Source organism: Enterobacter sp. GD03975, from assembly GCF_029838645.1.
In the GTDB taxonomy this organism is placed as follows: domain Bacteria; phylum Pseudomonadota; class Gammaproteobacteria; order Enterobacterales; family Enterobacteriaceae; genus Enterobacter; species Enterobacter quasihormaechei.
Genome location: NZ_JAOBZC010000004.1, coordinates 173015 through 230685, shown reverse-complemented (window position 1 = coordinate 230685; position 57671 = coordinate 173015). Strand labels below are relative to the sequence as shown.

The 57671-nt window shown below is 57.9% G+C and carries 47 protein-coding genes (1 of these 47 cut by a window edge); 33 read left to right on the top strand and 14 right to left on the bottom strand.

The window, feature by feature from the left end; genetic code table 11:
• Positions 1-303 precede the first annotated feature (303 nt).
• The 13 genes from nuoA to nuoN all read left to right on the top strand — a co-directional run bounded on the left by nuoA (position 304) and on the right by nuoN (position 15245).
• Positions 304-744 carry an NADH-quinone oxidoreductase subunit NuoA gene (gene nuoA / locus N5C09_RS09725; RefSeq protein ID WP_003861475.1) on the top strand — a complete coding sequence of 147 codons (441 nt, stop codon included), beginning with the start codon at positions 304-306 and terminating at the stop codon, positions 742-744.
• 15 nt (positions 745-759) lie between these two features.
• A complete protein-coding gene (nuoB, locus tag N5C09_RS09720; RefSeq protein ID WP_003861482.1) occupies positions 760-1434 on the top strand; it encodes an NADH-quinone oxidoreductase subunit NuoB in 675 nt (224 codons plus the stop codon).
• Positions 1435-1523: 89 nt separating this feature from the next.
• Entirely contained in the window at positions 1524-3326 is a 1803-nt protein-coding gene (gene nuoC / locus N5C09_RS09715) for an NADH-quinone oxidoreductase subunit C/D (protein ID WP_003861484.1), read from the top strand.
• 2 nt (positions 3327-3328) lie between these two features.
• Complete coding sequence (gene nuoE / locus N5C09_RS09710) at positions 3329-3829, top strand: NADH-quinone oxidoreductase subunit NuoE (RefSeq protein ID WP_006176513.1); 501 nt, start codon at positions 3329-3331, stop codon at positions 3827-3829.
• Positions 3826-5163 carry an NADH-quinone oxidoreductase subunit NuoF gene (gene nuoF / locus N5C09_RS09705; protein WP_006811381.1) on the top strand — a complete coding sequence of 446 codons (1338 nt, stop codon included), beginning with the start codon at positions 3826-3828 and terminating at the stop codon, positions 5161-5163. The genes nuoE and nuoF overlap by 4 nt, the downstream gene beginning before the upstream one ends.
• Before the next feature lie 55 nt (positions 5164-5218).
• Positions 5219-7942 (top strand): NADH-quinone oxidoreductase subunit NuoG, encoded by a 2724-nt coding sequence (gene nuoG, locus N5C09_RS09700; protein WP_063450388.1) that lies wholly within the window; start codon positions 5219-5221, stop codon positions 7940-7942.
• Positions 7939-8916, top strand: a complete 978-nt coding sequence (gene nuoH / locus N5C09_RS09695; RefSeq protein WP_022648828.1) for an NADH-quinone oxidoreductase subunit NuoH — start codon at positions 7939-7941, stop codon at positions 8914-8916. The genes nuoG and nuoH overlap by 4 nt, the downstream gene beginning before the upstream one ends.
• Before the next feature lie 14 nt (positions 8917-8930).
• Complete coding sequence (gene nuoI / locus N5C09_RS09690; protein ID WP_002913152.1) at positions 8931-9473, top strand: NADH-quinone oxidoreductase subunit NuoI; 543 nt, start codon at positions 8931-8933, stop codon at positions 9471-9473.
• A gap of 10 nt (positions 9474-9483) precedes the next feature.
• Positions 9484-10038, top strand: coding sequence for an NADH-quinone oxidoreductase subunit J (gene nuoJ / locus N5C09_RS09685; protein ID WP_006811379.1), 555 nt, complete (start codon positions 9484-9486; stop codon positions 10036-10038).
• Positions 10035-10337, top strand: coding sequence for an NADH-quinone oxidoreductase subunit NuoK (nuoK, locus tag N5C09_RS09680; protein WP_003861496.1), 303 nt, complete (start codon positions 10035-10037; stop codon positions 10335-10337). The genes nuoJ and nuoK overlap by 4 nt, the downstream gene beginning before the upstream one ends.
• Positions 10334-12175, top strand: a complete 1842-nt coding sequence (gene nuoL, locus N5C09_RS09675) for an NADH-quinone oxidoreductase subunit L (protein ID WP_279748953.1) — start codon at positions 10334-10336, stop codon at positions 12173-12175. Before nuoK ends, nuoL begins: the two co-directional genes overlap by 4 nt.
• Before the next feature lie 76 nt (positions 12176-12251).
• Entirely contained in the window at positions 12252-13781 is a 1530-nt protein-coding gene (gene nuoM / locus N5C09_RS09670; protein ID WP_063450385.1) for an NADH-quinone oxidoreductase subunit M, read from the top strand.
• A gap of 6 nt (positions 13782-13787) precedes the next feature.
• Positions 13788-15245, top strand: coding sequence for an NADH-quinone oxidoreductase subunit NuoN (gene nuoN / locus N5C09_RS09665; RefSeq protein ID WP_063450384.1), 1458 nt, complete (start codon positions 13788-13790; stop codon positions 15243-15245).
• A gap of 99 nt (positions 15246-15344) precedes the next feature.
• Here nuoN and N5C09_RS09660 read toward each other — a convergent pair whose 3' ends face one another.
• Together N5C09_RS09660 and rbn are read right to left on the bottom strand one after the other, a co-directional pair.
• The gene (locus tag N5C09_RS09660; RefSeq protein WP_279748952.1) at positions 15345-16349 is read right to left on the bottom strand and encodes a chemotaxis protein; all 1005 of its coding nucleotides are present in this window, start codon (positions 16347-16349) and stop codon (positions 15345-15347) included.
• Between the two features lie 64 nt (positions 16350-16413).
• Positions 16414-17331, bottom strand: coding sequence for a ribonuclease BN (gene rbn, locus N5C09_RS09655; RefSeq protein ID WP_131636545.1), 918 nt, complete (start codon positions 17329-17331; stop codon positions 16414-16416).
• Between the two features lie 71 nt (positions 17332-17402).
• Here rbn and N5C09_RS09650 point away from each other — a divergent pair, with 71 nt between their 5' ends.
• The 8 genes from N5C09_RS09650 to menE all read left to right on the top strand — a co-directional run bounded on the left by N5C09_RS09650 (position 17403) and on the right by menE (position 25314).
• Positions 17403-17867, top strand: a complete 465-nt coding sequence (locus N5C09_RS09650; RefSeq protein ID WP_131636546.1) for a GNAT family N-acetyltransferase — start codon at positions 17403-17405, stop codon at positions 17865-17867.
• A gap of 50 nt (positions 17868-17917) precedes the next feature.
• Positions 17918-18223 (top strand): stress response protein ElaB, encoded by a 306-nt coding sequence (gene elaB, locus N5C09_RS09645; RefSeq protein ID WP_063450380.1) that lies wholly within the window; start codon positions 17918-17920, stop codon positions 18221-18223.
• 86 nt (positions 18224-18309) lie between these two features.
• Positions 18310-19605: an isochorismate synthase MenF gene (menF, locus tag N5C09_RS09640; protein WP_279748951.1), complete on the top strand. Its 1296-nt coding sequence runs from the start codon at positions 18310-18312 to the stop codon at positions 19603-19605.
• An 88-nt stretch (positions 19606-19693) separates the two neighbouring features.
• Entirely contained in the window at positions 19694-21364 is a 1671-nt protein-coding gene (gene menD / locus N5C09_RS09635) for a 2-succinyl-5-enolpyruvyl-6-hydroxy-3-cyclohexene-1-carboxylic-acid synthase (protein ID WP_063868211.1), read from the top strand.
• Positions 21361-22137 (top strand): 2-succinyl-6-hydroxy-2,4-cyclohexadiene-1-carboxylate synthase, encoded by a 777-nt coding sequence (menH, locus tag N5C09_RS09630; RefSeq protein ID WP_279748950.1) that lies wholly within the window; start codon positions 21361-21363, stop codon positions 22135-22137. The genes menD and menH overlap by 4 nt, the downstream gene beginning before the upstream one ends.
• Positions 22134-22991: a 1,4-dihydroxy-2-naphthoyl-CoA synthase gene (gene menB / locus N5C09_RS09625; RefSeq protein ID WP_013098093.1), complete on the top strand. Its 858-nt coding sequence runs from the start codon at positions 22134-22136 to the stop codon at positions 22989-22991. The genes menH and menB overlap by 4 nt, the downstream gene beginning before the upstream one ends.
• Complete coding sequence (gene menC / locus N5C09_RS09620; protein WP_279748949.1) at positions 22991-23956, top strand: o-succinylbenzoate synthase; 966 nt, start codon at positions 22991-22993, stop codon at positions 23954-23956. Before menB ends, menC begins: the two co-directional genes overlap by 1 nt.
• Complete coding sequence (gene menE, locus N5C09_RS09615) at positions 23953-25314, top strand: o-succinylbenzoate--CoA ligase (protein ID WP_279748948.1); 1362 nt, start codon at positions 23953-23955, stop codon at positions 25312-25314. The genes menC and menE overlap by 4 nt, the downstream gene beginning before the upstream one ends.
• Here menE and N5C09_RS09610 read toward each other — a convergent pair whose 3' ends face one another.
• Genes N5C09_RS09610 through N5C09_RS09600 form a run of 3 tightly spaced genes read right to left on the bottom strand, consistent with a single transcriptional unit; the run spans position 25315 to position 28264 of the window.
• Positions 25315-26829: a tripartite tricarboxylate transporter permease gene (locus N5C09_RS09610; protein ID WP_063868219.1), complete on the bottom strand. Its 1515-nt coding sequence runs from the start codon at positions 26827-26829 to the stop codon at positions 25315-25317.
• Positions 26830-26840: 11 nt separating this feature from the next.
• Entirely contained in the window at positions 26841-27272 is a 432-nt protein-coding gene (locus tag N5C09_RS09605; protein ID WP_063868221.1) for a tripartite tricarboxylate transporter TctB family protein, read from the bottom strand.
• 11 nt (positions 27273-27283) lie between these two features.
• Entirely contained in the window at positions 27284-28264 is a 981-nt protein-coding gene (locus N5C09_RS09600) for a tripartite tricarboxylate transporter substrate binding protein (RefSeq protein WP_279748947.1), read from the bottom strand.
• Between the two features lie 152 nt (positions 28265-28416).
• Here N5C09_RS09600 and tctD point away from each other — a divergent pair, with 152 nt between their 5' ends.
• The 4 genes from tctD (at position 28417) to N5C09_RS09580 (ending at position 32450) form a co-directional block, all read left to right on the top strand.
• Positions 28417-29091 carry a transcriptional regulator TctD gene (gene tctD, locus N5C09_RS09595; protein WP_017693014.1) on the top strand — a complete coding sequence of 225 codons (675 nt, stop codon included), beginning with the start codon at positions 28417-28419 and terminating at the stop codon, positions 29089-29091.
• Positions 29078-30487 (top strand): sensor histidine kinase, encoded by a 1410-nt coding sequence (locus N5C09_RS09590; protein WP_279748946.1) that lies wholly within the window; start codon positions 29078-29080, stop codon positions 30485-30487. The genes tctD and N5C09_RS09590 overlap by 14 nt, the downstream gene beginning before the upstream one ends.
• Positions 30488-30616: 129 nt before the next feature.
• Positions 30617-31156, top strand: coding sequence for a YfaZ family outer membrane protein (locus N5C09_RS09585; RefSeq protein WP_063450369.1), 540 nt, complete (start codon positions 30617-30619; stop codon positions 31154-31156).
• 94 nt (positions 31157-31250) lie between these two features.
• Positions 31251-32450, top strand: a complete 1200-nt coding sequence (locus N5C09_RS09580) for a nicotinamide mononucleotide deamidase-related protein YfaY (protein ID WP_279748945.1) — start codon at positions 31251-31253, stop codon at positions 32448-32450.
• Positions 32451-32481: 31 nt separating this feature from the next.
• On the opposite strand, the gene glpC is transcribed toward N5C09_RS09580, so the two are convergent.
• The 3 genes from glpC to glpA are packed head-to-tail and all read right to left on the bottom strand — an operon-like array spanning position 32482 to position 36504.
• On the bottom strand, positions 32482-33672 hold the full coding sequence (glpC, locus tag N5C09_RS09575) for an anaerobic glycerol-3-phosphate dehydrogenase subunit GlpC (RefSeq protein WP_279748944.1): 1191 nt from the start codon (positions 33670-33672) through the stop codon (positions 32482-32484).
• Positions 33669-34886, bottom strand: coding sequence for a glycerol-3-phosphate dehydrogenase subunit GlpB (glpB, locus tag N5C09_RS09570; RefSeq protein WP_279748943.1), 1218 nt, complete (start codon positions 34884-34886; stop codon positions 33669-33671). Before glpB ends, glpC begins: the two co-directional genes overlap by 4 nt.
• On the bottom strand, positions 34876-36504 hold the full coding sequence (glpA, locus tag N5C09_RS09565; protein WP_279748942.1) for an anaerobic glycerol-3-phosphate dehydrogenase subunit A: 1629 nt from the start codon (positions 36502-36504) through the stop codon (positions 34876-34878). The genes glpB and glpA overlap by 11 nt, the downstream gene beginning before the upstream one ends.
• Before the next feature lie 250 nt (positions 36505-36754).
• Here glpA and glpT point away from each other — a divergent pair, with 250 nt between their 5' ends.
• The gene (gene glpT, locus N5C09_RS09560) at positions 36755-38107 is read left to right on the top strand and encodes a glycerol-3-phosphate transporter (RefSeq protein WP_063868234.1); all 1353 of its coding nucleotides are present in this window, start codon (positions 36755-36757) and stop codon (positions 38105-38107) included.
• An 11-nt stretch (positions 38108-38118) separates the two neighbouring features.
• Positions 38119-39180 (top strand): glycerophosphodiester phosphodiesterase, encoded by a 1062-nt coding sequence (gene glpQ / locus N5C09_RS09555; protein WP_279748941.1) that lies wholly within the window; start codon positions 38119-38121, stop codon positions 39178-39180.
• 83 nt (positions 39181-39263) lie between these two features.
• Here the strand turns inward: glpQ and yfaE are convergent, their stop codons facing one another.
• The 4 genes from yfaE to ubiG form a co-directional block, all read right to left on the bottom strand.
• Complete coding sequence (yfaE, locus tag N5C09_RS09550) at positions 39264-39518, bottom strand: class I ribonucleotide reductase maintenance protein YfaE (RefSeq protein ID WP_063868240.1); 255 nt, start codon at positions 39516-39518, stop codon at positions 39264-39266.
• Positions 39518-40648, bottom strand: a complete 1131-nt coding sequence (gene nrdB / locus N5C09_RS09545) for a class Ia ribonucleoside-diphosphate reductase subunit beta (RefSeq protein WP_279748940.1) — start codon at positions 40646-40648, stop codon at positions 39518-39520. Before nrdB ends, yfaE begins: the two co-directional genes overlap by 1 nt.
• 81 nt (positions 40649-40729) lie before the next feature.
• The gene (gene nrdA / locus N5C09_RS09540) at positions 40730-43015 is read right to left on the bottom strand and encodes a class 1a ribonucleoside-diphosphate reductase subunit alpha (RefSeq protein WP_023300610.1); all 2286 of its coding nucleotides are present in this window, start codon (positions 43013-43015) and stop codon (positions 40730-40732) included.
• A gap of 348 nt (positions 43016-43363) precedes the next feature.
• Complete coding sequence (gene ubiG, locus N5C09_RS09535; protein WP_063868243.1) at positions 43364-44092, bottom strand: bifunctional 2-polyprenyl-6-hydroxyphenol methylase/3-demethylubiquinol 3-O-methyltransferase UbiG; 729 nt, start codon at positions 44090-44092, stop codon at positions 43364-43366.
• Positions 44093-44238: 146 nt separating this feature from the next.
• Here ubiG and gyrA point away from each other — a divergent pair, with 146 nt between their 5' ends.
• Together gyrA and rcsC are read left to right on the top strand one after the other, a co-directional pair.
• Complete coding sequence (gene gyrA, locus N5C09_RS09530) at positions 44239-46875, top strand: DNA topoisomerase (ATP-hydrolyzing) subunit A (RefSeq protein ID WP_112791567.1); 2637 nt, start codon at positions 44239-44241, stop codon at positions 46873-46875.
• A gap of 134 nt (positions 46876-47009) precedes the next feature.
• Positions 47010-49856 (top strand): two-component system sensor histidine kinase RcsC, encoded by a 2847-nt coding sequence (gene rcsC / locus N5C09_RS09525; protein WP_102750732.1) that lies wholly within the window; start codon positions 47010-47012, stop codon positions 49854-49856.
• An 84-nt stretch (positions 49857-49940) separates the two neighbouring features.
• Here the strand turns inward: rcsC and rcsB are convergent, their stop codons facing one another.
• Positions 49941-50591 carry a response regulator transcription factor RcsB gene (gene rcsB, locus N5C09_RS09520; protein WP_003859405.1) on the bottom strand — a complete coding sequence of 217 codons (651 nt, stop codon included), beginning with the start codon at positions 50589-50591 and terminating at the stop codon, positions 49941-49943.
• A gap of 16 nt (positions 50592-50607) precedes the next feature.
• Complete coding sequence (rcsD, locus tag N5C09_RS09515) at positions 50608-53280, bottom strand: phosphotransferase RcsD (protein ID WP_063450357.1); 2673 nt, start codon at positions 53278-53280, stop codon at positions 50608-50610.
• A 745-nt stretch (positions 53281-54025) separates the two neighbouring features.
• Between rcsD and N5C09_RS09510 the strand changes: the two genes are divergently transcribed.
• From N5C09_RS09510 to alkB, 4 genes are all read left to right on the top strand, one after another.
• Complete coding sequence (locus N5C09_RS09510) at positions 54026-55117, top strand: porin OmpC (protein WP_279748938.1); 1092 nt, start codon at positions 54026-54028, stop codon at positions 55115-55117.
• A 114-nt stretch (positions 55118-55231) separates the two neighbouring features.
• Positions 55232-56287: an FAD:protein FMN transferase ApbE gene (gene apbE / locus N5C09_RS09505; protein ID WP_112791564.1), complete on the top strand. Its 1056-nt coding sequence runs from the start codon at positions 55232-55234 to the stop codon at positions 56285-56287.
• 72 nt (positions 56288-56359) lie between these two features.
• Positions 56360-57418 (top strand): bifunctional DNA-binding transcriptional regulator/O6-methylguanine-DNA methyltransferase Ada, encoded by a 1059-nt coding sequence (gene ada, locus N5C09_RS09500; RefSeq protein WP_279749025.1) that lies wholly within the window; start codon positions 56360-56362, stop codon positions 57416-57418.
• Positions 57418-57671, top strand: partial view of a DNA oxidative demethylase AlkB gene (alkB, locus tag N5C09_RS09495; RefSeq protein WP_279748937.1) — the start only. The gene runs 397 nt beyond the window's last position; only the first 254 of its 651 coding nucleotides appear in the window; its start codon is at positions 57418-57420; its stop codon lies beyond the right edge, outside the window. Before ada ends, alkB begins: the two co-directional genes overlap by 1 nt.

Sequence of the window (57671 nt, the reverse complement as noted above, 5' to 3'; positions counted from 1 at the left end):
TATTTTTTTTACTTCCAAAACGGACACGATTCAACAAGATGCATTTGACGTAAAGTCACCTGGCCACCAGGGTTAAAGGGCACCAAATGTTAATGAGAATCGCTCGATGTAATTTAATGTGAAGAAACCTTTGTTAAAGTTGACAAAAGGTTATAGATAGGAGTAAAAAACCCCATCATTTTGCTGTCTATGTCTCATTTCTGACAGTTAGTGTAAGGTTATTTTGTTCCTCCCCATGAATCGATGTGATGCCCATCTGCCAGCAAGAGCAGTGTCGTCGGTATCACTTTTGATGAGTAAGCAATGAGTATGTCAACATCCACAGAAGTCATCGCTCATCACTGGGCATTCGCAATCTTTCTTATTGTAGCCATTGGCCTGTGCTGCCTGATGTTAGTCGGCGGCTGGTTCCTGGGCGGTCGCGCCCGCGCAAGGCACAAAAACACACCTTTCGAATCAGGTATTGATTCCGTAGGTACCGCTCGCTTACGCCTGTCTGCCAAGTTCTACCTGGTAGCCATGTTCTTCGTCATTTTTGACGTGGAAGCGCTTTACCTCTTCGCGTGGTCGACCTCCATTCGCGAAAGTGGTTGGGTGGGCTTTGTCGAGGCCGCAATTTTCATTTTAGTGTTACTGGCCGGTCTGGTTTATCTGGTGCGTATTGGCGCGCTGGACTGGACACCTGTGCGTTCACGCCGTGAACACATCAATCCGGAAAACAGTATCTCTAATCGTCAGCAGTAACAGCGAGGCAATAAGATGGATTATACGCTCACCCGCATAGATCCTAACGGTGAGAATGACCGTTACCCCCTGCAAAAACAGGAGATCGTAACTGACCCCCTGGAGCAAGAAGTCAACAAAAGCGTGTACATGGGCAAGCTCGAGCATGCCATGCACGATATGGTCAACTGGGGTCGTAAGAACTCCATCTGGCCCTACAACTTTGGCCTTTCTTGCTGCTACGTTGAAATGGTGACGTCATTCACTGCGGTGCATGACGTTGCGCGTTTTGGGGCAGAGGTACTGCGTGCTTCTCCACGTCAGGCTGACCTGATGGTGGTGGCCGGGACCTGCTTTACCAAAATGGCACCGGTTATTCAGCGTCTTTATGACCAGATGCTGGAGCCAAAATGGGTTATCTCCATGGGTGCATGTGCAAACTCCGGCGGTATGTACGACATTTATTCCGTTGTGCAGGGCGTTGATAAGTTCATTCCGGTGGACGTTTACATCCCAGGCTGCCCGCCGCGTCCAGAGGCCTACATGCAGGCGCTGATGCTGCTCCAGGAGTCAATCGGTAAAGAACGCCGCCCACTTTCATGGGTTGTTGGCGATCAGGGTGTCTATCGCGCGAACATGCAGTCCGAGCGCGAGCGTAAACGTGGTGAACGAATTGCCGTCACCAACCTGCGTACGCCTGACGAAATTTAATTTGCGCCTGTGGGCCTGGAGAACACCTTCGCATATCACTACTCAAATAGCGCGAAGCCAGGCTTAACAGTCACCACGGACCATTTGCAATGGTGAACAATATGACCGACTTAACCGCGCAAGAAGCTGCCTGGCAGACCCGGGATCATCTCGATGACCCCGTCATTGGCGAACTGCGCAACCGTTTTGGGCCGGATGCCTTTACTGTTCAGGCCACCCGCACCGGGGTACCCGTTGTTTGGGTGAAGCGTGAGCAATTACTGGAAGTTGTCGATTTCCTCAAGAAATTGCCAAAACCTTACGTCATGCTGTTTGACTTACACGGCATGGACGAACGTCTGAGAACGCACCGCCAGGGCCTCCCTGCTGCGGATTTTTCCGTTTTCTACCACCTGATATCAATAGACCGCAACACGGATATCATGCTCAAGGTGGCATTGTCTGAAAACGACATGCATCTGCCGACGATCACCAAACTTTTCCCTAACGCTAACTGGTACGAGCGTGAAACCTGGGAAATGTTCGGCATGACCTTCGACGGCCACCCGCACCTGACGCGCATCATGATGCCGCAGACCTGGACCGGCCACCCGCTGCGTAAAGACTACCCGGCACGTGCCACCGAATTCGACCCGTTTGAGCTGACCAAAGCCAAGCAGGATCTGGAGATGGAAGCGCTGACCTTCAAGCCGGAAGACTGGGGCATGAAGCGCGGTACCGAAAACGAGGACTTCATGTTCCTCAACCTCGGTCCGAACCACCCGTCTGCGCACGGTGCGTTCCGTATAATTCTTCAGCTTGACGGCGAAGAGATTGTCGACTGCGTCCCTGACATCGGCTACCACCACCGTGGTGCTGAGAAGATGGGCGAGCGTCAGTCCTGGCACAGCTACATTCCGTATACCGACCGTATCGAATACCTCGGCGGCTGCGTGAACGAAATGCCTTACGTGCTGGCCGTTGAGAAACTGGCAGGTATCACCGTCCCGGATCGCGTTAACGTGATTCGCGTGATGCTGTCTGAACTGTTCCGTATTAACAGCCACCTGCTGTACATCTCCACGTTCATTCAGGACGTTGGCGCGATGACCCCGGTCTTCTTCGCCTTTACCGATCGTCAGAAAATCTACGATCTGGTTGAAGCGATTACCGGCTTCCGTATGCACCCGGCCTGGTTCCGTATCGGCGGTGTGGCGCACGATCTGCCGCGCGGCTGGGACCGCCTGCTGCGTGAATTCCTCGACTGGATGCCGAAACGTCTGGCGTCTTACGAGAAAGCCGCGCTGCGTAACTCCATCCTGAAGGGCCGTTCCCAGGGCGTTGCGGCCTACGGCGCGAAAGAAGCGCTGGAGTGGGGGACCACAGGTGCAGGCCTGCGCGCGACCGGTATTGACTTCGACGTGCGTAAAGCCCGTCCTTACTCTGGCTACGAGAACTTCGACTTTGAAGTCCCGGTGGGCGGCGGCGTTTCCGACTGCTACACCCGCGTGATGCTGAAAGTGGAAGAGCTGCGCCAGAGCCTGCGCATTCTTGAGCAGTGCCTCAACAACATGCCGGAAGGCCCGTTCAAGGCGGATCACCCGCTGACGACGCCGCCACCGAAAGAGCGCACGCTGCAACATATCGAAACCCTGATCACCCACTTCCTGCAAGTTTCCTGGGGCCCGGTCATGCCGGCACAAGAATCCTTCCAGATGATTGAAGCGACCAAGGGTATCAACAGCTACTACCTCACCAGTGACGGCAGCACCATGAGCTACCGTACCCGCGTGCGTACGCCAAGCTTCGCGCACTTGCAGCAGATCCCGGCCGCCATTCGCGGCAGTCTGGTCTCCGACCTGATTGTGTATCTGGGTAGTATCGATTTTGTTATGTCAGATGTGGACCGCTAATTATGCACGAGAATCAACAACCACAAACCGAGGCTTTTGAGCTGAGTGAAGCAGAGCGTGCCGCCATTGAGCACGAGATGCACCACTACGAAGACCCGCGTGCGGCGTCCATTGAAGCGCTGAAAATCGTACAGAAACAGCGTGGTTGGGTGCCGGATGGGGCGATCTACGAGATCGCAAAAGTGCTGGGCATTCCGGCAAGTGACGTAGAGGGCGTAGCCACGTTCTACAGCCAGATCTTCCGTCAGCCGGTAGGCCGCCATGTGATCCGCTACTGTGACAGCGTCGTCTGCCACATTACCGGCTATCAGGGCATTCAGGCTGCGATTGAGAAAAAGCTCAATATCAAGCCGGGCCAGACCACGTTCGATGGACGCTTTACTCTGCTGCCAACCTGCTGCCTGGGTAACTGCGACAAGGGGCCGACCATGATGATTGATGAGGACACTCACAGCCATCTGACGCCGGAAGCGATTCCTGACCTGCTGGAGCAGTACAAATGAAAACTGTAATTCGTACTGCTGAGACGCATCCGCTGACCTGGCGTCTGCGTGATGACAAACAGCCGGTATGGCTCGACGAATACCAGAGCAAAAACGGCTATGCCGGTGCGCGTAAAGCCCTTGGCGGCATGGCGCCGGACGATATCGTTAATGCAGTTAAAGATTCCGGCCTGAAAGGCCGCGGCGGTGCGGGCTTCTCCACTGGTCTGAAGTGGAGCCTGATGCCAAAAGATGAATCCATGAACATCCGTTACCTGCTGTGTAACGCCGATGAAATGGAGCCGGGCACCTATAAAGACCGTCTGCTGATGGAGCAGCTGCCGCACCTGCTGGTGGAAGGCATGCTGATCTCCGCGTTTGCGCTGAAAGCGTACCGTGGCTACATCTTCCTGCGCGGTGAGTACATCGAAGCGGCTGAAAACCTGCGTCGCGCCATTGCCGAAGCCACCGAAGCCGGCCTTCTGGGTAAAAACATCCTGGGCACCGGGTTTGACTTCGAACTGTTCGTGCACACCGGTGCCGGGCGTTATATCTGCGGTGAAGAAACCGCGCTGATTAACTCCCTGGAAGGTCGCCGTGCGAACCCGCGTTCCAAGCCACCGTTCCCGGCAAGCTCCGGCGTATGGGGTAAACCGACCTGCGTCAACAACGTCGAAACCCTGTGTAACGTCCCGGCTATCCTCGCGAACGGCGTGGAGTGGTATCAGGGCATCTCCTCAAGCAAAGATGCGGGTACCAAGCTGATGGGCTTCTCCGGGCGCGTGAAGAATCCTGGCGTCTGGGAACTGCCGTTTGGCACCACCGCACGCGAAATTCTTGAAGACTACGCAGGCGGCATGCGCGATGGCCTGAAATTCAAAGCCTGGCAGCCGGGTGGGGCGGGGACGGACTTCCTGACCGAAGCCCACCTTGATCTGCCAATGGAGTTCGAAAGCATTGGTAAAGCAGGTAGCCGTCTGGGTACGGCGCTGGCGATGGCCGTCGACCACGAGATCGGCATGGTATCGCTGGTGCGTAACCTTGAAGAGTTCTTCGCCCGTGAGTCCTGCGGCTGGTGTACACCGTGCCGTGACGGTCTGCCGTGGAGCGTGAAGATCCTGCGTGCTATCGAGCGTGGCGAAGGTCAGCCGGGCGATATCGAGACACTTGAGCAACTGTGTCGATTCCTGGGGCCAGGTAAAACCTTCTGCGCCCACGCACCGGGTGCCGTCGAGCCACTGCAAAGCGCGATTAAATATTTCCGCGACGAATTCGAAGCAGGCATCAAGCAGCCGTTCAGCAATACCCATTCGATCAATGGTATTCAGCCGAACCTGCTGAAAGCGCGCTGGTAACGACAAGAATTTTGATTAACGCTCGGTTTCGACTGAGCCAACTGGAAGCATGCTAATGGCTACGATTCATGTAGACGGCAAAGAATACGAAGTCAACGGGGCGGACAACCTGCTGGAAGCTTGTCTGTCTCTTGGCCTCGATATTCCGTACTTTTGCTGGCATCCGGCGCTGGGCAGCGTCGGTGCTTGCCGCCAGTGTGCGGTGAAGCAATATCAAAACGCGGAAGACACGCGTGGTCGCCTGGTGATGTCCTGTATGACGCCAGCCGCCGAAGGCACCTTTATTTCGATTGATGACGAAGAAGCCAAACAGTTCCGTGAAAGCGTGGTGGAGTGGCTGATGACCAACCACCCGCACGACTGTCCGGTTTGTGAAGAGGGCGGTAACTGCCACCTTCAGGATATGACCGTCATGACCGGTCACAGCTTCCGTCGCTATCGCTTTACCAAGCGTACCCACCGTAACCAGGATCTGGGGCCGTTCATCTCGCACGAAATGAACCGCTGCATCGCCTGCTACCGCTGCGTGCGTTACTACAAAGACTACGCAGACGGTCAGGATCTGGGCGTGTATGGCGCGCACGACAACGTCTACTTCGGTCGTCCGGAAGACGGTACGCTCGAGAGCGAATTCTCCGGTAACCTGGTAGAAATCTGTCCGACCGGCGTATTCACGGATAAAACCCACTCCGAGCGCTACAACCGTAAATGGGACATGCAGTTTGCGCCAAGCATCTGCCAGCAGTGTTCCCTCGGCTGTAACACCAGCCCGGGTGAGCGTTACGGCGAACTGCGTCGTATCGAAAACCGTTACAACGGTACCGTTAACCACTACTTCCTCTGCGACCGCGGTCGTTTCGGCTATGGCTACGTGAACCTGAAAGACCGTCCGCGTCAGCCGGTTCAGCGCCGTGGCGACGACGTCATCACCCTCAACGCCGAGCAGGCGATGCAGGGCGCGGCAGATATTCTGCGCCAGTCGAAGAAAGTGATCGGCATCGGCTCCCCGCGCGCCAGCATCGAAAGCAACTTTGCGCTGCGCGAGCTGGTGGGTGCGGAAAACTTCTATACCGGTATCGCTCAGGGCGAGCAGGAACGTCTCCAGCTGGTGCTGAAGGTACTGCGTGAAGGCGGCGTTCATACGCCAGCGCTGCGCGAAATCGAATCCTATGATGCGGTTCTGGTGCTGGGTGAAGACCTGACGCAGACCGGCGCCCGCGCGGCTCTGGCGGTTCGTCAGGCGGTGAAGGGTAAAGCACGTGAAATGGCAGCAGCGCAGAAAGTGGCTGACTGGCAGATTGCGGCGATCCTCAACATCGGCCAGCGCGCGAAACATCCTCTGTTTGTGACTAACGTTGACAACACCCGTCTGGACGATATCGCCGCGTGGACCTACTGCGCGCCGGTTGAAGACCAGGCGCGCCTGGGCTTTGCCATTGCCCACGCGCTGGACAGCAACTCTCCGGCCGTTGAACTGGATCGCGACCTGCAAAACAAGGTCGACGTGATTGTTCAGGCCCTCGCAGGTGCGAAAAAACCGCTGATCATCTCCGGTACCAACGCCGGTAGCGCTGAAATCATTCAGGCCGCCGCGAACGTTGCCAAAGCCCTGAAAGGCCGCGGCGCTGACGTCGGTGTGACCATGATTGCCCGTGCGGTAAACAGCATCGGTCTGGGCATGATTGGCGGCGGCTCGCTGGAAGAAGCGTTAAGCGAACTGGAATCCGGTGCCGCTGACGCCGTTGTGGTGCTGGAAAATGACCTGCATCGCCACGCGTCTGCCGCACGCGTTGACGCAGCGCTCTCCAAAGCGCCGCTGGTCATGGTGATTGACCATCAGCGCACCGCGATCATGGACAAAGCGCACCTGGTACTCTCTGCGGCAAGTTTTGCAGAAAGTGACGGTACGGTTATCAATAACGAAGGCCGCGCACAGCGTTTCTTCCAGGTTTATGACCCGGCGTACTACGACAGCAACACTGTGATGCTGGAAAGCTGGCGCTGGCTGCACTCCCTGCACAGCACCGTGCAGAGCCGTGAAGTGGACTGGACGCAGCTCGACCACGTTATCGACGCGGTTGTTGAGAAACTGCCTCAGCTGGCGGGTATTAAAGACGCCGCGCCTGACGCAAGCTTCCGCATTCGCGGTCAGAAACTGGCGCGTGAACCGCACCGCTACAGCGGTCGTACCGCGATGCGCGCCAACATCAGCGTGCACGAACCGCGCCAGCCGCAGGATAAAGACACCATGTTTGCCTTCTCGATGGAAGGGAACAACCAGCCGTCTGCGCCGCGTTCGCAAATCCCGTTTGCATGGGCACCGGGCTGGAACTCCCCGCAGGCATGGAACAAGTTCCAGGCTGAAGTGGGCGGTCACCTGCGCCACGGCGATCCGGGCGTACGTCTGATTGAAGCCTCCGAAACCGGTCTGGACTTCTTCACTACCGTTCCGGCGAGCTTCCAGGCTCAGGAAGGTCAGTGGCGTATTGCGCCGTACTACCACCTGTTCGGTAGCGATGAAATGTCCCAGCGTTCTCCGGTATTCCAGCAGCGTATGCCGCAGCCGTACATCAAGCTCAACCCGGCGGATGCCGCGAAGCTTGGCGTGAACGCGGGTGCGAACATTGCCTTTAGCTACGACGGCCAGACCATCAGCCTGCCGCTGATTATTTCTGAACGTCTGTCAGCAGGGCAGGTGGGTCTGCCGATGGGGATGCCTGGCATCGCGCCGGTTCTGGCGGGTGCGCATCTTGATAACCTTCAGGAGGCAAAAGCATGAGTTGGTTAACACCGGATCTTATCGATATCCTGCTGAGCATTCTGAAAGCGGTTGTGATTCTGCTGGTGGTCGTCACCTGCGGCGCGTTCATGAGCTTTGGTGAACGTCGTCTTCTCGGTCTGTTCCAGAACCGTTACGGACCGAACCGCGTGGGCTGGGGTGGTTCACTCCAGCTGGTGGCGGACATGATCAAGATGTTCTTCAAAGAGGACTGGGTTCCGCGCTTCTCGGACCGCGTGATCTTTACGCTGGCACCGATGATCGCCTTCACCTCGCTGCTGCTGGCGTTTGCTATTGTTCCCGTCAGCCCGACCTGGGTTGTCGCTGACCTGAACATCGGCATTCTGTTCTTCCTGATGATGGCAGGCCTCGCGGTTTACGCGGTGCTGTTTGCAGGCTGGTCCAGTAACAACAAATACTCGCTGCTGGGCGCGATGCGTGCTTCCGCGCAGACGCTGAGCTACGAAGTGTTCCTGGGGCTCTCCCTGATGGGCGTTGTGGCGCAGGCCGGTTCATTCAACATGACCGACATCGTCAACAACCAGGCCGACATCTGGAACGTTATCCCGCAGTTCTTTGGTTTTGTGACCTTTGCTATCGCGGGCGTGGCGGTGTGTCACCGTCACCCGTTTGACCAGCCAGAAGCCGAACAGGAACTGGCCGACGGTTACCACATTGAATATTCCGGCATGAAGTTCGGTCTGTTCTTCGTGGGCGAGTACATCGGTATCGTCACCATTTCCGCGTTGATGGTAACGCTGTTCTTTGGTGGCTGGCATGGCCCGTTCTTACCGCCGTTCATCTGGTTCGCGCTGAAAACCGCGTTCTTCATGATGATGTTCATTTTGATTCGTGCGTCCTTACCGCGTCCGCGTTATGACCAGGTAATGTCCTTCGGCTGGAAAGTGTGCCTGCCGCTGACGCTCGTCAACTTGTTGGTAACGGCGGCTGTCATTCTCTGGCAGCAGCCATAAGGGGCTTTGAGATCATGACCTTAAAAGAATTATTGGTAGGTTTCGGCACCCAGGTACGCAGTATCTGGATGATCGGCCTGCACGCGTTTGCTAAACGCGAAACCCGGATGTACCCGGAAGAGCCGGTATATCTGCCGCCGCGCTACCGTGGCCGTATCGTGCTGACGCGCGACCCGGACGGTGCCGAGCGCTGCGTTGCCTGTAACCTGTGTGCGGTAGCGTGTCCGGTGGGCTGTATCTCTCTGCAAAAAGCGGAGACGGTAGATGGCCGCTGGTATCCGGAATTCTTCCGCATCAACTTCTCACGCTGCATTTTCTGCGGTCTGTGTGAAGAAGCGTGCCCAACCACGGCGATTCAGCTGACTCCGGACTTCGAGCTGGGTGAGTACAAGCGTCAGGATCTGGTGTACGAGAAAGAGGATCTGCTGATTTCCGGTCCGGGCAAATACCCGGAATATAACTTCTACCGGATGGCGGGTATGGCAATCGACGGCAAAGATAAAGGCGAAGCAGAGAACGAAGCTAAGCCTATCGACGTCAAGAGCCTGTTACCGTAAGGAGAGGGCAATGGAATTCGCTTTTTATATCTGTGGCCTTATCGCCATCCTGGCTACGCTGCGAGTGATCACGCACACCAATCCGGTGCATGCGCTGCTGTATTTGATCATTTCGCTGCTGGCTATTTCCGGGGTGTTCTTTGCGCTGGGCGCGCACTTCGCCGGTGCGCTGGAAATCATCGTCTACGCCGGGGCCATCATGGTGCTGTTCGTGTTCGTAGTGATGATGCTGAACCTGGGCGGCTCTGAAATTGAGCAGGAACGTCAGTGGTTGAAACCGCAGGTGTGGATCGGCCCGGCAATTTTGTCGGCCATTATGCTGGCGGTCATTGTTTACGCCATTCTGGGCGTCAACGACCAGGGTATCGACGGAACGCCAATCAGCGCGAAAGCCGTGGGTATCACCCTGTTTGGTCCGTACGTTCTGGCGGTTGAGCTGGCCTCAATGCTGCTGCTGGCGGGTCTGGTTGTGGCCTTCCACGTTGGCCGCGAAGAGCGTGCTGGCGAGGTGCTGAGCAACCGCACTGACGACCGCGCGAAAAGAAAAACGGAGGAACGCGCATGATCCCCTTAACACATGGACTGATCCTCGCTGCGATTTTATTCGTTCTGGGCTTAACCGGTCTGGTTATCCGCCGCAATCTGCTGTTTATGCTGATCGGTCTGGAAATCATGATTAACGCTTCCGCGCTGGCCTTCGTGGTCGCCGGCAGCTACTGGGGCCAGACCGATGGTCAGGTGATGTACATTCTCGCCATCAGCCTCGCGGCTGCTGAAGCGAGTATTGGCCTGGCGCTGTTGCTACAGCTCCATCGTCGCCGCCAGAACCTGAACATCGATTCAGTAAGTGAGTTGCGTGGATGAACATGCTTGCCTTAACCATTATTTTTCCGCTGATTGGCTTCGTGCTGCTGGCATTTTCTCGCGGCCGCTGGTCTGAGAATCTGTCCGCGACCGTGGGCATTGGCGCTATCGGCCTGTCGGCGCTGGTCACAGCGTATGCGGGTATCGACTTCTTTAACAACGGGCGTCAGGCCTACAGCGTACCGCTGTGGAACTGGATGTCGGTCGGTAACTTCAACATCGGTTTTAACCTGGTGCTGGATGGTCTGTCTCTGACCATGCTCTCCGTGGTCACCGGCGTGGGCTTCCTGATCCACATGTTCGCCTCCTGGTATATGCGCGGTGAAGAGGGATACTCCCGCTTCTTCGCCTACACCAACCTGTTTATCGCCAGCATGGTCGTTCTGGTGCTGGCCGATAACCTGCTGCTGATGTATCTGGGCTGGGAAGGCGTGGGCCTGTGCTCTTACCTGCTGATCGGTTTCTACTACACCGATCCGAAGAATGGCGCAGCGGCCATGAAAGCGTTCGTCGTGACCCGCGTGGGTGACGTGTTCCTCGCTTTCGCGCTGTTCATTCTCTACAACGAACTGGGCACGCTGAACTTCCGCGAAATGGTGGAACTGGCGCCGGCGCACTTCGAAGCAGGCAACAACATGCTGTGGTGGGCAACGCTGATGCTGCTGGGCGGCGCCGTGGGTAAATCCGCGCAGCTGCCGTTGCAGACATGGCTGGCCGACGCGATGGCGGGTCCAACCCCTGTCTCCGCGCTGATCCACGCCGCGACCATGGTTACCGCCGGTGTCTACCTGATTGCGCGTACCCATGGCCTGTTCCTGATGACCCCGGAAATTCTGCATCTGGTGGGTATCGTCGGTGCGGTTACGCTGGTGCTGGCAGGCTTTGCCGCGCTGGTGCAGACCGACATCAAGCGCGTTCTCGCGTACTCCACCATGAGCCAGATTGGTTACATGTTCCTGGCGCTGGGCGTTCAGGCGTGGGACGCAGCCATCTTCCACCTGATGACGCACGCGTTCTTCAAAGCGCTGCTGTTCCTCTCATCCGGTTCGGTGATCCTGGCCTGCCACCACGAGCAGAACATCTTCAAAATGGGCGGACTGCGTAAGTCCATCCCGCTGGTCTATGTCTGCTTCCTGGTGGGCGGCGCGGCGCTGGCGGCACTGCCGCTGATTACCGCGGGCTTCTTCAGTAAGGACGAAATCCTTGCGGGCGCCATGGCGAATGGTCATATCAATCTGATGGTTGCGGGTCTGGTCGGTGCGTTCATGACCTCCCTGTATACCTTCCGTATGATTTTCATCGTATTCCACGGTAAAGAACAAATTCACGCTCACGCAGGGAAGGGGATCACCCACCACCTGCCGCTGATTGTGCTGCTGGTCCTCTCCACCTTCGTTGGCGCGATGATTGTGCCACCGTTGCAGGGCGTACTGCCGGCGACAACCGAGCTTGAGCACGGTCGCGTTCTGACGCTTGAAATCACCTCTGGCGTGGTCGCAATTGCGGGCATCCTGATTGCCGCCTGGCTGTGGCTGGGCAAACGCACGCTGGTGACGGCCGTTGCCAACAGCGCGCCGGGCCGTCTGCTGAGCACCTGGTGGTACAACGCGTGGGGCTTCGACTGGCTGTACGACATGATCTTCGTGAAGCCGTTCCTGGGCATTGCGTGGCTGCTGAAGCGCGATCCCCTGAACAGCCTGATGAATATCCCGGCGATCCTCTCTCGCTTTGCAGGTAAAGGCCTGCTGTTCAGCGAGAACGGTTATCTGCGTTGGTATGTGGCGTCCATGAGCATCGGTGCGGTTGTTGTACTGGCGCTGCTGATGGTGTTGCGTTGATCGTTAAGTGAATTTTATTCGAATTCGTTGAAAATCAGGCCCCTGTTGGGGGCCTTAAAAAGGAATATAAATCGCCATGTTACTACCCTGGCTAATATTAATTCCCTTCATCGGCGGCTTCCTGTGCTGGCAGACTGAACGCTTTGGCGTGAAGATGCCGCGCTGGATCGCGCTGATCACCATGGGATTGACGCTCGCGCTTGGCCTGCAACTGTGGTTGCAGGGTGGCTACTCACTGACTCAGTCTGCGGGCCTTCCGCAGTGGCAGTCTGAGTTCATTCTGCCGTGGATCCCCCGTTTCGGTATCACGATCCACCTTGCGATTGACGGTTTGTCGCTGCTGATGGTGGTACTGACCGGTCTGCTCGGCGTTCTGGCGGTACTGTGTTCCTGGCGAGAAATCGAAAAATACCAGGGCTTCTTCCACCTGAACCTGATGTGGATCCTGGGCGGCGTAATCGGCGTGTTCCTGGCCATCGACATGTTCCTGTTCTTCTTCTTCTGGGAGATGATGCTGGTGCCGATGTACTTCCTGATCGCGCTGTGGGGCCACAAGGCCTCCGACGGTAAAACGCGTATCACGGCGGCCACCAAGTTCTTCATCTATACCCAGGCGAGCGGTCTGGTGATGCTGATTGCCATCCTGGCGCTGGTGTTTGTGCATTACAACGCCACCGGCGTCTGGACCTTCAACTATGAAGATCTGCTGAAGACCCCGATGTCCCACGGCGTGGAATACCTGCTGATGCTGGGCTTCTTCATCGCCTTCGCGGTGAAAATGCCGGTAGTACCGCTGCACGGCTGGCTGCCGGACGCGCACTCACAGGCGCCAACGGCGGGTTCCGTTGACCTGGCGGGTATCTTGCTGAAAACCGCGGCCTACGGTCTGCTGCGCTTCTCCCTGCCGCTGTTCCCGAACGCCTCCGCAGAGTTCGCGCCGATTGCCATGTGGCTGGGCGTTATCGGTATCTTCTACGGCGCGTGGATGGCCTTCACGCAGTACGACATCAAACGTCTGATTGCGTACACCTCCGTTTCCCACATGGGCTTCGTGCTGATTGCCATCTACACCGGCAGCCAGCTGGCGTACCAGGGTGCGGTGATCCAGATGATTGCGCACGGCCTGTCCGCAGCCGGTCTCTTCATCCTGTGCGGTCAGCTCTACGAGCGTCTGCACACCCGCGACATGCGCATGATGGGCGGCCTGTGGGGCAAAATGAAATGGCTGCCTGCGCTCTCCATGTTCTTCGCGGTGGCAACGCTGGGTATGCCGGGTACCGGTAACTTCGTCGGCGAGTTTATGATCCTGTTCGGCAGCTTCAAGGTGGTTCCGATGATTACCGTCATCTCTACCTTCGGTCTGGTGTTCGCGTCCGTGTACTCGCTGGCGATGCTGCACCGCGCATACTTCGGTAAAGCGAAGAGCGAAATTGCTGCACAAGAACTGCCGGGGATGTCGCTGCGCGAGCTGTTCATCATCCTGCTGCTGGTCGTACTGCTGGTGCTGCTGGGCTTCTATCCGCAGCCGATTCTGGATACCTCGCACAGCGCGATGGGTAACATCCAGCAGTGGTTTGTTAATTCTGCTTCTACTACAAGGCCGTAATTCGCCATGACAATAACTCCACAACAACTGATCGCGCTGCTACCGCTGCTGATCGTCGGATTGACGGTGGTGGTTGTGATGCTCTCCATTGCGTGGCGACGCAATCACTTCCTGAATGCGACCCTGTCCGTTCTGGGTCTGAACGCTGCGTTAGTCTCCCTCTGGTTTGTTGGCCAGGCGGGCGCGATGGACGTCACGCCGCTGATGCGCGTTGACGGCTACGCCATGCTCTACACCGGTCTGGTGCTGCTGGCGAGCCTGGCAACCTGTACCTTTGCCTACCCGTGGCTGGAAGGTTACAACGACAACAAAGAAGAGTTTTACCTGCTGGTACTGATTGCCGCGCTGGGCGGCATTCTGCTGGCGAACGCGAACCACATGGCCGCGCTGTTCCTCGGTATTGAGCTGATCTCACTGCCGCTGTTCGGCCTGATTGGTTACGCCTTCCGCCAGAAACGCTCGCTGGAAGCGGCAATCAAGTACACCATTCTGTCTGCTGCCGCGTCGTCGTTCCTGCTGTTCGGTATTGCGCTGCTGTACGCGCAGACGGGTAACCTCTCGTTCATGGCGCTCGGCAAGAGCCTGGGCGACGGCATGATGCACGAGCCGCTTCTGCTGGCGGGTCTGGGCATGATGATTGTTGGCCTTGGCTTCAAGCTTTCTCTGGTGCCGTTCCACCTGTGGACGCCAGACGTATACCAGGGTGCGCCTGCACCGGTCTCTACCTTCCTGGCGACGGCGAGTAAAATCGCTATCTTCGGCGTGGTTATGCGTCTGTTCCTGTACGCGCCGGTGGGTGACAGCGAAGCGGTTCGCGTGGTGCTGGGCATTATCGCGTTCGTGTCCATCATCTTCGGTAACCTGATGGCGCTGAGCCAGACCAACATCAAGCGTCTGCTGGGCTACTCCTCTATCTCCCATCTGGGCTACCTGCTGGTGGCGCTGATTGCGCTGCAAAGCGGTGAGATGTCGATGGAAACCGTGGGTGTGTATCTGGCCGGTTACCTGTTCAGCAGCCTCGGCGCCTTCGGCGTGGTGAGCCTGATGTCCAGCCCGTACCGTGGCCCGGATGCAGATTCCCTGTTCTCCTACCGTGGCCTGTTCTGGCACCGTCCGATTCTGTCGGCGGTAATGACCGTGATGATGCTCTCGCTGGCGGGTATCCCGATGACGCTGGGCTTTATCGGTAAGTTCTACGTGCTGGCCGTCGGTGTGCAGGCGGGTCTGTGGTGGCTGACTGCCGGTGTCGTTATCGGCTCCGCGATTGGTCTCTATTACTACCTGCGCGTAGCGGTGAGCCTGTACCTGAGCGCGCCTCAGCAGCTTAACCGCGATGCACCATCCAACTGGCAGTACAGCGCTGGCGGGATTGTGGTGCTCATCTCCGCGCTGCTGGTGCTGATCTTCGGTATCTATCCGCAGCCGCTGATTGAGATTGTTCAGCGCGCGATGCCGCTGATGTAAAAATAAAAAACCCGCCTCGGCGGGTTTTTTATTGCCCATCGGCGCTACGCTTGCAGGGCCTGCGGGTTTTGTAGGTCGGGTAAGCGTAGCGCTACCCGACTAAGCCAGCTGCTTCCGGCTAATTAACGGCCCGTCAATTTTCTTCATCGACCGCTCCAGCACTTCCTCAATCACCGACGACAGCTCGTTCAGCTCAAACTTCGCCACATAGCCGTCCGCCTTCACTTTGCGAATATGATCTTCGTTGGCGTTGCCGGAAAGGGACGAGTGGATCACCACCGGAATATCTTTCAGTACCGGGTCGGTTTTGATTTTGCGCGTCAGCGTAAAGCCATCCATCTCCGGCATTTCGAGGTCGGTTAATACCAGAGCGATCTTGTCGGTGACGGGGACACCCTCAGCCTGCGCCTGCGCGGCCAGCTGGGTGATTTTTTCCCATGCGTCTTTGCCGGTGATATGCAGCTGAGCCGGGATCTCCATCGCCTGCAAACCCTTCTCCAGCATCGAACGCGCCACCTTCGAGTCTTCTGCAACAATCGCGACGGAGTCTGGCTTGATATTGAATTTGGTGGTTTCCAGATGGGTGGCGTGCAGATCGTGATTCGCCGGGGTGATGTCATACAGGATCTGTTCCACGTCCAGCACCATCGCCAGATCGTTGGTGTCGGTCTTGTCATCCAGGCAGGCAATGCTGGTGATATAGCGACCGCTGACGGCGGTTTCGGCGGCGTGCACCTGCTTCCAGTCAAGACGCATGATGTTCTCCACCGATTCCACGGCGAAGGCCTGCACGCTGCGGGCATATTCGGTGATCAGCAGAATGTTCAGCCCGGTGGTTGGCTTGCAGCCAGCGACGGCGGCCAGATCGATCACCGGGATCACCTGGTCGCGAATGTTTACCATCCCCATCAGCGGCGACTTCATGCCCGCGGGTTTGGTGAAGGTCGGCATCGGCACAATTTCGCGCAATTTGAACACGTTGATACCGAACAGCTCGGATTTATTTTCGTTCAGAGAGGTGCCAAGACGGAACAGCAACAGTTCAAAACGGTTGGACAGGGTGAGATTCGCTCTGTCATCAATATCTTTCTGGAAATTATCCATTCTACCCTCAAGAGAAATGCTGGCCTTTTAATCGTTATCGGCATCCTGAGGGAAAAATAAAGGACTAAACGCTGACCTGAGCGAAATCTTCCGCCAGCTCGCAGGCGGGAAACACCTCCCGACACTCTGCCAGCAGGCTTTCACAGCCGCGGACGTCATAGCGTGAACTGACGTGCGTGACAATCAGTTTCCCAACGCCAGCCTCACGCGCCAGCCGCGCCGCCTGACGCGTTGAGCTGTGCCCCCGGCTGTTGGCTTTCTCTTCCATCGCCGCTTCCAGCGTCGCCTCGTGCACCATCACGTCCACGCCCCCGGCAAGCCGAAGTGCCGAAGGGCAGGGGGCGGTATCACCAAAAATAGCCAGTTTTTTGCCCGGCTGCGGCGGCGCGAGGTAATCCTGACCGTTAATGACGCGCCCGTCGTCCAGCGTGACGGTTTCACCAAGCTTAAGGCGCTGGAACAGCGGGCCGGGCATAACGCCATCGGCCCGCAACGCGGCGGCGTTCAGCGCGCCGGGCTTATCGTGCTCCTCAATGCGATAGCCGTAGCATTCCACCGGATGGTTAAGCGGGTAAGCGTGCACCCGATAATCACCGTCGTCGAACACCTGGCCTTCGGCTATCTCAATCACCTCCAGCGGATAGTCGGTCCACGAGCCGCTCAGGCGCAGCGTGGTTTCAACAAATTCCTGAATGCCCGCTGGGCCATAAATTGTCAGCGGGTTGGCGTTACCCGCCATTGAACGGCTGCACAGCAGGCCCGGCAGGCCGAAAAGATGATCGCCGTGCAGATGCGTAATAAATATTTTATCCACTTTACCTGGGTGATATGAGGTGTGCAGCAGCTGGTGCTGCGTGCCCTCACCGCAGTCAAACAGCCACAGCCCACCCCGGGTAGGATGCTTAAGATCCAGCAGAATTGCCGTCACGTTTCGTGAGCGGGTTGGCACGCCGGCGGACGTACCCAGAAAAATCAGTTCCATAACGCAATCAGCCCTTTGCCCAATGGGAAGAGGTTTAGTATAACGTGATGAACCCCAGGAAGGAGAAACACATGATCCAGTGGCAAGATCTACACCACAGCGAACTGACCGTGCAGTCACTCTACGCCCTGCTCAAGCTGCGCTGCGAAGTCTTCGTGGTTGAACAAACCTGCCCGTATCAGGATATCGACGGCGATGACTTAATCGGCGAGAACCGGCACATCCTCGGCTGGCGGAATAACGAGCTGGTGGCGTATGCGAGGATTCTGAAAAGCGACGACGATTTTGACCCTGTCGTCATTGGTCGCGTCATCGTCAGCGGCAGCGCGCGCGGTGAAAAGCTGGGCTATCAGCTGATGGAAAAGACGCTGGAAGCATGCCAAAAACAGTGGCCAGACAAGGCGTTATACCTGGGCGCACAGGCGCATTTGCAATCTTTCTATGCCCATTTTGGCTTTAGCGCGGTCACCGGGGTTTATGACGAAGATGGCATCCCCCATGTTGGCATGGCGCGCGAAGCGAAACAGGCGCAATAGCGAGACGTTGTCTATAGTTATCGGACTGGTGTACTAACATGGAGAAAAATATGTCATTTCAATCCTGGGAAACCCGAGCAGACGACGACCTGACGCTGCTAAGCGAAACGCTGGAAGAAGTGCTGCGCTCGTCAGGCGATCCTGCCGATCAGAAGTACATTGAGCTTAAAGCCCGCGCCGAGCAGGCGCTGCATGACGTTAAAAACCGCGTCAGTAACGCGTCCGACAACTACTACTACCGCGCCAAACAGGCGGTGTATCGTGCCGACGATTATGTGCATGAAAAACCGTGGCAGGGTATTGGCGTCGGTGCAGCCGTAGGGCTGGTGCTGGGTCTACTGTTAGCCCGCCGTTAAGCCGATAAACCCCTCCCTACACGTGGGTACTGCTATTTATTGTCAGTACCCCGTATAATATAAGGTTTTAACAGGGAGAGGTTCGCGTGCACTCGATTTTCCTCGCGCTGCAAAGCCTGCGCACCCAGCTTGCGCAAGCGTTGCCTGATACACCCGGTTTCCGTCATTTCGACGTCTCTTTCCCGTTAAACGATGCCTTCGATCCCCTGGCCTGGCTGGGCGTGCAGCGGTGCTATCCCCAGTTTTACTGGCAACAGCGCAGCGGTGATGAAGAACTTGCCGCGCTGGGAAGCCTCGCCCATTTTGATTCTCTGGCCTCGGCTTCCCGGTTCCTGCACACCCATGCCGTGGCAAATGACACCCGTATCTGCGGCCTGAACGCCTTCAATCCGGCGCAGGGCACGCTGTTTTTACCGCGTCTTCTCTGGCGACGGTCTGCCGGGGTCGCCACGCTGCGCGTGCAACTGTGGAACGAAACCTCGCTGCGCGAAGATGCCCGTGTGGCATTGAGTTTTGTCGATAACCTGCGCGACGCCGCGCCGATCCGCCCGTTGTCCGTTCAGATTGAGCAGGAAACCCATCATCCAGAAAAACCGGAATGGCTGGCGCTGATCCGTCAGGCAACGGATACCATTGCTCGCGGCGACGTCGAGAAAGTGGTGCTCGCACGCGCCACCGATGTGCAGTGCCGGCAACCCGTAGACGCCATTGCGTTGATGGCCGCCAGCCGCGCGCTGAACCTCAACTGCTACCATTTTTGCATGGTCTTCGATGCCGACAACGCGTTTCTTGGCTCGACCCCCGAGCGCCTGTGGCGGCGACGCGGCACGCTGCTGCGCACCGAAGCGCTGGCAGGCACCGTTGCCAGCCATTCAGACGATAAGCAGGCCCAGCATCTGGGGGACTGGCTGATGAACGACGACAAAAATCAGCGGGAAAATATGCTGGTGGTGGAAGATATCTGCCAGCGTCTTCAGCACCAGACCCGGACGCTGGAGATCCTGCCTGCGCAGGTGCTGCGTCTGCGCAAGGTGCAGCATTTACGCCGCTGTATCTGGACCGAACTCAAACATGCTGACGACGAGCAGTGTTTGCATATTCTGCAACCAACGGCGGCGGTGGCCGGGCTGCCGCGTCAGGCGGCGCGAGAATTTATTGAGAAGGTGGAGCCGTTTGACCGGGAGTGGTACGCGGGATCGGCAGGCTATTTGTCGGTTGATCAAAGTGAATTCTGCGTGGCATTACGCTCCGCACGCGTTCACGACGCCGCGCTGCGTCTTTATGCGGGGGCGGGCATCGTCAGCGGCTCCGATCCGGAACAGGAGTGGCAGGAGATCGAAAACAAAGCCGCCGGGCTGCGTTCCCTTCTCCTGAAGGATTAATACTGATTCGTGCAATCCCGATTCATATCAAAATTCTGACTTTTTCTATTATTTATACTGTGTCGCATTCTTGATACTGGACAATCTCATGTCAGTAAGTTCTTTTAACCGACGCTGGGCGACGGTGATCCTTGAAGCCCTGACCCGGCATGGCGTCAGGCACGTGTGTATTGCCCCGGGCTCTCGCTCCACGCCGCTCACCCTTGCTGCGGCGGAAAACCGGGCTTTTATTCATCACACCCATTTTGACGAGCGTGGGCTCGGTCATCTGGCGCTCGGCCTGGCGAAAGTCAGCAAAGCGCCCGTGGCGGTGATAGTCACCTCCGGCACGGCGGTGGCGAACCTCTATCCGGCGCTGATTGAAGCGGGGTTAACCGGCGAAAAGCTGATTTTACTCACCGCCGATCGTCCCCCTGAACTTATTGACTGCGGCGCTAACCAGGCGATTCGTCAGCCCGGCATGTTTGCCTCGCATCCGTCACGAACGGTTTCACTGCCGCGCCCCACGCAGGATATTCCTGCCAGCTGGCTGGTCTCCACCCTCGACCACGCCATGAACGCGCTGCGCAGCGGCGGGCTGCACATCAACTGTCCGTTTGCCGAGCCGCTGTACGGCGAAATGAACGATACCGGCCTCGCCTGGCAGCAGCAGCTCGGCGACTGGTGGGAAAGCGAAAAACCGTGGCTGCGCGAGCAGACGCATCTGGAAAGCGCGAAACAGCGCGACTGGTTCTTCTGGCGTCAGAAGCGCGGCGTGGTCATTGCCGGGCGGATGAGCGCGGCGGAAGGCAGGCTGGCGGCGGAGTGGGCACACACGCTTGGCTGGCCGCTGATTGGCGACGTGCTTTCCCAGACGGGCCAGCCGCTGCCCTGCGCGGACCTCTGGCTGGGGAACGCGAAGGCGGTCACCGAGCTTGCGCAGGCGCAGATTGTCGTCCAGCTGGGATCGAGCCTGACGGGCAAGCGCCTGCTCCAGTGGCAGGCCACCTGCACGCCGGAAGAGTACTGGCTGGTGGATCCGCTCGAAGGACGCCTTGACCCAGCGCACCACCGCGGTCGCAGGCTGGTCAGCGACGTTGAGCGCTGGCTGGAGCTTCATCCGGCAGAAAAACGCAAGCCATGGGCGGTTGAGATCCCCGAACTTTCGCGTCAGGCGTGGGAGCTCACCAAAGCGCAGTGCGAGGCGTTCAGTGAAGCCGGTCTGGCGCACCGTATCCGCAAATACCTTCCCGAGCAGGGGCAACTTTTTGTCGGCAACAGCCTGGTGGTGCGCCTGATTGACGCCTTCTCGAAGCTGCCCGCAGGTTACCCGGTGTACAGCAACCGGGGGGCGAGCGGCATTGATGGTCTGATCTCCACCGCGGCGGGCGTACAGCGGGCCAGCGCGAAATCCACGCTGGCGATAGTGGGCGATCTCTCAGCCCTCTACGATCTCAACGCGCTGGCGCTCCTGCGTCAGGCGTCGGCCCCTTTCGTGCTGATTGTCGTTAACAACAACGGCGGGCAGATTTTCTCCCTGCTGCCCACTCCGCAAAGCGAACGTGAGCGCTTCTATCTGATGCCGCAAAACGTGCAGTTCGAACACGCCGCCGCCATGTTCAGCCTTAAGTACCATCGCCCGGAAAGCTGGGACGCGCTGGAAACGGCGCTGAACGCCGCCTGGCGACAGCCCGGCGCAACGCTGATCGAACTGGTGGTTAACGATTCGGACGGCGCGCAGAAGCTGCAACATCTGCTGGCGCAGGTGAGCCACCTGTGATCCTCGCAGGCGTCACTCAGCGCGGAAAACCAGGCTACCCCTGGCTGGTTTTCCTGCACGGCTTTTCCGGCGACTGTCGCGAGTGGCAGACCGTTGGGGCGTCGCTGGATGACTATCCCCGGCTCTACCTTGACCTGCCCGGGCACGGTGGTTCAGCGGAGACGGGCGTGGCGGGGTTTGCAGAGATGAGCGAGTTGCTCACGCACACCCTTATTAGTTACAACATACTAAACTACTGGCTGGTGGGGTACTCCCTCGGCGGCCGCATTGCGATGTTTCATGCCTGCCAGCATCCGGCGGGGTTAGACGGGGTGATTGTGGAGGGTGGACACCCTGGCCTGCAAGATACCGATGCGCGTCAGGCGCGGCTGATCGCTGACCGACGCTGGGCGTCACGTTTTCGCAGCAAGCCGCTGGAAGCCGTCTTTGCCGACTGGTATCAACAGCCGGTCTTTGCCTCCCTTACGGAGGAACAGCGCAAGGTGCTGATCGCGCTGCGCAGCCTGAACAACGGCCCGAGGCTGGCTGATATGCTGGAAGCCACCTCGCTTGCCGTTCAGCCTGATTTACGTCCCGCGCTCACCGCGCGTGATTTTCCTTTTTACTTTCTCTATGGCGAACGTGATGAGAAGTTCAAAGCCCTTGCCGCTGAACTCAACGCCACGCGCCATGCTATCCCCCATGCCGGACACAACGCCCACCGGGAGAACCCGGATGCGGTTGCCGCGAGTCTGGCTCAGATACTGCGTCATCGAACAAAGGACACGCTATGATCTATCCTGATGAAAACATGCTCTACGCGCCGGTTGAATGGCAGGACTGCTCCGAAGGCTACACCGACATTCGTTACCACAAATCCGCCGACGGTATCGCCAAAATCACCATCAACCGTCCGCAGGTGCGCAACGCGTTTCGTCCACTGACCGTCAAAGAGATGATCCAGGCGCTGGCGGATGCCCGCTACGACGACAATATCGGCGTTATCGTTCTGACCGGTGAAGGCGAGAAAGCCTTCTGCTCCGGCGGCGATCAGAAAGTGCGTGGCGACTACGGCGGATACCAGGATGATGCGGGCACGCACCACCTGAACGTGCTGGATTTCCAGCGCCAGATCCGCACCTGTCCGAAACCGGTCGTGGCGATGGTAGCAGGATACTCCATCGGTGGCGGTCACGTGCTGCACATGATGTGTGACCTGACTATCGCGGCGGAAAATGCCATCTTCGGCCAGACCGGCCCGAAAGTGGGCTCTTTTGACGGCGGCTGGGGCGCTTCCTACATGGCGCGCATCGTCGGGCAGAAAAAAGCCCGCGAAATCTGGTTCCTGTGCCGTCAGTACAATGCACAGGAAGCGCTGGATATGGGGCTGGTTAACACCGTGGTGCCGATCGCCGATCTCGAAAAAGAGACCGTGCGCTGGTGTCGCGAAATGCTGCAAAACAGCCCAATGGCGCTGCGCTGCCTGAAGGCGGCCCTGAACGCGGACTGTGACGGTCAGGCAGGTCTTCAGGAGCTGGCGGGTAACGCCACCATGCTGTTCTACATGACCGAAGAGGGTCAGGAAGGGCGCAACGCGTTCAACGAAAAACGCCAGCCAGACTTCAGCAAATACAAACGGAACCCGTAATGCGTCGCGCGCAGGTTTACCGCTGGCAGATACCGATGGACGCGGGCGTGGTGCTGCGTGAACGGCGGTTAAAAACCCGTGACGGACTTTTTGTGCACCTCCGGCAGGGCGAGCGGGAAGGGTGGGGCGAAATCGCCCCGCTTCCGGGCTTCAGCCTGGAAACGCTGGACGAGGCGCAGGCGGCGCTGATGGCCTGGACGCACCAATGGCGCGAGGGGGTGGCTCCGGCACTGCCGGACGTTCCTTCCGCCGCGTTCGGCATCAGCTGTGCGCTGTCAGAGCTGGACGGCAGTTTGCCGGACGCGGCGAACTATCGCGCCGCGCCGCTCTGTACCGGCGATCCGGATGAACTCTTCGCGCTGCTCTCCGCGATGCCGGGCGAGAAGGTGGCGAAAATTAAGGTTGGCCTGTACGAAGCGGTGCGCGACGGGATGGTCGTCAACCTGCTGCTGGAAGCCATTCCCGATCTACACCTGCGCCTGGACGCCAACCGCGCCTGGACGCCGCTGAAGGCGCAGCAGTTTGCGAAGTACGTCAACCCGGCGTACCGCAGCCGCATCGCGTTTCTCGAAGAGCCGTGCAAAACCCGCGACGAGTCCCGCGCCTTTGCCCGGGAAACCGGCATTGCTATCGCCTGGGATGAGAGCCTGCGCGAAGCCGATTTCACGTTTGCCGCCGAGCCGGGCGTCAGCGCCGTGGTGATTAAGCCAACGCTGACCGGCAGCCTCGACAAGGTGCGCGAGCAGGTTGCAGCGGCCCATGCGCTGGGGATGACGGCGGTGATCAGCTCGTCCATAGAATCGAGCCTCGGGCTGACGCAGCTGGCGCGCATTGCCGCCTGGTTAACGCCAGAGACTGTACCCGGCCTTGATACGCTGAGCCTGATGCAGGCGCAGCTGCTTCGCCCGTGGCCGGACAGCACCTTACCGTGCCTTGACGTCGGGGCGCTGGAGCCGTTGCGATGAGCTTTAACAACTGGCCGTGGCGGCACTGGCGCGCCCGGAGTGGTGATAAACCCGCGCTGCGTTTAGACGAAGTCACGCACAACTGGTCTCAGCTGTGCGAGCGTATCGATCGTCTGGCCGCCGGTTTTCAGGCTCAGGGCGTCAGGGAGGGCGACGGCGTCATGCTCCTCGCCCACAACCATCCGCGCACGCTGCTGGCCTGGCTGGCCCTGCTTCAGTGCGGTGCCCGCATTTTGCCGGTAAACCCTCAGCTTCCCCGCCCGCTGCTGGACGTTCTCCTGCCGCAGATGACGCTGCGCTTTGCGCTGGTGCTTAACGGTGAGTATGACGGTCTGCCCGCGCTGGCGTTGAGAGAGGGCGAGGAGCTTGCCAGCGTGACGTGGCGGGCTGAACGTCTGGCCTCAATGACGCTCACCTCCGGCTCCACCGGCCTGCCAAAAGCGGCGGTGCATACCTGTGCTGCCCACCTTGCCAGCGCACGAGGCGTGCTGTCCCTGATGCCTTACGGCGGTGATGACGACTGGCTGCTGTCCCTGCCGCTGTTTCACGTCTCCGGTCAGGGGATTCTGTGGCGCTGGTTGCAGGGCGGAGGCCGCCTCACCGTGCGCGAAAAACAGCCCCTGGAGCAGGCGCTCCAGGGCTGCACCCACGCCTCGCTGGTGCCGACGCAGCTGTGGCGGCTGCTCAATTCACACCATCCCGTCGCGCTGAAGGCCGTGCTGCTCGGGGGGGCGGAAATCCCCGTTGAGCTGACCGAACAGGCGCGCGAGCAGGGTATTCGCACCTACTGCGGCTACGGCCTGACCGAGTTCGCCTCCACCGTCTGCGCCAAAGAGGCCGACGGTGCGCCGGACGTGGGCCGCGCGCTGTCGGGCAGAGAGGTGCAGGTGGTCAACGGTGAAATCTGGATCCGGGCAGAAAGCATGGCGGCGGGCTACTGGCGGGACGGCGCCTTACTGCCGCTGGTCAACGAGCAGGGCTGGTTCGCCACCCGCGATCGCGGTGAGTGGCATAACGGCCGCCTGGCCGTTCTGGGCCGCATGGACAATCTCTTTTTCAGCGGCGGAGAAGGGATCCAGCCGGAAGCGCTGGAACGCGTCATCGTTACGCATCCGCAGGTAAGCCAGGCGTTTGTCGTTCCGCTGGACGATGCCGAGTACGGGCAGCGACCGGTGGCGGTAGTGGAATGTGCGCCGGGCACGGATATCACGCTGTTGCCAGAGTGGGTTCAGGGCAGGCTGGCGCGCTTTGAGCAGCCGGTGCACTGGCTGGCGCTGCCGTCAGAACTGAAAAATGGCGGGATTAAAATCTCCCGCCAGGCGTTAAGGCAGTGGGTCAATGCCCTGTTGAGGGGCTAATCAGCCGATATCCGGCTGCGGTTTGTGCTGGCGTCGACGGACCCAGCGCAGCACCGGCGGCACGACAATCACCATAATCGCCATTGCCAGCAGGATCTTCGTCACGCTGCTCTCCCACAGGATCGCCATGTTGCCGTTGCTGATGGAGAGCGCGCGGCGCAGGTTCTGCTCCAGCATTTCCCCCAACACAAACCCTAAAATCAGCGGCGACATCGGGAAGTGCATTTTGCGCAAGATGTAGCCCAGGATCCCCAGCAGCACCATCAATACCAGGTCGAAGGTGGTACTGTGCACCGCGTACACCCCAACCGCAGAGACGGCGGCGATGGCAGGAACCAGGAACCACAGGGGAATGGTCAGCATGCGCGTAAACAGGCCGATCAGGGGGATGTTCATCACCAGCAGCATCACGTTGGCGATCAGCAGCGCCGCAATCAGGCCCCAGACGATATCCGGCTGCTCGGTAAACATCGCCGGCCCCGGGGTGATGTTATAGAGCGTCAGCGCGCCCATCATCACCGCCGTGGTGCCCGAACCCGGCACGCCGAGGGTCAGCATCGGGATGAACGAACCACAGGCCGAAGCGTTATTGGCCGCCTCCGGCGCCGCCACGCCGCGAATATCGCCTTTGCCAAAGCCGTCGCTGTTACCGCTCAGCTTCTTCTCGGTCATATAGGTGATGGCGCTGGCGATGGTTGCCCCGGCGCCTGGCAAAATGCCGACGAAGAAACCGATCACCGAAGACCGCAGGGTGGCACCCACGCACTGCGCCCCCTCTTTGGCATTGAACAGCATACGTCCGGTTTTACGCACCAGCGTCTGCCCGCTGCTGGTATGCTCCAGCATCAGCAAGATTTCTGAGACGGAGAACAGACCAATCACCACGACGATAAACTGCACGCCGTCGGAGAGGTGTACGCTGTCGAAGGTAAAGCGGTAAACCCCGGTGTTGGCATCCACGCCGACGGTGGCTAACCCCAGGCCAATCAGCGCAGATAAAAACGACTTCAGCGGGTTCTGCGCCATCATGCTGCCGAGGCAGGCAATGGCGAATACCATCAGCGCGAAATACTCGGCAGGACCAAACGCCAGGGACCACTGGGCCAGCGCCGGCGCGAACAAAATGATGCCGCCAATGGCGATCAGGGAGCCAAAGAACGAGCTGACGGCGGAAATTGAGAGCGCCACGCCGCCGCGTCCCTGCTGCGCCATCGGGTAGCCGTCCAGCGCGGTCATAATGGCGGCGGCATCGCCGGGCACGTTAAGCAGTATCGACGAAATTCTCCCGCCGTACTCGCAGCCGATGTAAACCGTCGCCAGCAGGATCAGCGCCGACTCCGCAGGCAGGTGCAGGGCAAAGGCCAGCGGGAGTAAAATCGCCACGCCGTTGATCGGGCCAAGGCCCGGCAGCAGGCCGACGATGGTCCCGACGAAGCAGCCGATCAGGGCGATCACCAGGTTTTCCGGGGTCATCGCTACCGCGAACCCCTGAGAGAGATAGATCCAGGTATCCATAGCGTGCTCCGTTAGTTAAACCATGCGCCGAGCGGCAGCGTCACGTCCAGCAGGCGGTCGAAGGCGTACCAGAGCAAAATGCCCAGTACGACTCCGGAGATCCCCGCCGCGGGCAGCGAGGCGTTAAACAGCATGCCAATCACCATCGTCAGCAGGGCGGTGGCAATCGGGAAGCCGAGCCACTCAAAGCCCCACGCGTACATCAGCAGGACAATCACCATCACCAGCAGACGTTGCAGGGTGCGGCGTGGCGGCCACTCTACGGTGTCCGGATGGCGCAGCAGTAGCGCCACCGAGCAGAGCAGCATCAGGCCGACAATGCCGACGGGGAAGGGGCGTGGCCCTACGGGTTCATAGCTGTATTCGCTGTGGATCTGCCAGGCGACGAACAGCCCGGCAATGCAGAGCAGCAGCCATATCCCGGCAAAAATGCGATCGCTCATAGCGCCTCCGGTTATTTCGCCAGGCCAAAGGCTTTCGCCTGTTCGCGGTAGTCATTCACCTGTTTTTTCACGTACTCGTCCAGCTGCTTGCCGTTCAGGTTGAACTCAAACAGTCCGCGCAGATCGCGCTGTTTTTTGAACTCGTCGGTTTGCTGGAGTTTTGTGAAGGTATCCACCCACCACTGGTACTCGGCGTCGGTCACTTTTGGCCCGACAAAGAAGCCGCGGATGATCGGCCAGACCAGGTTATAACCCTGCTCTTTGGCGGTTGGGACGTCCGCCAGCTGGCCCGGCAGACGGTTTTCCGAGAAGACCGCCAGCACACGGATCTTATCTCCGCTCAGGTAGGGCACCATTTCGCTGAGATCCCCCGAAACCGCCTGCACATGATTGCCCATCAGCGCCGTCACCGGCTCGCCGCCGCCTTCAAAGGCCACGTAGCGCATCTTGTGCGGATCCACTTTGGCCTGCTGCGCGAGCAGCGCGGCTTTCATCCAGTCCTGGCTGCCGATAGACGCGCCCGCGCCAATCACCACGCTGTTCGGATCTTTTTCCATGGCGCTCAGCAGATCTTTCAGGGACTTCCAGGGAGAGTCGGCGCGAACGGCGATCATCCCGTAATCGGTGCCTACGGTGGCGAGCCAGCGCACATCATCCACGTCATAACGACCAAATTTCCCCTGCGACAGGTTCAGCAGCGAGCCGCCGGAGAAGGCCACGACGGTACCGGGTTCGGCAGGGCGCTGCGCAACAATGGCGTTATAGGCTACCGCGCCCACGCCGCCGGGCATGTAGGTGACACGCATCGGTTTTTCGATGGCCTTCGTCTCCAGCAGGCTGACCTGAATCAGCTTGCAGGTCAGGTCGAAGCCGCCGCCGGGTTTGGCCGGGGCGATACATTCGGTGCGGGACGGCGGCTCCTGCGCCTGGACGACAGAGGCACTCAACAGCAATACGCTTGCAGCAACAGCAGAAAGTAATTGTTTTTTCATCGTTTATCCTCACGCCGGAGAACCGGGAGTACGGGTACGGGTGTCTTTTTTCTGATTATGTGAACCACCTTGTAGCGGTTCCGTTGCGTGATTGTTAAAACAATAACCTTTCATTTCCCTTTCACTGCGACACCAACTTTACAGGATGTGATATGCGTCTCTTACTCGCGGAAGATAATCGTGAGCTGGCTCACTGGCTGGAGAAAGCGCTGGTACAGAATGGATTTGCCGTGGATTGCGTCAACGACGGGCGGGCGGCCGACCACCTTTTGCAGGGGGAAAACTATGCCGTCGCCATTCTTGATATCGGCATGCCCGGCTTCGACGGGCTGGAGGTGGTGCATCGCCTGAGAAAGCGCGGGCAGACGCTTCCCGTGCTGTTTCTTACCGCCCGCAGCAACGTGGCGGACAGGGTGAAAGGGCTGAATGCCGGGGCGGATGACTATCTGCCGAAGCCGTTCGAGCTGGAAGAACTCGATGCCCGCCTGCGCGCGCTGCTGCGCCGCAGTGAAGGGCGAACCCAGGAGCGGCAGCGGCTGGGGGAGCTGGAGTACGATGATGAAGGCTTTTTTCTGCTGCGCGATGAACCCCTTTCCCTCACGCCGCGCGAACTCTCCCTGCTGAAGGTGCTGATGCACCGCCGGACCCGTCCCGTTTCCCGACAGCAGCTCTTCGACCAGGTGTTCAGCCTGAACGACGACGTTAGCCCCGAGAGCATCGATCTCTATATTCACCGCCTGCGCAAGAAGCTGACCGGCAGCGGCGTGCGGATCACCACGCTCCGTGGGCTGGGCTACGTGCTGGAGTGCGGCGATGAAGTGGGTTAAGCCGCAGTCGCTTTACCTGCAACTTTTGCTCTTTCTGGGTTTGCCGCTGCTGCTGTTATGGGGGCTGTCGGCCTTTAACAGCTACGTTAGCGCGCTACAGGCGGCAACGCAGGCCTATGACCGCACGCTGTTATCCTCGGCGCGCACGGTGTCAGAGCGGCTGGTGGTGCACAACGGCAAGCTCCAGGTAAACGTGCCCTGGGTGGTGCTCGACAGCTTTGAGCTGAACATGAACGATCGCCTCTATTACAAGGTCGTTGATCCTGATGGGCAGACGATCTCCGGCTATGACGATCTGCCGAAAATGCCACCCTCCACGTCGCGCACCACCCACTATCCTGCGCTGGCCTGGTTTTATCATACTGAGTATCGCGGGCAGGCGATCCGCGTGGCGAAGCTGCTCCAGCCGGTTAACGAAGACAGCGTGTTCGGCATGGCGGAGATATACGTTGCCGAAACCTTGCAGTCGCGGCGCTATCTCGCCACGCAGCTGCTGTTTTCCTCGCTCGTGTCGCAGGGGCTACTGGTGCTGCTGACGCTGATTTTAACCGCCTGGCTGCTTCGCCGCGTGCTGCGCCCGATGCGCCAGCTCTCCTCGCTGATGGTGCGCCGCGAGCCCGGGCTGCTGGCTCCGCTGCCGGAGCTGTTGCCCTGGTCGGAAACGCGGCTGCTGATTGTGGCATTTAACCGCTATATCGACAGGTTGCGCGGCGTACTTTCGCGGCAGGCGCGCTTCAATGCCGATGCCTCGCACCAGCTCAAAACGCCGCTGGCGGTGCTGAAAACCCAGGTGTCCGTTGCCCTGACGCGTAACGATCCGGCGCTGTGGCAGGAAAGTTTACGGGCAATGAACGTGACGCTGGATAACACCATCGTGCTGACCGAGAGGCTGCTACAGCTTTCATCGGTGAAGCGAAAAGAGCAGGGTGAGCGACAGTTTGCCCCTGTCGATCTGGTTCAGGTGGTGCAAAACAGCTGCTTTTCCCGGCTGGCGCAGGCGCGCAGCAAGGCTATTGACCTCGGTTATGACGGCGTACAGCAGCCGGTGATGATTGAGGGAGATGACGTGCTGCTGGGCGAACTCTGCGCCAACCTGCTGGAGAACGCGATCAAATACACGCCGGAGCAGGGCATCGTCACGGTGTACCTGCGCACGGATAACGATGCCGTTGAGCTGAGCGTGGAGGACAGCGGACCGGGGATTGCCGAAGATCAGATCTCTCAGGCCATGCTGCCGTTTCATCGGCTGGACAACGTGGGCGATGCCGCCGGGTCCGGCATTGGTCTGGCGCTGGCCAACGACATTGCCCGCCTGCACCGCAGCCATCTCCAGCTGATGCCCAGTGAAAATCTGGGCGGGCTGTGCGTGAAAATGCGCTTTTTGTTGATGATGTAAATGTCGATATTATCAAATCGTTACAAACTAATTGCCCGACGCACGCAGAGTCCATTGATCCCCCTGAAAGTCAGGTTAAAATCTCGCGGTTTTTGGACATCTCTGAATAAATTGTGCGGGATCACGACAATGAAAAAAGTGGCATTAATGGGCTTAGGCCTGATGTGTGTATCGGCGGCGGCCAACGCTATTTCCTTCAACGGCTCGGCGGGCGAGGACTATACCCACCTGGGCTTCGGTCTTGGCACGGACAGCGCAGGCCTGGCAATGACCGGCGGCTGGACGCATAACGACGACGACGGCGATGCGGCAAGCCTGGGCCTCGGCTTCAACGTTCCTCTCGGCCCGTTCCTGGCGACCGTCGGCGGTAAAGGGATCTACACCAACCCGAACGACGGTGACGAAGGTTACGCGGCGGCAGTGGGCGGCGGCTTGCAGTGGAAAATTGGCGACAGCTTTGGCCTGTTCGGTGAGTACTACTACTCTCCGGATTCCCTCTCCAGCGGCATCGACAGCTATCAGGAAGCTAACGCCGGCGCGCGCTGGACCATCATGCGTCCGATCACCATCGAAGCGGGCTATCGCTATCTGAACCTGGCCGGTAAAGACGGCAACCGCGACAACGCCCTGGCAGACGGCCCGTACGTTGGCGTTAGCGCAGGTTTCTGATCCTCTCGGCGCGGCGTTCTGTCGCGCCAGTTTCTCTCTTCCTCCGGTCTTCGATTGCGCTATAGTGTTTTGACCATTGAAATGGGAGAACACAATGATAAACGTGGAAATGTTATCCACTGGCGACGAAGTGCTGCATGGGCAAATCATCGATACCAATGCCGCCTGGCTCGCCGATCTCTTCTTTGAGCAAGGATTACCGTTAACGCGCCGCAACACCGTGGGTGACAATCTTGAGTCGCTGGTCAACGTTCTGCGCGAGCGCAGCGAACGCTGCGACGTGCTGATTGTGAACGGCGGGCTTGGACCGACCAGCGACGATCTCAGCGCGCTGGCTGCCGCCACCGCCAAAGGCGAAGGCCTGGTTCTCCACGACGCGTGGCTGACGCAGATGGAGCGTTTCTTCTCCGATCGTGGCCGCGTGATGGCCCCCAGCAACCGCAAGCAGGCCGAGATCCCCGCCAGCGCGGAGCTGATTGATAACCCGGTCGGCACCGCCTGCGGGTTTGCCGTTCAGCTGAACCGCTGCCTGATGTTCTTCACCCCGGGCGTGCCGTCGGAATTTAAGGTGATGGTCGAGCAGCAGATCCTGCCGCGCCTGCGCGCGCGTTTCACCCTGCCGGAACCACCGCTGTGCCTGCGTCTGACCACGTTTGGCCGCTCGGAGAGCGATCTGGCTCAGAGCCTCGATCATCTGCAATTGCCTCCCGGCGTGTCGATGGGCTATCGCTCCTCCATGCCGATTATTGAACTGAAGCTGACCGGACCGGCGTCTGAGAAAGCCGCCATGCTGGCGCTGTGGCCCGAAGTGCAGCGCGTCGCCGGGGAAAGCCTGATTTTCGAAGGCACGGAAGGGCTGCCGGCGCAGATCGCCCGCCATTTGCAGTCTCGTCAGCTGAGCGTGACGCTAAGCGAGCAGTTTACCGGCGGGCTGTTGGCGCTCCAGCTGACCCGGGCGGGTGCACCGCTGCTGGCCAGCGAAGTGGTGCCGTTCCAGCAGGAGACGCTCGCGCAGACCGCGCGCTGGGCGTCCGAGCGCAGAGTGAAGCATTTCGCGGGGCTGGCGCTGTTCGTTGGCGGGCTGGATGAAGAGCATCTCAACTTCGCCCTGGCAACTCCGGAAGGAACGCACGCCCTGCGGGTGAAGATGAGTATTACCCGCCACAGTCTGGCCGTGCGTCAGGAGGTGTGCGCGATGATGGCCCTGAACATGCTGCGCCGCTGGCTGAACGGCAAAGAGGTCGCCAGCGAGCACGGCTGGATCAACGTCGTCGAGTCGCTGTTCGTGGAGTGAGAATCTGCCGGGGCGGTGGCCCCGGCAACGGTTACACCAGCGCGTTTGCCAGCAGGGTAATGGGATGTTCGCAGCGTTTGCTGGTGGACATCTCAATCTGCCATTTACAGGTTTCACAGTCGGTCACGACGATATCCGCGCCGCTCTCTTCAATTTGCCGGAACAGCGGCGCGCCAATTGCCTGTGACGTTGGGTAGTTTTCGCGCTTGAAGCCGTAGGTGCCTGCGATGCCGCAGCAGCGTGAATCCAGCACCGTCAGCTCCAGCCCCGGGATCAGCCGCAGCAGCTCAAGCGTATAGAGCGACCAGCCCATCTTTTCCATATGACATGGCGTGTGATACACCACTTTCAGCGGCAATTTGCCCAGCGGCAACGTCTGCCCGCCGTCCAGTTTGCGCCAGAGAAAACGGGTCGCCAGCTCGATGTGCTCGCGCAGGCCGGTGTTATCCACATCCAGCAGATGCGGATATTCATCGCGCAACGTGAAGGTACAGGTTGACGAGGTCGCCAGTACCGGTATGCCTTTGTCGACGATCGCTTCACGTAAAGCGGTGACGTTGCTTTTCGCCTGCCTGCGCGCTTTGTCGGTAAAACCGTTGGCAATCAGCGGAACGCCGCAGCACTTCTCTTTGCTCAGCAGCTGAACGCCCGTTCCCATGGCGTTCAGCACTTTCAGCAGGTCTTTCCCCAGCTGCGGATGGTTGTAGTTCACGTAGCAGCCGTGGAAGAAGGCGACCTGCTCGGCGAACCGCGCCTGTTCTGCCGCCACGGATTTATACCAGCGGCGGAAGGTGCCGTGAGAATATTTCGGCAGGCTGCGGTGATGGTCGATTTTGAGCGTTGCATCCAGCAGCCTGCGCACCGGCTTCAGGGCGGTGGCGGCATTGACGACCGGTGCGAAAGGCGTCGAGATGCTGCCCATCAGATCGGTATGGCTCAGTATCGCGTCACGCAGCGTCGGTTTCTGCGTGCTGTAGCGCGCGCGGGCGCGCTGGATGATATCGCCAATTTTCACGTCCGACGGGCAGGCAACTTCGCAGCGCTTGCAGTTGATACAGTATTTCAGCGCCTCGTCGTAAAGCGCTCCGTCCTTCAGGCGCAGACGTTCTCCGTCGGGACCGGCCTGCTTCGGGCCGGGATAGCGCGGATCGACGCCGCTGACCGGGCAAACCGTGGTACAGACCGTGCATTTGATGCAGTTTTCAAACCGGGTGTCGTTCATTGTGCTGCCTCCCTGCGCTGAATAATCTGCTCCGCAACGTGCAGCGCGGTGACGGCGCAGACGCCGCCGCCGCAGCCCTGCGCCACGGGATCGTACCCGCCCAGAACCGAGCCGATGGCGTACAGGTTTTCAACCGGTTGCCCGTCCAGCCGCGGGCGCAGCTGAGTATCGACAATCACCCCGAACTGCTGCCAGGGCTGCGGAGTGAAAAAATCGCTCTGATACCAGTCCGCGCGGGAGGCGCTTTGCCGGACGTCCAGCCCGAGGATCGCCTCACGCACGCCCTCCCGACTGCTCAGCAGACCGTTACTGAAGAAGCTGCCGCTTGCCAGCACCGTATAGCGTGCGCGAAGCGGGATGTCGCCGTGGTTGCGGGTCCAGATTTCGCTTGCCGCGCCTTCTGCCAGGGTGATTTTTTTCACCTCGTCGCCCGCCATCCAGACGCCACCCTGGGCGACAAACTGACGCTGAAGCTGGGTATGCAGACGGATGCCTGGCACGGAAGGGGGGAGCGTCGGCAGTAAACCGAGCGTACAGGGCAGACGTGCCGAGAGCCAGCGCCAGAGCCGGTTATCCGTTAAGCCAAAGCAGGCGGGCATAAACAGGGCGTCGCAGGTCTCGCCGAGCGGTCGAAGCGCCGCGTACAGCTGCGGCCAGTAACGTTCATTATCCAGCAGGCGGGCAATGTTCACCGCCCGAAACTCACTGGGGTTTTCGCGCAGCACGTCGAGTTCAGGAAGGTCAATCTCCGCGGTATCTGTCTGAATTCCCTGCTGCCTGAGAGACGCGGCGGCCAGATGCGGCTGAAAGTCGAGGAATCCGCTGATCCCCACCACCAGCACGCGTTCCGCAGTGATGGGGGCGACAGGCACCTCTTCCGGGCTAAGCCAGGCGGCGCGCAGGGTGCCGAGCGGCGTGACGCGCTGATGGTTAAGCTCCGCGTCACCCTGCATGCGTGCGCCGCAGGTGGTGAGCAGATATTCGGTTTCACAGGCAAAGCGGGCCATATTCTCTGCGCCCGTCAACCGGTAGGGATGTTCAGGCGGCAGATCTTCGAACGACAGCGCGCCCAGTAAATCCAGCGATCCGGAGGAGAAGTGCAGGGCGCTCTGACCACGAGTCACAATGGCGCAGCGCAGACCGCGCTGCGTCAGCTTAAGGCCGCACAGCAGGCCCGCCAGCCCGCCGCCGACAATCACGGTATCAAATTTCATGGGGGTGCTCCTTCTCCAGACCGCAAAGCCCCTGATAGACCCAGCGGGTAAACTCGCTTTCGCGCAGGGCATCGCCCCAGGCGACGGGCTGAATGCCTTTCCAGCGCTCGTTTAAAAAATCGCTGAGCTGGGCAAGCGACTGGGTTGACGTGGTGGCGTGAAAACGTTGCAGCAGCCCGGCGGCACGGCAGGCGCACAGCTCCCCCTGACAGGTGCCCATCCCGACGCGCGTGCGGCGGCGTAAATCAAGCAGGCTGTTCACCGTCAGGTTTTCCACGGCATATTGCACCTCGCCTGCGGTCACGGCTTCGCATTCGCACACCAGGCTTCGGCTGAGTCGCCCTTCGCCAAGCCAGGTCGGAGTGCGGTCGCCGTGGCGGTAAATCGCCGAGCCGCGAAGCGGTGCGGGGAGCGAGATGATTTTATGCAGCGTTTTTTCTGTCGAGTGCTGCGATCCGGGCAGGGCCCGCTCCGCCGTCACGCACGGCGTGGTATTGCCGAGCTTACGGCAGACGGCATCCGTGGCCCACTGCGCCATCAGCCGGTAGGTCATCAGCTTGCCGCCGGTAATGGTGATAAACCCGTCCATGCCGTCACGTTCGGCGTGATCAAGCAGCACGATGCCGCGGCTGACGTTACGCCCGCTCGGATCGTTATCGCTGGCGACGAGGGGCCGCACGCCCGCGTAGGCACGCAGAATACGGGTCTGCGCCATCACCGGGGCCAGCTTTTCCCCTTCGCGCAACAGAATATCCACCTCTTCGGCGGTAACCCGGTTGACGTCAATGTCGCTGTAGTCAACGTGCGTTGACGTCGTACCGATGAGCGAAATGGTGTCGCCCGGCACCAGAATGTCGGCATCGGACGGCTTGCGGCAGCGGTTGATGACGTGGTTATTGATGCGGTGATCGAGGATCAGCAGCGAACCTTTGGCCGGGAACATGCGGATGGATAAATCGGCGTATTCCGCGATGTGCTGGCCCCATATCCCCGCCGCGTTAACCACCACGGCGGCATATAGCTCGCGGTGTTCGTTGTACTGCGCATCAAACACGCGCACGCCGCGCACGGTATTGCCTTCACGAATAAGCCCGGTAACGTGGTGCCCTGTCAGGATATGCGCCCCGTGTTCCCGCGCGTCAAGCATATTGGCGGCGGTCAGGCGGAAGGGATCAACGGTTCCGTCAGGCACCTTCACCGCGCCAAGTAACGCCGGGTTCACCGAGGGTTCAATACGGCGCGCCTGCGCCGGATCGATCGCTTCAGCCTGAATGCCTGCCGCGGTGCAGGCGGTGATAAAGGTTTGCTGAAAATCGAGGTCGTCTTCGGGAAGGGTGATAAAAAGGCCGTTGGTGGGTTCAACGCAGTGGCGGGCGATGCGCCTGAGGATCTGGTTTTCAGCGATACATTCGCGCGCGGATTCAGCATCAGTGACCGCATAGCGGGCGCCGCTGTGCAGCAGGCCGTGGTTACGCCCCGTCGCGCCGGTGGCGATATCGTGGCGTTCCAGAAGCGTGACGCTCAACCCCCGCAGGGCGCAGTCGCGTGCGATGCCGGCACCCGTTGCGCCACCGCCAATGATAATCACATCGCTTAAGCGTGGATCGTGAATTGTCATTGCCTTTCCTCTATGTTCGTTTTTTAGCATTTAGCCACAGTGATCGTGTGGTTTGTTTGATTTCGAACATAAACGCGCGAAATTCGAAAGTGAAACGTGATTTCATGCGCTTTTTTGCGCATCCTGTCATATTTCTGTAACAATCTGTGCGTTGATTCACAGTAACATTCACCGTGATTTCTTAACATCGCCGCCTCTGTAGCCGGGCGCGAGATGCCCGGTCATTATTTGAAAGGCCACGGAGGCTGTTATGCTCAGTATCTTTAAACCTGCGCCACACCGGGCGCGACTGCCAGAGGCAGAGATCGATCCTCTCTACCGCCGTCTGCGTTGGCAAATCTTCCTCGGGATCTTCTTCGGGTATGCGGCGTACTATCTGGTACGTAAAAACTTTGCGCTCGCCATGCCGTATCTGGTGGAGCAGGGCTTCTCTCGCGGCGACCTGGGGTTCGCGCTGTCGGGGATCTCCATCGCGTACGGTTTTTCGAAATTCATTATGGGGTCAGTGTCGGATCGTTCGAATCCCCGCGTGTTCCTGCCTGCCGGGCTGATCCTCGCGGCAGCGGTCATGCTGTTCATGGGCTTCGTGCCATGGGCGACCTCCAGCATTGCCATCATGTTCGTGCTGCTGTTCCTCTGCGGCTGGTTCCAGGGGATGGGGTGGCCGCCGTGCGGACGCACCATGGTTCACTGGTGGTCACAGAAGGAGCGTGGTGGCATTGTGTCGGTGTGGAACTGCGCGCATAACGTCGGCGGCGGGCTTCCGCCGCTGCTGTTCCTGCTGGGGATGGCCTGGTTCAACGACTGGCACGCGGCGCTCTACATGCCTGCTTTTGGGGCGATCCTGGTGGCGATTATCGCCTTTGCGCTGATGCGCGACACGCCGCAGTCCTGCGGCCTGCCGCCAATCGAAGAGTACAAAAACGACTACCCGGATGATTACAGCGAGAAGCACGAAGAAGAGCTGACGGCAAAGCAGATCTTCATGAAGTACGTGCTGCCAAACAAGCTGCTGTGGTACATCGCGGTGGCGAACGTCTTCGTTTACCTGCTGCGCTACGGCATCCTCGACTGGTCCCCGACCTACCTGAAAGAGGTGAAGCACTTCGCGCTGGATAAGTCCTCCTGGGCCTACTTCCTGTATGAGTACGCGGGCATTCCCGGCACGCTGATCTGCGGCTGGATGTCGGATAAAGTGTTCAAAGGTAACCGTGGCGCGACGGGCGTGTTCTTTATGACCCTGGTGACCATCGCGACGGTTGTTTACTGGCTGAACCCGCCGGGTAATCCATCAGTAGACATGGCCTGTATGATCGTTATCGGCTTCCTGATTTACGGTCCGGTGATGCTGATTGGCCTGCACGCGCTGGAGCTGGCGCCGAAGAAAGCGGCAGGCACGGCGGCGGGCTTTACCGGTCTGTTTGGCTACCTCGGCGGTTCAGTGGCGGCGAGTGCCATCGTCGGTTACACCGTCGACTTCTTCGGCTGGGACGGTGGCTTTATGGTGATGATTGGCGGCAGCGTGCTGGCGGTTCTGCTGTTGATCGTCGTGATGATCGGTGAAAAACGTCACCATGCTGAAGTGCTGGCGCGTCGTCAATAAGGAGCCTTGTCATGAAATTCACTCAACTTGCAGCCGGCCTGCTGCTGGCTGGTTTGATGACCGGCTCCGCGCTGGCGGCGGATAAAATCGTGATTGCCCATCGCGGCGCCAGCGGTTATCTGCCGGAGCATACGCTGCCGGCGAAGGCGATGGCCTATGCGCAGGGCGCGGATTATCTGGAGCAGGATTTGGTGATGACGAAGGACGATCGGCTGGTCGTTCTGCATGACCACTATCTTGACCGCGTCACGGACGTGGCGGAACGCTTCCCGGATCGCGCCCGTAAAGACGGTCGCTATTACGCCATCGACTTTACGCTGGCCGAGATCCGCTCGCTGACGTTTACCGAGGGCTTCGAGATTGAAAACGGCAAGAAGGTGCAGGTCTATCCGGGACGTTTCCCGATGGGCAAATCTGACTTCCGTATTCACACCTTCGAAGAGGAGATCGAGTTTGTTCAGGGGCTGAACCACTCGACCGGGAAAAACATCGGTATCTATCCGGAAATCAAAGCGCCGTGGTTCCACCATCAGGAAGGAAAAGACATTGCTGCTACGACGCTGGAGGTGCTGAAAAAGTACGGCTACACCAGCAAGCAGGATAAGGTTTTCCTGCAATGTTTCGATGCGGCGGAGCTGAAGCGCATCAAAACCGAGCTGGAGCCGAAGATGGGGATGGATCTCAATCTGGTGCAGCTGATTGCCTATACCGACTGGAACGAAACCCAGGAAAAACAGCCGGACGGGAAGTGGGTGAACTACAGCTACGACTGGATGTTTAAGCCGGGCGCGATGAAGCAGATTGCGCAGTACGCCGACGGCATTGGGCCGGATTACCACATGCTGGTGGCGGAAGGCTCAACGCCGGGTCACGTGAAGCTGACGGCGATGGTGAAAGAGGCGCACGCGAGCAACATGCAGGTGCATCCGTATACCGTGCGTGCAGACCAGCTGCCGGACTATGCGACGGACGTGAATCAGCTTTACGACGTGCTGTATAACCAGGCGGATGTGGACGGGGTGTTTACGGATTTCCCGGATAAAGCGGTGAGTTTTTTGAAGGATAAACGCTAAAATTGCCGGGTGGCGGCTTCGCCTTAACCGGCCTACGAACTGCGGTTTTGTAGGTCGGGTAAGCGTAGCGCCACCCGACACTGTTACATCTCGATCTCTATATCGCCTTTTGCCCGGCAGCAGCAGGGCAAAATTTCCCCTTCACTGATAAAGGCCAGCGGTTCGGTCAGCCAGTCCACCTGGCCTGCGACCAGACGGCAGCGGCAGGAGCCGCAATAGCCTTCACGACACTGGTACTCTACCTCTACCTGATGCGCTTCCAGCGCCACCAGCAGGGAAGGGTGCTCTTCCTGGCACAGCACCTCTGTACCCGAAAGGCGTAGCGTTACGCGGGTCATCAGAGCTGGAAATCGCTCAGATCGTCGGTGTTGACTTCAGAGTCAATCTGACCGACCAGATACGAACTCACTTCCACTTCCTGCGGCGCCACCTGCACGTTATCGGACACCAGCCAGGTGTTGATCCACGGGATCGGGTTAGAGCGCGTCTGGAACGGCAGATCGAGGCCAACCGCCTGCATGCGGATGTTCGTGATGTACTCAACGTACTGGCACAGAATGTCTTTGTTCAGGCCAATCATGGAGCCGTCGCGGAACAGGTAGTCTGCCCACTCTTTCTCCTGCTGGGCGGCCTGCACGAACAGGTCGTAGCACTCCTGTTTGCACTCTTCCGCAATTTCCGCCATCTCCGGATCGTCCGTTCCGCTGCGCAGCAGGTTCAGCATATGCTGGGTGCCGGTCAGGTGCAGGGCTTCATCGCGGGCGATCAGACGGATAATTTTGGCGTTGCCTTCCATCAGCTTGCGCTCGGCAAAGGCGAAGGAGCAGGCGAAGCTCACGTAGAAGCGGATTGCTTCCAGCGCGTTGACGCTCATCAGGCACAGATAGAGCTGTTTTTTCAGCGCCCGCAGGTTTACGGTGACGGTTTTGCCGTTCACGTTGTGCGTGCCTTCGCCCAGCAGATGCCAGTAGCTGGTCATCTCGATCAGCTCGTCATAGTAGTGCGCAATGCCTTCGGCGCGCTTCTGGATCTGCTCGTTGGTAACGATATCGTCAAACACCACCGCCGGATCGTTCACGATGTTGCGGATGATGTGGGTATAAGAGCGGGAGTGGATCGTTTCAGAAAACGCCCAGGTTTCTACCCAGGTTTCCAGCTCAGGAATCGAGATCAGTGGCAGCAGCGCCACGTTCGGACTACGACCCTGAATGGAGTCCAGCAGCGTCTGGTATTTCAGGTTGCTGAGGAAGATGTGCTTTTCGTGTTCCGGCAGCGCCTGGAAATCGATACGGTCGCGGGAAACGTCCACTTCTTCCGGACGCCAGAAGAAGGAGAGTTGCTTTTCAATCAGCTTTTCGAAGATGTCATATTTTTGCTGATCGTAGCGTGCCACGTTGACCGGCTGGCCGAAGAACATCGGCTCTTTGAGCTGGTCGTTTTTCGTCTGTGAAAAGGTGGTATATGCCATGAGTGTGTCCTGTGAGAGATTTTGTCAATCGGGCAAACAAAATCGTAGGCCGGGTAAGCGGAGCGCCACCCGGCATTTACATTAGATCTTACATGCGCCGCTTTCGCAGCCGTCGTCCTGAATTGACGGGGCCAGGTCGTCCTGCGCGTCTTCTGCACCGTCACGGGTGTTGTGATAGTACAGGGTCTTCACGCCAAATTTGTAGGCGGTGAGCAGGTCTTTCAGCAGTTGCTGCATCGGAACCTTGCCTGACGGGAAGCGCGTTGGGTCGTAGTTAGTATTGGCAGAGATCGACTGGTCGATAAACTTCTGCATGATACCCACCAGTTGCAGGTAGCCGTCGTTGTTTGGCATTTCCCACAGCAGCTCGTAGTTGTTACCCAGCGTTTCGTAGTCCGGCACTACCTGACGCAGCACGCCGTCTTTCGACGCTTTGATGCTGACGTGCCCGCGCGGTGGCTCAATACCGTTGGTGGCGTTGGAGATCTGCGAAGAGGTCTCGGACGGCATCAGGGCAGAGAGCGTGGAGTTACGCAGGCCGTGCGTTTTAATGGACTCGCGCAGGCCTTCCCAGTCGAGGTGCAGCGGCTCGCTGACGATCGCATCCAGGTCTTTTTTGTAGGTGTCGATCGGCAGAATGCCTTTCGCGTAGGTGGTTTCGTTGAACCACGGGCACGCGCCTTGCTCTTTCGCCAGCTCGTTGGAGGCTTTCATCAGGTAGTACTGAATCGCTTCGAACGTCTGGTGGGTCAGGTTGTTGGCGCTGCCGTCGGAGTAACGCTTGCCGTTTTTCGCCAGCCAGTAGGCGAAGTTGATCACGCCGATACCCAGGGTACGACGGCCCATTGCGCCGCGTTTTGCCGCCGGGATTGGGTAATCCTGGTAGTCCAGCAGGGCGTCGAGCGCGCGAACCGCCAGCACGGCCAGCTCTTCCAGCTCGTCCAGGCTCTTAATCGCACCCAGGTTGAACGCGGAGAGCGTACACAGGGCGATTTCGCCGTTTTCGTCGTTCACATCGTCCAGCGGTTTGGTCGGCAGGGCGATCTCCAGGCACAGGTTAGACTGGCGCACTGGCGCAACGACCGGGTCGAACGGGCTGTGGGTGTTGCAGTGGTCAACGTTCTGAATGTAGATACGACCGGTAGAGGCACGTTCCTGCATCATCAGGGAGAACAGGTCTACCGCCTTCACGCGCTGCTTGCGAATGCTGTCGTCTTTTTCGTATTTAGTGTACAGACGCTCGAACTCGTCCTGATCGGCGAAGAACGCGTCGTACAGGCCCGGGACGTCGGACGGGCTGAACAGGGTGATGTCTTCACCTTTCAGCAGACGGGTGTACATCAGCTTGTTGATCTGCACGCCGTAGTCCATGTGACGCACGCGGTTGCCTTCCACGCCACGGTTGTTCTTCAGAACCAGCAGGCTTTCCACTTCCAGATGCCACATTGGGTAGAACAGGGTGGCTGCACCCCCGCGCACGCCGCCCTGAGAGCAGGATTTTACTGCCGTCTGGAAGTGCTTGTAGAACGGAATACAGCCGGTGTGGAACGCTTCGCCGCCGCGGATCGGGCTGCCCAGCGCGCGGATACGGCCAGCGTTAATGCCGATACCGGCACGCTGGGAAACGTATTTTACGATGGCGCTGGAGGTGGCGTTGATGGAATCCAGGCTATCACCACACTCGATCAGAACGCAGGAGCTGAACTGACGGGTAGGGGTGCGCACGCCAGACATGATTGGCGTAGGCAGAGAAATTTTGAACGTTGATACCGCATCGTAGAAACGCTTCACGTAATCCAGACGGGTTTCACGCGGGTAATTCGAGAACAGGCAGGCGGCCACGAGAATATAGAGGAACTGGGCGCTTTCGTAGATCTCACCGGTCACACGGTTCTGAACCAGGTATTTGCCTTCGAGCTGCTTCACCGCCGCGTAGGAGAAGTTCATGTCGCGCCAGTGATCGATAAACCCGTTCATCTGCTCGAACTCTTCTTCCGTATAGTCTTCCAGCAGATGCGTGTCGTATTTGCCCAGCTCAACCATTTTCACCACGTGATCGTAAAGCTTCGGCGGCTCGAACTGGCCGTAGGCTTTCTTACGCAGGTGGAAAATCGCCAGACGCGCAGCGAGGTACTGATAATCCGGTGCGTCGCGGGAGATCAGATCCGCCGCTGCTTTGATAATGGTTTCGTGGATATCAGACGTTTTGATGCCGTCGTAGAACTGAATGTGAGAACGCAGTTCAACCTGGGAGATAGATACGTTGTTCAGTCCTTCTGCTGCCCAGTCGAGAACTCGATGGATTTTGTCCAGATTGATACGCTCGGTGGTACCGTCGCGCTTTGTCACCAGCAGACTCTGATTCATGTGGGTTTTTACCTGTCCGTGAAATAAAAAATATCCCCCGCTTATCCACAGATCCGTCTTGTGACTAACTCTGTGGATAAATACTACATATAGGGGTTTTGCGATAAGAATAACGCTATATGGTGAGTATTCTAGTAAGGATTCTTTTCAGTACAAGGGTTGATTTTGACGTTAAATTGAGGTTGTGAAAGGGTAAAAAAGGCTAAGTCCTCGTGCCATAAGGCCTGGAAGAGATGTCAATATTCCAGAAAAAAAATTCAAAATTTGATCGAGTGCTGATTTCTTCAACGGGAGGTCAGAATTGCGCAACATGATGTCGCGCAATCATTATAAGAATAACGGATGACGTTAGTCGTTTTTGGCGGTTGTATGCAACATATAGTTAACATCCACGCCCGGTGCAAGTTTGAATTTATCCGTTAGCGGGTTGTAGTGCAGGCCGGTGATGTGCTGCTCCTTAAGCCATGTCTGGTCAACCCAGCCCAGCAGTTCGGCAGGCTTGATAAACTTCTTCACGTCGTGCGTCCCTTTCGGCACCATGCGCAGCACATATTCCGCGCCCACCACGGCCATCAGCCAGGCTTTGCCGTTGCGGTTGATCGTCGAGAAGAAGACCTGGCCGCCCGGCTTCACCAGTTTTGCACAGGCGTTCACCACCGACTGCGGATCGGGAACGTGCTCCAGCATCTCCATGCAGGTCACCACGTCGTACTGGTGCGCATGGTTTGCCGCGTGCTCTTCCACGGTTTCCTGAACGTATTCTACCTGTACGCCGGACTCCAGCGCGTGAAGACGGGCAACCTGTAGGGGTTCGAAGCCCATGTCCAGGCCGGTGACGGTGGCCCCTTCGCGCGCCATGCTTTCCGCCAGGATGCCGCCGCCGCAGCCCACGTCGAGCACTTTTTTACCGAACAGACCGCCGGAACGCTCCGCGATATAGCCCAGACGCAGCGGGTTAATACGATGCAGAGGTTTGAACTCACCTTCGAGATCCCACCAGCGGGACGCCACCGCTTCAAATTTGGCAATCTCTTCGTGGTCAACGTTGTGAGCCACCGGGGATTTTTCGGCATTCATGGGCGCTTTTACTCCTTATTTAGCAAGACAAATGAGTATATCAGGCAATCCCTGTGAATAAAGCGTATAGGTTTACCTGTATCACCGCGGCTGTGTTATAATTTGCGACCTTTGAATCCGGGATACAGTAGAGGGATAGCGGTTAGATGAGCGACCTTGCGAGAGAAATTACACCGGTTAACATCGAGGAAGAGCTGAAAAGCTCCTATCTGGACTATGCGATGTCGGTCATTGTTGGCCGTGCGCTGCCGGACGTCCGCGATGGCCTGAAGCCGGTACACCGTCGCGTACTATACGCCATGAACGTATTGGGCAATGACTGGAATAAAGCCTACAAAAAATCTGCCCGTGTCGTTGGTGACGTAATCGGTAAATACCATCCCCATGGTGATTCCGCGGTGTACGACACCATTGTCCGTATGGCGCAGCCGTTTTCGCTGCGTTACATGCTGGTAGATGGTCAGGGTAACTTTGGTTCTATCGACGGCGACTCCGCCGCGGCAATGCGTTATACGGAAATCCGTCTGGCGAAGATTGCCCATGAGCTGATGGCCGACCTGGAAAAAGAGACGGTTGATTTCGTTGATAACTACGACGGCACGGAAAAAATTCCTGACGTTATGCCAACGAAGATCCCAAACCTGCTGGTGAACGGTTCGTCCGGTATCGCCGTCGGTATGGCAACCAACATTCCGCCGCATAACATCACGGAAGTGATCAACGGCTGCCTGGCCTACATCGACGATGAAGACATCAGTATTGAAGGGCTGATGGAACACATCCCGGGCCCGGACTTCCCGACGGCGGCGATCATCAACGGTCGTCGCGGTATTGAAGAAGCGTACCGCACCGGTCGCGGCAAGATTTACATCCGTGCCCGCGCCGAAGTGGAAGCGGACGCCAAAACCGGCCGTGAAACCATCATTGTTCACGAGATCCCGTATCAGGTGAACAAAGCGCGTCTGATTGAAAAAATCGCCGAGCTGGTAAAAGAAAAACGCGTTGAAGGCATCAGCGCGCTGCGTGACGAGTCTGACAAAGACGGTATGCGCATCGTGATTGAAATCAAGCGCGACGCGGTGGGTGAAGTTGTGCTGAACAACCTTTACTCCCAGACTCAGCTTCAGGTCTCCTTCGGTATCAACATGGTTGCGCTGCACCACGGTCAGCCGAAGATCATGAACCTGAAAGAGATCCTGAGCGCGTTCGTGCGTCACCGCCGTGAAGTGGTGACTCGCCGTACCATCTTTGAACTGCGCAAAGCGCGCGATCGTGCTCATATCCTTGAAGCACTGGCCGTTGCGCTGGCGAACATCGACCCGATCATCGAGCTGATCCGCCGTGCGCCAACCCCGGCAGAAGCGAAAGCCTCGCTGGTTGCGCGTCCATGGGATCTGGGCAACGTGGCGGCGATGCTGGAACGTGCCGGCGACGACGCCGCGCGTCCTGAGTGGCTGGAACCGGAATTCGGCGTGCGTGACGGTCAGTACTACCTGACTGAACAGCAGGCCCAGGCGATTCTGGATCTGCGTTTGCAGAAACTGACCGGCCTTGAGCATGAAAAACTGCTCGACGAGTACAAAGAGCTGCTGGAGCAGATTGCCGAGCTGCTGCATATCCTGGGCAGCGCAGAGCGCCTGATGGAAGTGATCCGCGAAGAGCTGGAGCTGGTTCGCGATCAGTTCGGCGACGAACGTCGTACCGAAATCACGGCCAATAGCTCTGATATCAACATTGAAGATTTGATCAACCGCGAAGACGTGGTAGTGACCCTGTCTCACCAGGGCTACGTGAAGTATCAGCCGTTGACCGACTACGAAGCACAGCGTCGTGGCGGTAAAGGCAAATCTGCGGCACGTATTAAAGAAGAAGACTTCATTGACCGTCTGCTGGTGGCTAACACCCACGACACGATCCTCTGCTTCTCCAGCCGCGGCCGTCTGTACTGGATGAAGGTCTATCAGCTGCCGGAAGCGAGCCGTGGCGCGCGGGGACGTCCAATCGTCAACCTGCTGCCGCTGGAAGCGAACGAACGTATCACCGCCATCCTGCCGGTACGCGAGTACGAAGAAGGCGTGAACGTCTTTATGGCGACCGCGAGCGGTACCGTGAAGAAAACCGCACTGACCGAGTTCAGCCGTCCACGTTCCGCCGGGATTATCGCGGTGAACCTGAACGAAGGCGACGAACTGATCGGCGTGGATCTGACGTCCGGTTCTGATGAAGTGATGCTCTTCTCTGCGGCCGGTAAAGTGGTGCGCTTCAAAGAGAACGCCGTTCGCGCCATGGGCCGTACGGCGACCGGCGTGCGTGGTATCAAGCTGGCGGGTGAAGACACCGTTGTTTCCCTGATCGTTCCTCGTGGCGAAGGCGCAATCCTGACCGTCACCCAGAACGGTTACGGTAAGCGTACGGCGGAAAGCGAATACCCGACCAAATCACGCGGCACGCAGGGCGTTATCTCCATCAAGGTCACCGAGCGCAACGGTTCCGTTGTGGGCGCGGTGCAGGTGGACGACGCGGACCAGATCATGATGATCACCGATGCCGGTACGCTGGTGCGTACGCGCGTGTCTGAGATCAGCGTGGTGGGTCGTAACACCCAGGGCGTTATCCTCATCCGTACTGCGGAAGATGAAAACGTCGTCGGTCTGCAACGCGTTGCTGAGCCGGTGGATGACGAAGAGCTCGACTCTATCGACGGCAGCGTCGCGGAAGGGGATGACGAAATCGTCCCTGAAGCGGACACCGATGATGACGCAGCGGATGACGCTGACGAGTAACGTCTCCTGACGCATAAAGGGCCGGTTTCCGGCCCTTTTGTTTTGCGTAAGCAGACAAGTGAACGTTGCGACAAGCCGCGTTTACCGCTACCTTAACCACATTCTTTTTTCCCCGATGGCGGAGCCTCGCCCCTTTGAAATACCTCGTTTCCTTTCGTACCACGCTAAAAGTCTCTCGCTATCTGTTTCGGGCGCTTGCGCTGCTGCTCTGGTTGCTGGTGGCGCTGCTCTCGGTGTTTTATATCGTTAACGCGCTGCACCAGAAAGAAGCGGAGATCCGCCAGGAGTTTAACTTAAGCTCGGATCAGGCCCAGCGCTATATCCAGCGCACGTCTGACGTGATGAAAGAGCTTAAGTATATTGCCGAAAATCGACTGACGGCGGAGAACGGCATTCTGGCCCTTCGTGGACGAGATGAAAAAACCGAAGTACCTGATTTCGAACCGCTCTTCCCGGACTCCGATTGTTCAGCCATGGGCAAAGCCTGGCGTGGCTCGCTGGAGTCGCTTTCATGGTTTATGCGCTACTGGCGCGATAACTTCTCCGCCGCCTACGATCTGAACCGCGTCTACCTGATTGGCAACGAAAACCTCTGCATGGCGGATTTCGGCCTGCGGGATATGCCCGTCGAACGCGAAGACGCGCTGAAAAGCCTGCATGAGCGCATCGTGAAATACCGTAATGCGCCTCAGGAAGAGCGTGGAAACAACATCTTCTGGATAAGCCAGGGGCCGCGCATGGGCGTCGGCTATTTCTATGCCCTGACTCCGGTTTATCTCGGCAACCGACTGCAAGCGCTGCTGGGGATTGAACAAACCATCCGCATGGAAAACTTCTTCACGCCGGGCAGCCTGCCGATGGGCGTGACCATTCTGGATGAAAACGGCCACCCGCTCATCTCCCTTGCCGGGCCTGAAAACCGCCTGAAGGTGGAGCCCAGCTGGATGCAGGAGCGGTCATGGTTTGGCTATACCTCCGGTTTCCGCGAGCTGGTGCTGAAGAAAAGTTTGCCGCCGTCGTCGCTGAGCATCGTCTACTCGCTGCCGGTGGACAAGGTGCTGGAGCGCATTCGCATCCTGATCCTTAACGCCATTTTGTTGAACATCGCGGTAGGCGTGGCGCTGTTTATGCTGGCGCGAATGTATGAGCGGCGGATCTTTATTCCGGCGGAAGCGGATGCGCAGCGTCTGGAAGAGCACGAGCAGTTTAACCGTAAGATTGTCGCCTCGGCGCCAGTGGGGATCTGTATCCTGCGTACTCAGGACGGGACGAATATCCTCAGTAACGAGCTTGCCCATAACTACCTGAACATGCTCACGCATGAAGACCGCCAGCGGTTAACGCAGATCATCTGCGGTCAGCAGGTTAACTTTGTGGACGTGCTGACCAGTACCCACACCAACCTGCAAATCAGCTTCGTCCATTCGCGCTACCGTAATGAAAACGTGGCGATTTGCGTGCTGGTGGATGTTTCTGCGCGCGTGAAGATGGAAGAGTCATTGCAGGATATGGCGCAGGCGGCGGAGCAGGCCAGTCAGTCCAAGTCGATGTTCCTCGCGACCGTTAGCCATGAGCTGCGTACGCCGCTGTACGGCATTATCGGTAACCTCGATCTGCTCCAGACCAAGGAGCTGCCGAAAGGGGTCGACCGTCTGGTGACGGCTATGAACAACTCCTCCAGCCTGCTGCTGAAAATCATCAGCGATATTCTCGACTTCTCTAAAATTGAGTCTGAGCAGCTGAAAATAGAACCGCGTGAGTTCTCCCCGCGCGAGGTGATGAACCATATCAGCGCCAACTATCTGCCGCTGGTGGTGCGCAAGCAGCTGGGGCTGTACTGCTTTATCGAGCCGGATGTGCCGCTGACGCTGCATGGCGATCCGATGCGTCTGCAACAGGTCATTTCGAACCTGCTGAGCAACGCCATCAAATTCACCGATATCGGCTGTATTGTGCTGCATGTCTGTCGGGCAGGGGAGTACCTGACCATTCGCGTGCGCGACACGGGGGTCGGCATCCCGGCGAAAGAGGTTGTTCGCCTGTTCGATCCGTTCTTCCAGGTGGGAACGGGCGTACAGCGCAACTTCCAGGGGACCGGGCTGGGCCTGGCGATCTGTGAGAAGCTGATCAGCATGATGGACGGGGATATCTCCGTCGATACCGAGCCGGGTATGGGCAGCCAGTTCACCATCCGTATTCCGCTCTATTCGGCACACTATCCGGCGAAAGCCACGGTCGACGGGCTGAGCGATAAGCACTGCTGGCTGGCGGTGCACAACGCCTCCTTACACGATTTCCTGACCTCGATGCTGACCAGCAGCGGCGTGCGGGTCTCACGCTATGAAGGCCAGACGCCGGACGCGGATGACATGCTGATCACCGACGTTGAGCCAGACCAGGCGTGGGCGGGACGCGGGGTGGTGATGTTCTGCCGCCGCCATATCGGTATTCCGATTGAGCGTTCGCCTGGGCTGTGGGTGCACAGCGTGGCGACACCGCACGAGCTGTTGGGCCTGCTGGCGCGCATTTACAGCGTACAGCTTGAGGACAGCGATGGCGCGACCGCGCTGGCCTCTCCTGATGAGCTGGCGTCTGTGAACGACGATATGATGATTCTGGTAGTCGACGATCATCCGATTAACCGTCGTCTGCTCGCAGACCAGCTTGGCTCTCTGGGCTATCAGTGTAAAACGGCCAATGATGGCGTGGATGCCCTGAATGTCTTAAGTAAGAACCATATTGATATTGTGCTCAGCGATGTGAACATGCCTAACATGGACGGCTACCGTCTGACACAGCGTATCCGACAGCTGGGGCTGACGCTGCCGGTGGTCGGGGTGACAGCCAACGCCCTGGCGGAGGAGAAACAGCGCTGTCTGGAGTCCGGGATGGACAGCTGTCTGTCGAAGCCGGTCACGCTGGATGTCCTGAAGCAGACCCTATCCGTGTATGCGGAGCGGGTACGAAAAGCAAGACAATAAAAAAGGCCCGAAAGGGCCTTTTTTATTTCTCCGGCGGCTGTAGGCCAGGTAAGCGCGAGCGCTACCCGGCGTAAACAGCGAAGATCAATCTTTGTCCGTTGCGCTCAGCGTCACGGAAGAGAGATAGTTCAGCAGGGCGATATCGTTATCCACACCCAGCTTCATCATCGCGGATTTTTTCTGGCTACTGATGGTTTTAATACTGCGGTTCAGCTTCTTGGCAATTTCAGTGACCAGGAAACCTTCAGCGAACAGACGCAGAACCTCACTCTCTTTTGGCGAAAGACGCTTGTCGCCATAGCCACCCGCGCTGATTTTTTCGAGCAGGCGTGAGACGCTTTCAGGGGTGAATTTCTTCCCTTTCTGTAACGCCGCCAGCGCTTTTGGCAGATCGGTAGGTGCGCCTTGTTTCAGTACAATCCCTTCAATATCGAGATCCAGAACGGCGCTCAGGATCGCCGGGTTATTGTTCATGGTCAGAACAATGATCGAAATGTCCGGGAAGTGGCGTTTAATGTATTTGATGAGCGTAATGCCGTCACCGTATTTATCTCCAGGCATGGAGAGATCGGTAATGAGCACGTGCGCATCAAGTTTAGGCAGGTTGTTAATGAGAGCTGTGGAATCTTCAAATTCACCGACTACATTCACCCACTCGATCTGTTCAAGTGATTTGCGAATACCGAACAGTACAATCGGATGGTCATCGGCAATAATTACGTTCATATTGTTCATGTATAAGGCTACCTTGCTACAGCAAGCTCTTGACGTAAGCGTCAATGTCGCTGATGTATTTTTCAATGCCAGAGGCATCTTTCTCACGAATTAGATGTTCCAGCGTTTCACATAACTGCTTGCCGGGAACCAGATTAAGCATGGCAAACACCCCTTTAAGCCGGTGTGCTGTCTGTGCCAGCGCTGCAAAATCCTGCGCAGCGGACTCAGTATACAACCGCTTAACATCATCTGGTACTGTATCAACGAAGAGCGAATAATATCCGCTGGCATGGAGTTCTGCATTTTCATCGCCGCCTAACGGTGACTCCAGGATCTCTTCCTGCGCCAGATTCTCTTCAATCAGTTGTAATACAGCTTCCTGCATTGCATTGCTCATATTAAAGTTGACGCGCAGCTGCCCAGGGCCAATTTTCCGCACGCCTGGCTCATCATCGCTTAAAAGCAAGCCTGAGGCAGTAAGATTAGACGGATTATCAGTTAAAAATAGATCAAATTCTTGACTCGCGAGCCTTTCGTCCGGGGTGATGCAGGACGCGCCCCAGTTTTCTAACTGACGAACGACGATATTACGGATCTCGCTGGAGGTCACATCCACCATCACGACCACATCATCCAGCAGACGCTCTTCATCCTCTTCCTGTGGATTCGCCGCCATTTTGACGTGTAAGGAGTAGCGGGTACCGAGGGATTCGCGGGCCTTGATGTTCAGATGGCCGCCCAGCTTGCGCGCCAGCTGATCGCAGAGCCAGAAGGTGAGGGCATTCGCCTTACCGTAGTGGTCACGCTGCGTATCGTTCAGGAACGGGAAGTGCAGGTTATCGATTTCGCTGACGGTCACGCCTTCGCCCGTATCCAGAATGCGGAACGTCAGGCGATCGTCGGTGGATTCATCGGTGCTGACTTCAAGGGTGATCTTGCCGATCTGCGTCGTGGTGACGGCATACTGGATCAGCATCATCAGAATGCGGCGCAGGGCATCACGATCGCCGTGACGCTCGTCATTGGCCGGTAAATGGTTGTTGATCAACAGCTGGAGCCCCTTGCGCTTGATCACCGGCAGCACTTCCGGTACCACCTCATCAATCAGATCCTGGATGGAGAAGAGCGTCGGGGTGCCCTTCCAGATGTCGTTCTCCAGCATATTCGCCAGCTGGATTTCGTCCACCAGACGAACCAGCGAGTCGGCCTGGCTGCTCAGCTGTCGGCTTTCCGGCGTGCTTAAATCAGCAATCTGCGTGGCGAGTGACTTCAGCGGTTGTTTAAAGGCATCGCCGATATTTTGCATAAACGCGGCGCGGCCGTGCTGGTTCTTCTCGTACAGCCTTTGCGCCTGCTTGAGCTTTTTATTTACCAGCACTTCGCGATCCTGATCGCGAATAATGAAGATTTGCGTACGCGAGGCGACCTGACTGCGGAACTGACGGATCTCATACAGTTCATTATTAATGGTGGCCTGGATAACGCCCTGATGCTGGTCCGCCATGGCCGTAATATTTTGCAGGTTAAGGTGCGGCAGAAGGTGGTCGGCAATTTTATTGCTCATGACCGTTCGGTTTGCTTCCTGATCGTGAACGAGCACCCCCAGCGGCAGCACGGAAATAATCTCTTCGTTTAAGGCACGCAGGACGCGCAGTTCGTTGCTGGTTCCTGAGGATACCGATGTCGAGTCGCTCTGGCGGCCCGACTGGAAACGGAAGGTGCTGTAGCCAAACAGCGCCAGCGCTAGCAGGCCGATATTCAGGAGTAGCGGCAGGAGAATGTTTTGCAGGGTATCAAGCATCAGGGTGCCAAAAGGCACCTGCCACACCAGCCGCATACCGGTTGAATTGAGCGATGAGGCAATCTCGATTTTTGAGCCATTAAAGGAGATCGCGACGCTGTCCGCGCCTTCTTTGTCCGACGGCGTGCGCATATTCTGGGTGCTGTTGTCTGGCTCCAGACGGAAACTGTCCAGCGGCATATCCGGCGGGATGAGATCGTTAATCGGCAGATCGAAGGCAACCACGGTCGCGAGATGGCCCGGCTGGTTAAAGGTGGTGCGCAGCGTAAAGTAATGGCCGTTCTGCCAGGCCAGGCGGCGTAGCGAAGAAAAACTTTCGCGTTCGTCCAGCGCGTTGGCCTGTTGCAACATTTCTGCCCGACGGGAATCCACAATACTGCCAACGGTGGTCTCTTTAAAGCCGGACGAGAGGTCCTTAAGCGGCAGGGTAGAGACCAGGATCATGCTGTTGTCCTGACCGTTCAGGTAATACATGGACCACGGAACGGTCTCGGCGCCCCACAGGGTGTCCAGATAGGAGGAGATCCGCTGCGTCATCTCAAGTGTTGCGCTGTCGTGCGAACCGAAAATCAGGGCTTCAGTTTTGCGCTGCGGTTTTTCAAGGTAATAAACATCCTGCTTAAGGCGCGTTTCCTGCAACCCTTCGCCTGACGAGGTGGCAGGCGCGGCGGCGATATTGTCGTAGATTTGCCAGGTCGCATAGCGCCACGTATCAATGCGCTTATGCACCGCGTGGGTGATATCGACGATTTGATAGCTTTTATCTTTAAGCCAGGTGTTCACGGCGCTCTGGACCATCACCCCCATTGTGACTAACAGCACAACGATCAACAGAAGAAAGAAACGGGTGATGCTGCCCGGTAGAAGGGAGAATTTGCTCGGGGCGGTAGTTTCTGTCTGACTCATTGATGTGTTTAACCCGTAATGGCCGCGCGGTAATGGGATAGGGCAGTATAAAGGGTAATAACCGAATTTCCAGCGTCGTTATCGGCATGACCTTGACTTTTTATCTGTCGCAACCCGCTTCAACGACATCCGGGTAAAAGATGTACAAAACCCAGTCAAATGTACAAATACGCCGTCACAACGGCTGAAAAATAGCACGAATTAACAAGAAATTAATTGCGGCTACAAAAAAAGAATTCTGTAAACGCCAACGCTGAATTTAGTTAATAGTCGTTATCATTACAGGCGGGTAGCACATTAAATGTCTGCTGACGTAAAGAAAGGTAAAAAAAAAACCGAATGCGAAGCATCCGGTTCAATTAGGGATAAACAGACATTCAGAACTGAATGACGGTAATAAATAAAGTTAATGATGATAGCGATAGTTATTTTAGTGGTGTTGAAGGGAATTTTTTTGTCATTCAGTGCGGTACTGTTTTTTAAGTTAATTCATTGAAATTATTACGATATATTTTTGTTTTGATTATCCGTGCTATATTTTTAAACTTTTGATGCTCTGTGAAAGTTCCTTGATATTTACAAATTGAAACATCTTGATGGTAAAGTGAAACATCTTCAAAGTTTTCGTATCATATTCCTGTTGGATTATTCTGCATTTTTAAGGAGAATGAACTTGCCGACTGGTTAAGAGGGTTGACCAGTAAGCAGTGGTAAATAATAAGGCATATAACAGAGGGTTAATAAAATGAAAGTTAAAGTACTGTCCCTCCTGGTACCAGCTCTGCTGGTGGCAGGCGCAGCAAATGCGGCTGAAATTTATAACAAAGACGGCAACAAATTAGATCTGTACGGTAAAGTGGATGGCCTGCACTATTTCTCCGATGACGACGGTGCAGACGGCGACCAGACCTACATGCGTCTGGGCTTCAAAGGCGAAACTCAGGTTAACGATCAGCTGACCGGTTACGGCCAGTGGGAATACCAGATCCAGGGCAACTCTGGCGAGAACGAAAACAACTCATGGACGCGTGTAGCGTTCGCTGGTCTGAAATTCGCTGATGCGGGTTCATTCGACTACGGTCGTAACTACGGCGTTGTTTACGATGTCACTTCCTGGACCGACGTTCTGCCGGAATTCGGCGGCGACACCTACGGTTCTGACAACTTCATGCAGCAGCGCGGTAACGGCTTCGCGACCTACCGTAACCAGGACTTCTTCGGTCTGGTTGATGGTCTGAACTTTGCGTTACAGTACCAGGGTAAAAACGGCAGCCCAAGCGGTGAAGGCCAGACCAATAACGGTCGTGACGCGCTGCGTCAGAACGGTGACGGCTACGGCGGCTCTCTGACCTACGATCTGGGCGAAGGCTTCGCACTCGGTACGGCTGTCACCAGCTCTAAACGTACTGATGACCAGAACGCGCCAAACTACTTCGGTAACGGCGATCGTGCTGAGACCTACACCGGCGGTCTGAAATACGACGCGAACAACATCTACCTGGCTGCACAGTATTCTCAGACCTACAACGCGACCCGCGTTGGCGATCAGGGCTGGGCTAACAAAGCACAGAACTTCGAAGTGGTTGCTCAGTATCAGTTCGACTTCGGTCTGCGTCCATCCGTGGCTTACCTGCAATCTAAAGGTAAGGACGTCGAAGGCTATGGCGATCAGGATATCCTGAAGTATGTTGACGTGGGCGCGACTTACTACTTCAACAAAAACATGTCCACCTACGTTGATTACAAAATCAACCTGCTGGATGAAAACGACTTCACTCGCCGCACCAGTATCAGCACCGACGATATCGTAGCGCTGGGTCTGGTTTACCAGTTCTAATTGCTCATACTGCAACAAAGGGGCCATCAGGCCCCTTTTTTCATGCTTTTTTAGGGTCTTACAAATACGCTGTTTTAGTGTACTCTTGCCGCCCTGGCATGAGGATAATAACCAATGGAAATGACTTTTTTGCGCGCCAGCTTTCTGGCGATTGTTTTACTCCTGACCGCGTGTGACTCTTCTACGCAGCCCGCAAAAATCGAGGCGCCAGCCGCGACGGTGCTGGAAGGGAAAACCATGGGGACCTTCTGGCGCGTCAGCGTGATGGATATTGATAAATCCCGCGCTGAAGAATTACGCGGAAAAATTCAGGCGCAGCTGGATGCCGACGATCAGCTGCTCTCGACGTATAAAAATGACTCAGCGCTGATGCGTTTCAATCGCTCCAGCAGCACCTCGCTGTGGCCGGTGAGCGAAGCGATGGCCGATATCGTCACGGAATCTATGCGCGTGGGCTACAAAACCAACGGCGCAATGGATGTGACCGTGGGGCCGCTAGTCAATCTGTGGGGATTTGGCCCTGACAAACAGCCGGTGGCTACCCCCGATCAGGCCGCCATCGACGACGCCCGCGCCCGTACAGGGTTACAGCATCTGTCGGTGATCGGCCAGTACGGTCAACAATACCTGCAAAAGGATATTCCCGATCTGTTTGTGGATCTCTCTACGGTAGGCGAGGGGTATGCGGCGGACCATCTTGCGGCCCTGATGGCGCAGGAAGGCATTCCTCGCTACCTGGTTTCCGTAGGGGGCGCGCTCGTCAGCCGGGGCATGAACGCCAGCGGCAGGCCGTGGCGGGTGGCTATCCAGAAACCAACCGACCAGCAGAACGCGGTGCAGGCGATTGTCGACATCAACGGGCACGGTATCAGCACCTCCGGCAGCTACCGCAACTATTACGAACTGGACGGCAAACGTATTTCGCACGTTATCGATCCGCAAACCGGACGCCCCATTACCCACAATCTGGTGTCCGTTACGGTGATAGCCCCAACCGCGCTGGAAGCGGACGCATGGGATACCGGACTGATGGTGCTCGGCACGGAGAAAGCCAAAGAGGTGGTGCGCCAGGAAGGGCTGGCCGTCTATATGATCACCAAAGAGGCTGACGGGTTTAAAACCTGGAGTTCACCGCAGTTCAACAGCTTCCTGGTAAGCGAGAAAAATTAAAAAGCAAGGTTGCGGGTTTTTGTTCGGTGGCGTTCAGGCAGGCTAAGCGTATGCTTGTAAGAGGAGCCGATGATGAAAAACACAACCTATCTTACTGATGAGGATCGCTGGCAGGCCGTTCTGGCCCGCGATCCTCATGCGGATAACCAGTTTGTTTTTGCCGTGCAGACGACCGGCATTTATTGCCGCCCGTCCTGCCGCGCCCGCCACGCGCTGCGTAAAAATGTCTGCTTCTATCCTGATGCTCACCAGGCAGGGCTGGCGGGCTTCCGTCCCTGTAAGCGCTGTTTGCCGGACCAGGACGATCCTATGGCGCAGAAAAAGGCCCGTATTGCGCTGGCCTGCCGGCTGCTTGAGCAGGATGCCGCGCTGAACCTTGACGCGCTGGCGCAGCAGGTTGCCATGAGCCCGTTCCATTTCCACCGCTTGTTTAAATCCGTTACCGGCATGACGCCGAAAGCCTGGCAGCAGGCCGCGCGCGAACAACGCCTGCGCAGCACGCTGGCGCAGGGCGGTAAAATCACCGATGCCGTTCTGGCCGCCGGGTTCCCTGACAGCAGCAGCTACTACCGTAAAGCCGATGGCGCGCTGGGCATGACGGCCAGACAGTACCGCAACGGGGATGCCGCAGTCCGCTATGCCATCAGCGACTGCTCGCTGGGCCGCTGTCTGGTGGGGGAAAGCGAGCGCGGGATCTGCGCGATACTGCTGGGGGATGACGACGCCGCGCTGACGAATGAGCTGCTTTCACTGTTTCCGCTTGCCGTCCGTGAACCGATGGAAGGCGCGTTTGCCGGGCGGATCCGTCAGGTGATTGCCTCTGTCGACAGCCGCGCGACGCCCCTGACGCTGCCGCTGGATATCCGCGGTACCGCCTTCCAGCAGCAGGTCTGGCAGGCGCTACGGGCTATCCCCTGCGGTGAGACGGCAAGCTATCAGCAGGTGGCAAAGGCCATTGGCAAACCCAACGCCGTGCGCGCCGTGGCGGGGGCCTGCGGCGCCAATAAACTGGCGATTGTGATCCCCTGTCACCGCGTGGTGCGTAACGACGGTGCGCTCTCGGGCTATCGCTGGGGGGCAGCGCGTAAGGTACTATTATTAAAACGTGAGGCGAATAAACAGGAGGGATAATGCTCGATCTTTTTGCGGAGGCTGAACCCTGGCAAGAGCCGCTCGCGCCCGGGGCGACGATCCTGAGACGCTTCGCGCTTTCCCGCGCGGCGGCGCTGTTCGACGGTATTGATGCCGTCACCGCCCGTTCGCCGTTTCGCCATATGGTCACGCCGGGCGGGTATACCATGTCCGTGGTGATGACCAACTGCGGCGAACTGGGATGGGCGACGAATGCGCGGGGCTATTTATATGCGCCGAACGATCCGCTGAC

Excerpts from the sequence above, each read along its gene's own strand:
- rcsD (WP_063450357.1), bottom strand. The coding sequence starts at position 53,280 with ATGAGTCAGACAGAAACTACCGCCCCGAGCAAATTCTCCCTTCTACCG.
- apbE (WP_112791564.1), top strand. The coding sequence starts at position 55,232 with ATGGAAATGACTTTTTTGCGCGCCAGCTTTCTGGCGATTGTTTTACTC.
- N5C09_RS09510 (WP_279748938.1), top strand. The coding sequence starts at position 54,026 with ATGAAAGTTAAAGTACTGTCCCTCCTGGTACCAGCTCTGCTGGTGGCA.
- N5C09_RS09590 (WP_279748946.1), top strand. The coding sequence starts at position 29,078 with ATGAAGTGGGTTAAGCCGCAGTCGCTTTACCTGCAACTTTTGCTCTTT.
- nuoH (WP_022648828.1), top strand. The coding sequence starts at position 7,939 with ATGAGTTGGTTAACACCGGATCTTATCGATATCCTGCTGAGCATTCTG.
- nuoE (WP_006176513.1), top strand. The coding sequence starts at position 3,329 with ATGCACGAGAATCAACAACCACAAACCGAGGCTTTTGAGCTGAGTGAA.
- nuoB (WP_003861482.1), top strand. The coding sequence starts at position 760 with ATGGATTATACGCTCACCCGCATAGATCCTAACGGTGAGAATGACCGT.
- nuoI (WP_002913152.1), top strand. The coding sequence starts at position 8,931 with ATGACCTTAAAAGAATTATTGGTAGGTTTCGGCACCCAGGTACGCAGT.
- nuoN (WP_063450384.1), top strand. The coding sequence starts at position 13,788 with ATGACAATAACTCCACAACAACTGATCGCGCTGCTACCGCTGCTGATC.
- gyrA (WP_112791567.1), top strand. The coding sequence starts at position 44,239 with ATGAGCGACCTTGCGAGAGAAATTACACCGGTTAACATCGAGGAAGAG.
- N5C09_RS09660 (WP_279748952.1), bottom strand. The coding sequence starts at position 16,349 with ATGGATAATTTCCAGAAAGATATTGATGACAGAGCGAATCTCACCCTG.
- nuoC (WP_003861484.1), top strand. The coding sequence starts at position 1,524 with ATGGTGAACAATATGACCGACTTAACCGCGCAAGAAGCTGCCTGGCAG.
- glpB (WP_279748943.1), bottom strand. The coding sequence starts at position 34,886 with ATGAAATTTGATACCGTGATTGTCGGCGGCGGGCTGGCGGGCCTGCTG.
- yfaE (WP_063868240.1), bottom strand. The coding sequence starts at position 39,518 with ATGACCCGCGTAACGCTACGCCTTTCGGGTACAGAGGTGCTGTGCCAG.
- nuoF (WP_006811381.1), top strand. The coding sequence starts at position 3,826 with ATGAAAACTGTAATTCGTACTGCTGAGACGCATCCGCTGACCTGGCGT.
- glpC (WP_279748944.1), bottom strand. The coding sequence starts at position 33,672 with ATGAACGACACCCGGTTTGAAAACTGCATCAAATGCACGGTCTGTACC.
- nuoM (WP_063450385.1), top strand. The coding sequence starts at position 12,252 with ATGTTACTACCCTGGCTAATATTAATTCCCTTCATCGGCGGCTTCCTG.
- N5C09_RS09650 (WP_131636546.1), top strand. The coding sequence starts at position 17,403 with ATGATCCAGTGGCAAGATCTACACCACAGCGAACTGACCGTGCAGTCA.
- N5C09_RS09610 (WP_063868219.1), bottom strand. The coding sequence starts at position 26,829 with ATGGATACCTGGATCTATCTCTCTCAGGGGTTCGCGGTAGCGATGACC.
- N5C09_RS09580 (WP_279748945.1), top strand. The coding sequence starts at position 31,251 with ATGATAAACGTGGAAATGTTATCCACTGGCGACGAAGTGCTGCATGGG.
- N5C09_RS09600 (WP_279748947.1), bottom strand. The coding sequence starts at position 28,264 with ATGAAAAAACAATTACTTTCTGCTGTTGCTGCAAGCGTATTGCTGTTG.
- ubiG (WP_063868243.1), bottom strand. The coding sequence starts at position 44,092 with ATGAATGCCGAAAAATCCCCGGTGGCTCACAACGTTGACCACGAAGAG.
- nuoA (WP_003861475.1), top strand. The coding sequence starts at position 304 with ATGAGTATGTCAACATCCACAGAAGTCATCGCTCATCACTGGGCATTC.
- glpT (WP_063868234.1), top strand. The coding sequence starts at position 36,755 with ATGCTCAGTATCTTTAAACCTGCGCCACACCGGGCGCGACTGCCAGAG.
- nuoK (WP_003861496.1), top strand. The coding sequence starts at position 10,035 with ATGATCCCCTTAACACATGGACTGATCCTCGCTGCGATTTTATTCGTT.
- N5C09_RS09605 (WP_063868221.1), bottom strand. The coding sequence starts at position 27,272 with ATGAGCGATCGCATTTTTGCCGGGATATGGCTGCTGCTCTGCATTGCC.
- N5C09_RS09585 (WP_063450369.1), top strand. The coding sequence starts at position 30,617 with ATGAAAAAAGTGGCATTAATGGGCTTAGGCCTGATGTGTGTATCGGCG.
- nrdB (WP_279748940.1), bottom strand. The coding sequence starts at position 40,648 with ATGGCATATACCACCTTTTCACAGACGAAAAACGACCAGCTCAAAGAG.
- tctD (WP_017693014.1), top strand. The coding sequence starts at position 28,417 with ATGCGTCTCTTACTCGCGGAAGATAATCGTGAGCTGGCTCACTGGCTG.
- menB (WP_013098093.1), top strand. The coding sequence starts at position 22,134 with ATGATCTATCCTGATGAAAACATGCTCTACGCGCCGGTTGAATGGCAG.
- menD (WP_063868211.1), top strand. The coding sequence starts at position 19,694 with ATGTCAGTAAGTTCTTTTAACCGACGCTGGGCGACGGTGATCCTTGAA.
- rcsB (WP_003859405.1), bottom strand. The coding sequence starts at position 50,591 with ATGAACAATATGAACGTAATTATTGCCGATGACCATCCGATTGTACTG.
- nuoG (WP_063450388.1), top strand. The coding sequence starts at position 5,219 with ATGGCTACGATTCATGTAGACGGCAAAGAATACGAAGTCAACGGGGCG.
- rbn (WP_131636545.1), bottom strand. The coding sequence starts at position 17,331 with ATGGAACTGATTTTTCTGGGTACGTCCGCCGGCGTGCCAACCCGCTCA.
- menC (WP_279748949.1), top strand. The coding sequence starts at position 22,991 with ATGCGTCGCGCGCAGGTTTACCGCTGGCAGATACCGATGGACGCGGGC.
- nuoJ (WP_006811379.1), top strand. The coding sequence starts at position 9,484 with ATGGAATTCGCTTTTTATATCTGTGGCCTTATCGCCATCCTGGCTACG.
- glpA (WP_279748942.1), bottom strand. The coding sequence starts at position 36,504 with ATGACAATTCACGATCCACGCTTAAGCGATGTGATTATCATTGGCGGT.
- glpQ (WP_279748941.1), top strand. The coding sequence starts at position 38,119 with ATGAAATTCACTCAACTTGCAGCCGGCCTGCTGCTGGCTGGTTTGATG.
- elaB (WP_063450380.1), top strand. The coding sequence starts at position 17,918 with ATGTCATTTCAATCCTGGGAAACCCGAGCAGACGACGACCTGACGCTG.
- nrdA (WP_023300610.1), bottom strand. The coding sequence starts at position 43,015 with ATGAATCAGAGTCTGCTGGTGACAAAGCGCGACGGTACCACCGAGCGT.
- nuoL (WP_279748953.1), top strand. The coding sequence starts at position 10,334 with ATGAACATGCTTGCCTTAACCATTATTTTTCCGCTGATTGGCTTCGTG.
- ada (WP_279749025.1), top strand. The coding sequence starts at position 56,360 with ATGAAAAACACAACCTATCTTACTGATGAGGATCGCTGGCAGGCCGTT.
- menE (WP_279748948.1), top strand. The coding sequence starts at position 23,953 with ATGAGCTTTAACAACTGGCCGTGGCGGCACTGGCGCGCCCGGAGTGGT.